Origin of the sequence: Thalassospira sp. UBA848 (assembly GCF_002295455.1) — a bacterium.
GTDB lineage: Bacteria > Pseudomonadota > Alphaproteobacteria > Rhodospirillales > Thalassospiraceae > Thalassospira.
This window is the reverse complement of the sequence record NZ_DBGS01000072.1, coordinates 1-45,808: the sequence shown is the minus strand read 5'-3', so window position 1 is coordinate 45,808 and position 45,808 is coordinate 1. Positions and strand designations below refer to the sequence as shown.

Genomic DNA, 45,808 nt, shown 5'->3' with positions numbered 1-45,808 from the left:
TGTTCTGAAGGTCTGGTTAATGGTCTGGGTCCAGACTCTAAGACTATTCTATTTATAGAAACTATACGTATGGCAGTACAAGTGCCGCGTCAAAAGCAGTGTCGAAAATGCTTTAACGAATTGTTGGCAAGCAGGGTGCAAAATCAATGCTGTATGGGGGAAGTCCATGCCGGGTTTTGCTGGAATATTCCACGGCAATACAGCATGGTTTCTGATAACGGGATTTAAGGAATAGGGGATTGGCGCCATGCAGGTATCTGCAAAGCGGACCGGGAACTGGCTGAAGATCGGCAAAAGCATTGCTGTGATCGGTATGGTTTCATGGGTGTCGGCCTGTGCGCCGCTGCTGGATCAGGATTTCTGGGACGAAGCAACGTCCTTTGCAGATGACAATTATACCGCACTTGGTCTGCAGCAACTGGCAAGTGGTGATTATGCTTCTGCGGAAAAACTGTTTGACGAAGCACTGCGCAAGAATCCCCAGGACGGTCACGCAATGCTGTGGCGATCGGTCCTTTATCAAAACACCAACCGTCCGGACCGGGCGCAGGATGGCTATGAAACGCTGATTGCGATGAACCCACCCGGTACGGTCCTGATGTCGTCGGCGACGGGCACACAGCCGCGCCCCTTGCGTGATGCGGCAGAGTTCAATTTGTCGCGGCTCGAACGTGGCCTTCCAGGGTCGCTTAGCATCAATGATCAAATCATCAGTGGGCCTTCGGGGCTTGGCAATGGGGCAGCCGCGGTTGCGGCCGGGCGTCCTGTAAGCCCGTCTCCGACAATGACCAGCGGCGCGACAAAGCCGATGGATATTCCGGCAGGGGCCGCGCTATCAGCAGGGGACGAAGCGATTGCCAAGCGGTTTGCCATCTTGCGCAATCTGCAGGCAACCGGACTTGTCACGCCCGAAGAATATTCCGCACGCCGTTCCGCCAACCTTGGTGCGCTGTTGCCGATGAGCCAGCCGGCACCCTCTGCGTTCTTGAACAATCCGCCGCCCGAAGGTGCGCAGGTCGAACAGCGTCTTAACCAGCTAAACCGTGCGCTTCAGATCGGGGCGATCACCGTGCAGGAACATGTTGCGGAACGCACCGCCATTCTTGATGCGCTTCTGCCGGCCCAGCCGCGTCAACGCGCGACACCGCCACCGGCCCCGCAAGGGTTGATGGATGCTGCACGCCAAATCGCGCGCATTGAAGACCTGCAGCAGATGAAGCTGGTCACGCCTGATGAATTCAAACGTGAACGTGATGCGATTGAAGCCGCCATTGTCGAACCAGCACAGGGCACGGCGATGACGCTTAACTCCGGTGAACCGGTCCGCCGGGTCGCAACCGGGGAAAGCCGCCCGGTTCAGGCCGGCGAGGAAATGTCCAAAGCCGCACCCGCTGCAAGCGGTTCGAAATCGGTGCATCTGGCATCTTATCGCAATGAAGCGCAGGCCGAACGTGGCTGGCAGATTCTGAGTGGGCGTTATGGGCAGCTTGCCTCGATGCAGCATGGCGTCACGCGCGCCAATATTCCGGGCAAAGGTACATATTATCGTCTGATGGCCACGGGCCTGAGTGACAGTGCGGCCAGCTCGCTTTGTGCGGAACTGAAACGACGCGGTCAATTCTGCGAAGTTAAGTAGCAGATCACGTTGTTCGACCCATATTTGAATTAATGACACCGCCGGTGGGATCAAAACGTTGCCACCGGCGTTGTCATTTCCCGATATCTGAATTTCAACCGACGACCTGAGTATCAGCCATGATCTTTGTCTTTAGTGATTTTGGTATGAATGGACCATATAGTGGGACAATGCGTTCGGTGGTGATGCGGCATGCGCGTGATGTGCCTGTATGCGATCTGATGTGCGATGCCCCGGACCGAAACCCAAAGGCGGCAAGTTACCTGCTTGCGGCGCTGTGCCGCGAATTTCAGGAAGGCGACGTGGTTTTGGCCGTTGTTGATCCCGGTGTGGGCAGCGCGCGCAAAGGGGTTGTGGTCGAGGCGGATGGCGTTTCTTTTGTCGGGCCGGATAACGGGTTGTTTGAGATGGTGATCCGACGAGCGAAAAACGTGAAGCTCAAGGTGATCGACTGGATGCCCGATGGTGCATCTGCAAGTTTTCATGGGCGCGATATATTCGGCCCTGTGGCATCGTGGCTGGCAACAAATCAGGAATTTGACGCGCACGGCATTCCGCTTGATCAACGGTTCGGCCTGGCAAAGGAATGGCCAGATGAACTTGCCGAGGTGATCTATGTCGATCCTTACGGCAATCTGATGACCGGACTTTTCGCACGATCAAAGGATGAAAAAATCACGATCAATAAACATGTACTGTCGGGTGCCCGGACATTTTCAGATGTGCCGTCAGGAACGGCGTTTCATTACGGTAACTCGGTCGGGTTATGTGAAGTCGCGGTTAATTGCGGGCATGCCGATCAGATGATGGGGGCTGCAATCGGCACCAGGGTCGACGCGAATTGACTGCAACTGATGCAATCAATGATAGGTTTATGGTGGTGTGATGTTATCGTTTCAAAGTGTGAAAACCGCGTATGACGATCAACAGGCAATCCTTGGACAGGATTTGGTGAATGGCAATCAAGGTTAAATTCTGGGGCGTTCGAGGCAGCATTGCCTGTCCATCACCGGATCATGTTGTTTACGGTGGCAATACCAGTTGCGTTGAGATGACGGTCGGCGACACGGTTCTGATCTTTGATGCGGGTACCGGCATCCGAAATCTGGGCAAGGACCTGATCCGGCGAAATGTCACCGAGGCCAATATCTTTCTGACCCATACACACTGGGATCACATTAACGGCTTTCCATTCTTTGTTCCGGCCTATAACCCGAACGCGTCCTTTCGGGTTATGGCGGGGCATCTGACCAATCAGGGGGGCGTGGAACGGGTGTTTTCGGCCCAGATGGCAGACCCGACTTTCCCGGTGCCACTATCGGCCATGAAATCAAAGCTGACATTCGAGGATTTCAATGTCGGTGACGAACTCCGCCCGGCGGCGGATATCTTGATCAAGACTGCACCACTGCGTCATCCCAATGGGGCGACAGCGTTTCGCGTGGAATATGCTGGCCATTCAGTTTGTTATGTCACCGATACCGAACATGATCCCGACAGTCCCGATCAGGTCATTCTTGATTTTATCAAGGATGCTGATCTGGTGATCTATGACAGTACCTACACTGACGAGGAATTCCCGCAGAAAGTCGGGTGGGGGCATTCGACATGGCAGGAAGGCATTCGGCTTTGCCGGGCCGCCAATGCCAAACAGTTGGCATTGTTCCATCATGACCCGGATCACGACGATGCGACAATGACCGTCATTGAACAAAAGGCACGCGCCACCTGGTCAGGTGCCTTTGCGGCGCGTGATGAAATGGTGCTGCAGATCGAGTAGGCGACTTGCGTGGAAGCAAGATAAAGACGCGCCCCCGAAATGTTTTCGCGGGGCGCGTTGCTTTTAGCGTGAATGGCCGCTTTGCATATCCTGAACAATTTCGTCGACATTGACCGTGAAGCTGGCCTGACGCGGTGGATATTCTTCGAACGACTGGAAGAACTTGTTCACCACTCCAATCGCCGGGGCAAGTGTCCATGACCGGTTTTCCTGCCATTCATCAAAGCCACGTGCTTCGTGGAACCGTTCGAACGGATCAAGTTTCAGGTTGGTGATCAATGGGCTGGTCAGGTTGTTGGCCACACCGTTGAACCATTGGTCCTGTTTGGTAAACAGGAACTTCCAGTCACCATAACGCAAGCCGTGGAACTTCGTTTCCGTGAAATAGAAGAATTCCTTGCGTTTGGTTGGGCCATCCTGGGTCAGGATATCGGTTTGATCATAACCATCCAGATGGACACGGTATTTGCGATCTCCAATCTTGTGACCATCAAGCAGCTTTTCCTTGAGATCCTTCTCACCGAGCTGCGACATGATGGTTGGCACCCAGTCTTCCATGGTCATGAATTCGCCAGTAGTGGTGCCGGGGGGCACAACGCCGGGCCATTTGACTGCCATTGGAACCCTGAACCCGCCTTCATAACCACCAACACCTTTTTCACCGCGGAACGGCTGGTTGCCGCCATCCGGCCAGCTGTTGGACGCAGCCCCATTATCGGTCGAGAACATGACCATGGTGTTGTCTGCCACACCAAGTTCATCAAGAAGGTCAAGAAGTTCGCCAACATCATCGTCAAGTTCCTTCATGCCATCAGCATAAAGGCCGTAACCGGTGACACCTTCATATTCGTCGCTCAGGTTGGTGCGGTAATGCATGCGCGTGGTGTTGTGCCAGACAAAGAACGGTTTGTCCTCTGAGACAGCATCGCGGATGAAGCGTTTTGATTTCTCAAGGACTTCCTGATCAAGTGTCCTTTGGCGTTCGCGCCCGAAATCTCCAAGGTCTTCAATCGCCTGCGAACCGTCTTCCTGATGCACGGAATGGATAACGCCACGTTGGGCTATTTGTTCGGCGACTTTGCTGCCGACGGGATAGTCATATTGTTCCACATATTCCCCGGCATTGAGGTGATACAAAATGCCATAGAATTCGTCGAACCCGTGGTTGGTCGGCAGGTGTTCGTCCCGGTCGCCAAGGTGGTTCTTGCCGAATTGTCCGTTGGCGTAGCCGTATTCTTTTAGCATTTCTGCAAGGGTAGGGTCTTCTTCTTGCAGGCCAATGGGGGATCCTGGAATACCAACGGTGCTTAGCCCGAGACGCATCGGATATTGACCTGTCAGGAATGCCGCCCGACCAGCCGTGCAGGATGCCTGCGCGTAGTGATCCATGAACAGCATGCCGTCATTGGCGATACGGTCGATGTTAGGGGTGCTGCCCCCCATCATGCCGCGGTGATAGGCGCTGATATTCCACATGCCGATATCGTCGCCCCAGATGACCAGGATGTTGGGACGATCAGCCGTTTCCGAGGTCTGCGCAACAGCAGCACAGGGCAGGGCCATCAAGGCGGCAAGCGTTTGAAGAATTCGGGGCAGTTTCATTTTTCTACCTTCCTGTTTGTCGTGCCAGCGCAAACCACTTGGGCGTCTGACCGAGCCAAAAGGAAAGAAGACCGAGCCCGGAGAAAACCAGCAGGAGAACATATTTCCTGGTTGCGCACTCGGAAATGGTATTCCTGCGCAGTTTTGCGGTCAAGTTATAGAGTTATGGCAACGCACTGGGGCGGAGATTAGAACACGCGTGAATATTTCGGGAAGATGCGAATTTCGATCCGGCGGTTGGCTTGACGGTTTTCGGGGATTGGGTTTCCGAAATCATCGCGGTTGGGCAATTTGGGTTTGGTATCACCATAGGAGATCGCACGCATGCGCTTGCTATCGGGATCAACACCAAGGGCACCAAAGAAGCGGACAACAGCAATGGCCCGACCAGCGGCAAGGTCCCAGTTTGTCGGAAAGCGCGGGGAGCCGATTGGGCTGTCATCGGTATGACCGGCGACTTCGACCTGAAAACCAAGATAGCGGGGCTCCTGTAACAGATCACCCACATCCTTGAGGAACAGAACCGCATCGTTGGTGAGGTTCGCAGAGCCGGGCTGGAAGAAGGACCCGCTGCCCATTTCCATCAAAATGCCTTCGTCGTCGGTCGAAACGCTGACCGCGCTGTCCATTGCCATGTTGAAAACGACATCACGCAGATCGGTTTCAAGCACCTGGGTAGGGCGAACGACTTCGCGCTTGCCGATTTCTTCTGCAATACCGGCCTGTACCTTTTCGAAGATCGGGATTTCAACCTTGGAAAAGCTGACCAGCATGACAAAGAAGGCCATCAAAAGCGTGATGGCATCGGCATAGGTCGCAAGCCAATCTTCGTTGACTGGTTCTTCCTCTATGCGCTGCATGCGTCTTTTGCCGCGGGCCATCTCGGATATCCCTTATTTCGAAGACTTATCGATATTAAAGTGAATTGCCGGATCCAGAAAGGAATTCATCCGGTCCTGAATGGCGCGCGGACCTTTGCGGTCGGCTAGCATGATCAAGCCTTCGGCGATCAGGTAATTGCGAAAACGCATGATTTCTTCACGCTGCTGGATTTTGCTTGCTGCGGGCAGGAAAAAGAACCGGGCCGCGACAATTCCGTAAAGGGTGGTGATCAGCGCGATGGCAAGACCGGCACCAAGAGACGTCGGGTCATCCGCCATTTTATCAAGCATAATGACAAGCCCGACAAGCGTACCGATCATCCCGAAGGCAGGTGCAGCAGCAGCCATACTCTTGAGGATAGCGACCGGGACAAGGTTGCGGCTAAAGGCATTGTCGATGGCATTATGAAGCATTTCTGCGGTTTCCTCGCCGTCATAGCCGGTTATGATGACTTCCATCGCCCAGCCAAGAAACGGTTCGTCCTTGCCAACCCGTTCGGCTTCCTGTTCCAGGGCGTTGATGCCCTTTTTCTGCAGCAGATAGCCCCATTTAACCACACGACCAACCTCGCCGGTCAACTGGCCACGGCCCATTTGCGGGGCACGAAAAATCTTGAAAATCAGTTTGAGAGCAAGCAGCACATAGCGCGCCTCATAGGCGATAAAGGTTGCAGCCAGAGTGCCGCCAACCACCATCAGCGCGCTCGAAAGGCTTAAGAATACCAGATAGTTATCAGTCGAGATAAAGATTGACCCAATAAACAGGCCAAGGCCGACCATAATGCCTAAAATCGTCGTAAACGACATTGTCCCCACAATCCCCCGGGGCGCCAAAACGGCGCTTGTAGCAGTAGAACTATCAAATATTAGACGTAATCGTATTATTTTTTACGTAAGAATAGGCATGTTATCAGTTGTTTTGAAGTTAATTTTGTTCAATTGCCACGTAATCAGATGTCCTGAAAGCGGACACTTACAGCGATCTGTGGCCATAAAGTTATAGGGCTTCATTTTTTATCTCGATCTGCAAATACAAGACCGGCGGCAAAACAACTGTTTTGCCGCCGGGGTGTTTGATCGCGATTTCGGTCTTTGTTCTGGTCTATGTGTTGCGTCAGCTGCTTCGAATATCGGTAAGGAACTGATCGACCTGTGCGCGCAAGTCATTTGAAAGCGTTCCAAGTTCTTCAGCAACATCAAGAACAAGGTGGGCAGCCTGATCGGTATCGGCCACGGTATTGCTTACCCGTTCAATGTTGCTGCTGACTTCCTGCGTGCCGATGGCGGCCTGTTCAACATTCTGGGCAATTTCGCCGGTCGCATCGGACTGTTCTCCGACAGCGGCCGAGATGGTGTTGACCATTTCGGTAATGCGGCTGATCACATCCGAGATGTCGCCAATGGAGTTGACCGTTTTACCGGTTTCTTCCTGAATTGCCGTGATTTGTTCGGCGATTTCGTTGGTCGCGCGCGCCGTCTGGTTGGCCAGGTTTTTGACTTCGGCCGCGACGACGGCAAATCCTTTGCCGGCTTCACCTGCGCGGGCCGCCTCAATCGTCGCGTTGAGTGCGAGAAGGTTGGTTTGACCGGCAATGTCGCTGATCAATTCAACGATTTCACCAATTCGGTTGGCGACTTCGGAAAGGCCCTGCACGGTGTCAGAGGATTGTGCAGCTTCGCGGGATGCTTCGGCGGCAATCTGGGTGGATTGCTGGGCCTGTTCGCCAATCTGGGAAATGGATTCGGACAGGTGGTCGGCGGCGTCTGCTACGGTACGTACATTGACAGTGGCTTCTTCGGAGGCGGCAGCAACTGTGGTTGCGCTTTTGCTTGCGCGGTCTGCGGACTCAACGAGCCCGCGTGCGGTGGTTTGCATCCGTTCGGCCGATGTCGAAACCGCACCGACAATCTGCGCGATCACCCCTTCAAAGCTGCCAATATGGCGTTCAAGGCTTTGCATGCGCTCTTCCCGGCGTCGGGATTCAACTTCCTGTTCGGCTTCCATTTGCTTTTTGGCAATGGCGTTGGTGCGGAAAACGTCCACCGATTTTGCCATTTCACCGATCTCGTCGCGGCGCGACAGGGTGTTGATTTCAAAGTTGGTATTGCCTTCGGCAAGCGCATTCATGTCGTGGCCAAGGTCGGAAAGCGGGCCTGTGACAATGCGCGACAGCAAAATTCGCATGCCAAGAATGGTGGCAACTGCAATGGCCAGGCCGCCCAGAATAATGCCGATCAGAATGCGGTTGGTCTTTTCCTGTTCCGGCGCGACCGACAGGCTTGATGACAGAACAGCGATCACGTCACCGGTATCGGCTTCCATCGCACCATGGCAACTGAAACATACTTCGCGATCCGCGCCACTGGTTTCACCAAGTACAATCGGCATTGAAAGGCGATAGGTGCCATTATCGGTGTAGCGTCCGATCATCTGGCCGGTTTCGATGGCTTCGATATCAATCTCGTCGCGCGGGGTTTTAAGCGGCTTGTCACCAAATTCTTCCATATAGGAAAGTGTCGTTGGCCCCCATGCAGACCAAAGTTCGCCCGGATAATCACCATTGCGGCTGTCAAACCAGTTGTTGAAAACCTGGATGCCGATGTCATCAACATCTTCCGGGCGCGCAGCCATGACATTGACAATGAGCGCATGCAGGGATGTCAGTTCGTTTTCGCTGAGTTGATGAAGCTTCTGGTCCATCGCTTTTTCCTCGACGATTGTCATCATCAAAAGCGCAATGATCACCGTGGTCGAGACGCCAAATGCAGACGCCCACATAAAGCGTTTTCGGATGCTCATGGCGTTGAAAGCGGACAGAATTGACATGGTTATTCCCCGGTGACGAAGACTTCAAGGAACCCGATAAAACAGGGTTCAACGATCCAGATTATGGGTGGATGAAACATGCATGTTCGCGCGCAAAGTGCTTTGATTTGCCTCAAGTGGTTTGAATTGAATCTATACAGTTCGCAATACGCGCAGGGATGCTTTGATTGGCGCGGGGCTTGCCAGCCATGCGTCAAGCAGGCATAAGCAGGCCAGAAAACACATCTGATTTACAGGATTGTCCGATGACGCTTTCCTACAGCGACACCCGCAAGAAGCTTGATCAGATCACCGCAGAAATGCTGGTGCTGATCCGGAAATATGATCTTGATGCGGCAAGCCCGTTTGACGTGATCGAAGTGGCACGTGCCAAGATCACTGATCAGAACGACTATATCCGCTTTCTGGAGCTGTCCTTGGAAGGACGGATCTATGGCGAGTATGGTGATGCCCTGCAAAAGCAGATTGATGAAGAAGCCAAACAGGCAGAAACGGCCAGAAAGCTTAACTAGGTTTTGAGCGGTCGCGTCCGCGCCAATCTGAAAATTTTTGCGGCCTGTCTTCGGTTTTGAAGACAGGCCGTTTTAATGTGTCCATCATCGGGCAAACTGGCACAAATCTTCTAATATCAGCGAAGTCTTTTGCGAGGCGTTTGGAAGAATTGGGCGTGCTGTCACAAATTCTTCCCGATCTTGTCACCGTGCTGCAGTTGAGAGGCCATGAAGATCGGACTATATGGCTGCTGTAAATGACGCATCACCAAAAAGGTGCGCCGAATTTCGACGGGCAAAACCGTTGAAACCCCAACGAGCAACAGGATGGCTGACATGAAAAAGAGTTACGTCCAGACTCTGATGGAAGTCGAAAAAGTATTCGGTCAGATCAATGATCATGACTATCGCCTTTATCGGGCAGTGTGGGGCAACCGCCAGGCCGCCCAAACCGGCTTGCCACGGGGCACCCGCGCGGAAATCAGCAAGAAGCTAGCCAACGACTTCGTTGCGGCCGCAACGCCCGCTACGCGCACAGCACCGGGCACCTCAGTGCCACATGCGGCCTGAGGATCAGGTTTCCATTCCGACAAACCGCTGCGTCAAGGCACGCTCCACCGGATGTGCCTTGCCAATCCGGTCGGTTTCAGGCATCTAGGGTCTGTTTCAGACCCTCAGGGTCGCCGTATGTGATCTGGCTGTGATTTTCATGGCTGGTGATCTGCATTTGATCATTTCCTGATATCTGGCCGGAGTACCCCATGTCGATCAAGTCGTTGATCCGTACCATTCCCGATTACCCGAAAAAGGGCATTATGTTTCGGGATATCACGACGCTGTTTGAGGACCCCTATGGTCTGAGCGAAGTGATCGACAGTTTTGCCGCCGAATTTCAGGACAAGAAGATCGACATGATCGCGGGTATCGAAGCCCGTGGTTTTGTCATCGGCCCGGCGGTTGCTGTTGCCCTGGGTGTCGGGTTTGTCACCATCCGTAAACAGGGCAAGCTTCCCGCCGAGACAGTCGGTGTCGAATATGAACTTGAATACGGTTCCGACGTGATCGAGATCCACAAGGATGCGGTTAAACCCGGTAGTCGCGTTTTGATCATGGATGACCTGATTGCGACGGGCGGTACGGCACTGGCCGCGATTGATCTGGTTGAAAAGATTGGCGCAGAGGTCGCAGGCTGCGCCTTTATCATTGATTTGCCAGACCTTGGCGGCGCGCAGAAAATCCGTGATCGCGGTGTTGAAGAGTTCCACTTGGTCGAATTCGAAGGCGATTAAGACGCTTGGAAACTGAGGTGAACGGCAGGAATTGCGAATTTCCTGCCGTATCACTATATATTCATGTATAATGCATGAGTTGAATTAGGTTTGCGCGACAGTCCGCTTTACGCTAGGGCAGAGGAAAATGATCGCACCGGTCCATAACGCACAGACAGTTTCACAGGTTGGCCAATATGGCCGACTTGCGCCTGCTGGTGCGCGCGGACTGGCAACAGTGGATCGTGATAGCCAGGTTGAGGCGTCCTCTCAGAACTATACCTATGACCCTGATGACGACGGCATATTGTTCAATGCCTATGTCGATGGCAAAGACAAACGCCAGTCAGGACAGGGCAATAGTGGCGAAAAAAGTGATCAGCGCACCGAGCAGCGCAACCTGTCAGCTGCTCGCCGTGCCAGTGATCGCGAAGGCGCGGTCGATTTGGAAAGCGAAATTGATTTCGCAAGCTTGCTTGATCCGTCGATCCCGTTTGATCTTTCGGTCAACAGCGGAACGTCCTTTTATCAGGTGGTCAATGCCGTGACGCACGGGGTTGGTGTGCGCGGTACGCATCTGGATGCGACGGTCTAGGGGGCTGTTCGCGGCCCTCGTGGGCAGCAGGCATACGCGACCAAAACCTGATCAGATGCGGTATATTCCCGAAAATTGAAAAACCTGCCGGTGGTGCTTGTTGGTGCCCGCCATAGACTTTATGATCCCCAAACAAACGATATGATCATTTTGCACGACCATCGGGCCCAGCATGAAGAACAAGCCGGTTCTTAATACGGTATTTGAAGCTGCATTCAGGTTCATTGACCTCGCACTCAATGACAACGAATACCTGCAGCCGCAAAAACTGCATCGTCTGCTGTATCTGGCGCAGGCGTATTATGGCGCAAACTATCACGGCAACATGTTGATGCCCGCCATCTTTGTCGCAGAGGAATTCGGACCGATTGAGCCGAACCTTTATGCGGTGATGGAAGAATCCCGACCGGATGTACGCCTGAAACCGGTTGATCCGAAAACGGTTCACTTCCTTGAAAGCATCTGGTCGCAGTTCGGTCACCACACGGTCGAACATCTCAGCATGACCGTGCGCAATCACCCGCCCTTTACCAAGGCCTATAAGGAAGGGGTGGGGACGATCATCCCATTCACGGAACTGGTCGAATTCTATGCCTCGGTCCGCAAAAGCGCGACCACGCCTGAGGCAAAGGAAGTCGTGCGCCCGCGTGTCATGCGATCACACAAGGGCAAGCCGGTTGCGACAACAGACTGGCTGCCGCGCAAGATCAAATAGGGTTTGGTAAAGACCCAAGGTTGAGGTTATTGCTCAGAGCGCATCTGATCGCAGGGATCACCGCGTTCGATATCAGTGGTAAACCACATGAAATCGATATCGTCCGGCGCACCGAACCGCATGGCGTAATCTTCGATCTCTGATGGTTCCGGGCCCGGATCATCCGCCTCGATCAGGCTGACCACAGCAATCTCGGCCTCCGGCAGCTCTGGTTCATAGCGGCGCAGATGCCACGGGACGGCGATGGTCTGACGGACATGCATTGCCCCGGCAATCAGGAATGCCCCATCAATACCGTCAATTTTTGCCGTCTTGCTCATGGCCTGCGCAAGTGATGCGTCACGGGCAAACTGCACGGCGGAAAAGCCGCCCAGCATACTCTCGGGCAGCATATTGCAATGCCCTTCGGCAATTTCGACGTTAAACCGTTCCAGAACCCCGGCCGGGATGGCGGGAAGATCAAGCTGGGTCGCCAGTTCATCTGGTATGGCGGAATTCCCCTTGGTGATCATCGGGCGCAGGATGGCGTCGGGCAGGTTGCCAGCCACCATCATCAAACCATTGTCGCGTGCGGCCTGCGCAATCGGCGCATAATCATGCCATGACGGCCAGCCCCTGTCTTCCCACGCCATGGCCGGACCCAGTTCCGAAATCGGTAAATCCTGCCAATTGTGGTCAAGGGATGTTTGCTGGTCGCGGGTAAACATTTCCCAGACAATGGCACGTTCGCGTTTGTCTGCTTTGCTCAGCGCATCGACCAGTTGGGCCTGATGATGGTGGTGGATGGGATTGTCGTGCTTTTCGCCGATCAGAACGTATTTGCGCTCGGCAAGGCGGTCGACCAACGCATCAAACAGGATGTATTCGCCCGCCTGCACGTCAAAAATCAGCCCCGGAGCCGGGGGCAGGGCATTGACATCGGTAAGTCCACCATTGGCATTTTCAGTTTCATGCGCTGAAGACTGTTTGGTCATGATGGCGGCGATAACAGTCGATGCCAAAACCAGCGCAGAAGCCGCACGCGTAAAGCTGCGTGCATGTGTCTTGCGTTTGTTATGTCCTGGCACCGACTTGGGCATTGCTTGTTTATTTCCAGATTGAAAATCTGTGCTGCCTATTTGCTTAAGCGCAGCGCCGTTTCAAGGTCGTTAACAAGATCGTCGCAATCTTCAATCCCCACCGACAAGCGCAAAAGGTCTGCCGGGACGGGACTGGTCGGTCCTTCGACCGAAGAGCGGTGTTCGATCAGGCTTTCAACCCCGCCAAGCGATGTGGCGCGTTTAAACAGCTTGCATTGGTTGTGGAATTCAACCGCACGCTTTTCACCGCCCTTGACGCGCAGTGACAGCATGCCGCCAAAGCCACCTTGCATCTGCTTTTTGGCGATGTCGTGACCAAGATGGCTTTCAAGGCCAGGGTACTGGACCTCTTCGATTTCCGGGTGGTTTTCGAAATGCTGGGCAATCGCCATGGCATTGGCACTGGCGCGTTCGACGCGGATGGAAAGTGTGCGCATGCCACGCAGCAACAGCCACGTTTCAAACACGCCCAGAACCGAACCACCGGATGCATGTTGTTTACAAACACGCTGCCAGAATTCGCTGTCCGAGGCCGTGGTCAGCGATCCCGCAAGTACGTCACTGTGGCCATTCAGATATTTTGTCGCCGAGTGCATAACGATATCGGCGCCAAATTCAATCGGGCGCGTCAGAAGCGGGGTGGCAACAGTATTGTCAACGGCAACAACTGCGCCTGCGGCATGGGCCAGCTTGGCAACGGCGGCAATATCAGTGATCTGCCAATCCGGGTTGGCCGGGGTTTCAAGCCAGACCAGCTTGGTTTTACCGGCAACAATGTGCTTGTCCCAGTCAGCGATGTCGGCGTTATCGACGAAATCAAAACTGAGGCCTGCACGTACGCCACTATCGAGCATGAAGGCGCGAAGCGCCCAATACATTACCTTGGGCGCGACAACATGATCGCCCGGGTTAAGCGCATGCAAAACAGCAACCGCTGCGGCCATGCCCGATGCAAACAGGCGGGTTTCGGAACCGCCTTCAAGTTCATTCAGGACCGCACAGGCCTGATCATAGGTCGGGTTGTCTGCGCGCGTATAGCAGCGTCCGTCATGATAGCTCAGATCCGTATTACGTTCGAACGTGGTTGAAGGATAAAGCGGCGGTGTGACGGACTTGGTGGCTTCATCGACCCAGCCAAGCGCCTGTGCACTGATGGTGGCGGGGGACTGTTTTTTTGCATGATCAGACATGGTGGCACCTGATTTGGTTGAGATTTGTTGGCGCGCAACATAACGTGGTTCCCGCCACACACCAAATTGAATTGCCACCAATATTCATCTTTAGGTCCCCACATGACGAATTATCCGAAAATCACCCTGCCCAAGGAATGCGACGTCGTTGTCATCGGCGGCGGCATTCACGGGTCATCTTGCGCCTATTACCTGACCAAGGCCGGCATGAAAGTCGTGCTTCTGGAAAAGGATACCATCGCGTCACACCAGTCCGGTCGTGCCTGGGGCTTTGTCCGCCAACAGGGGCGTGACCCGGTTGAACTGCCATTGATGATTGAATGCAACAAGATCTGGCAAGGTCTTGAAAAAGAACTGAATGCCGATCTGGAATGGCGTCAGGGCGGGGTTCTGTTTGTCGCCCGTGATGACAAGGAAATGTCGCAGTTCGAAGGCTGGATCGACGACACCAAACATTTTGGCATCGAAACCCGGGTCCTTGACCCCAAGGGTGTCGCGAAAATGATTCCCGGCATCACAACGCCGGGTGTCGGTGGTATTTACACCCCGTCCGATGGACAGGCCGAACCGAAAAAGGCCGCACCCGCCATTGCCAAACGTGCAAGTGAAATGGGTGCTGTGATTGCCGAGGGCTGCGGCGCACTGTCGATCGAGACCGAGGCTGGCGCGATCAGTTCTGTCGTGTCTGAGAAGGGTGAGGTCAAATGCAAATACGTCATTTGTGCCGCCGGGGCTGCGACGCATAAATTCGTTGCCAAGTTCGGCAGACGCCTGCCGCAACAAACCACGCGCGGGACGGTTATTCGCACCACCCCGGTGCCGGAAATCTCAGCCGCCGGGACCTTGGCCGCAGGTCTGGCGTTTCGTCAGCGGGCAGATGGATCGATGAACATCGCCGATGAATTCATGACCGACATTGATCTGACCATGGGCCGGTTGAAATTCGCCCGCGACTTCATGCCGGGTCTGTTTGATAACTGGGCGACCTTCAAGTTCCACTTCAACAAGCGGTTCTTTGATGATCTGGTCGATCGTGTTCCTGGGTCGGATGCCTCAAAACAACCGATGATCGGGCGGCGCACCAATCAGGCGGAACCCTATGAGGTGCGGGTTAAAAACGCCATGCGCAATCTGCAAAAGATCCTGCCGCAGATAAAGAAAGTGGGCATTGCCGACACATGGGCGGGCGATATTGATGTCACCCCGGATGCGGTGCCGGTGATTGATCAGTTCGACAATCCCAAGCATTTCTTTGTCGCGTCGGGTTTTTCTGGCCATGGATTTGCCATGGGGCCCGTCGTTGGCAAGGTACTGGCAGACTGGATCACCACCGGCGAACCATCCATCACGCTAGAGGGTATGGAGCTTAACCGGTTCGAGGATGGCACCCGCCGTGTTCCGCGGACACGGGTCTGATCGCGCGTCCTGAAACTGAAATCGGGCAGGGGCGGTTAAAGGCTGCGCGCCAGTCGCAGGATAATCGCCCCGCCCAGTGTCATCATGGTCGAGGACAGCTTCACAAGATTAAGCTTCTCGCCCATGAAGAACACGCCGATCAAAAGGGCAAAGACAATGCCCGTTTCACGCAAGGCGACGACAAGCGGGATCGGGGCCTGTGTAAAGGCCCACATGACCGTGGCATAGGCGGCAAAGGACGCGGTGCCGCCAACGACAAAGACCTTTTTGCCCCTTTGCGCAATATCGACCAGCATGCGAGGTCGCATAAAGGTCACGATTACAGCAAAGATGACGATGTTGCCGATGGTCTGATAGCTGTAATAGCCAAGAGCGGTTCCTGCCAGCCTTGCACCTGTGCCATCGACCAGTGAATAGCTGCTGATGAAACAACCGGTAATAATGGCAGCAAGGGCAGCGTTGCGGTTGCGCAGGCCATCGGCCTGACGGGTGATGCACATGCTGATGATGCCAACCCCGATGACAACAATCGCAAGCCATTCACTGACATGCAGGGTAACCCCCATGATCAGGACCGAAACAGCCGCGACAATCAAAGGCGAAGATCCGCGCGCAATCGGATAAACCTGGCTAAGATCGCCCAAACGATACGCCAGGATCAAAAACAGCTGATAGCCAATATGAAGCCCGATGGAGCCGAGCAAATACGGCCAGCTTTCGCGGGCAGGAAGTTCGACAAACGGCAACAGGATCAAAACAATCGGCGTATGACCCAGCACGATTGCCGTCATGTTCATCAGTTTGTCCGAGCCACCCTTGACCAGTGCATTCCACACGGCATGCATCAGGGCAGCACCCATTACGGCAAGAAAGACAGTCAGACTCATTGTGGGGCAATCAATGTTACGGTTTTGTGACGCAATCATTGATGCTTAGCACGCAGCTTGAAAAATCGCCAAACCGAACTTGAATGGGCAGCTATGAGCCAGACGCCGTATGCTCGACCTTTTGCGCGGTTGTCGATGCGGCCGCGGCTTTGCCATCAAAGAAACGGGTGGCGCCGATTGGCGGGGCAATGAAATCGCCATCTGCAATGCCGTTGTCTTTGCGTGCGGATGCCAATCGTATGGGCGGCTCGTCCACCGGTTCAGCCGTCAGCACGAAAGTGCCCCAGTGAATGGCAAGTGCCTGTTTGACGCCCATTTTCTGCATGATCTGAATGGCTTCTTCGGGATTGCAGTGCGAATTGCGCATGAAGTCGCGCGGGTCATAGGCCCCGATGGGGATCAAGCCGAAATCAATCCCGCCATGGATTGCGCCCATTTCGGTAAACAGGGCTTCGTTCCAGCCGGTGTCGCCAACAAAATAGAACCGGTAGCCGTCAGCGAATTCAAGAACATAACCGCCCCACAGCATTTCCTTGCGGTCCTTGGTAGTGCGGCTTGACCAGTGGTTTGATGGTACATGGGTGATTTTCAGATCATCGTGATGATGGCTTTCATCCCAATCAAGCTCGACATAGCGATCCGCGCGAATGCCGGCCTTTTCCAGAAGCGGACCGTTTTTTAGCGGCAAGACATAGCGCGGCGCGTTGCCAAGCTGCGTCAGGCTGGCAAGATCGAAATGGTCATAGTGGTTATGTGACAGCAACACCAGATCAAGCTTGGGTAACTGTTCAATGGCAAGACCCGGTTGTGTATAGCGTTTCGGCCCAAGGCGCTTGAAGGGCGATGCACGTTCGGAAAAGACCGGATCTGTCAGGATGTTCAGCCCGCCATATTGTACCAGGACCGTGGCATGGCCGACCCAGGTGACCTGAAGGCGGCTCGGATCCGGATTGTGGATGGCGTCATGGTCGGGTGTTTCGGTCGGGATTTTGCCGAACTGATGTTTGGCCTTGGGCCAATCGTCATCGCCAAAATAGCGCCTGCGCAAAAAACGCCAAAATGACCGTTTGACCGGATCGGGCAGGGGGTGACGGTTTTCAAAGCCGGTATCGGTATGATGGGCGGGTTTTGCTTTTTGCTGCACTTTAATGTCCTGCTCCGGTTTTGGCGTAACCGCCCTGATTGTCTTGAGATGACCCATTATAAGGTAACGGGCAATTCAACCGGCGCAAGGGAAAGGCCGGAATGCGGGGCACATTCCGGCCTTTCTTGGTGGTCTGCCCATGCGGGGGGCAGACCAATGCCTTCGCAACGACTGGGACACAGGTTGCGAAAGCAGGGGGACTGAATTTTATTCGATTACGGTCGCATAGGTCTCAAGTGCCGGGCTTTCTTCGATCAGGCCCTGTTTGACCATGTAATCGGCAAAGCGGGCATAGCGGGACTTATCAAGGGCTGCCGGACGCAGTGCAAAGCGCGGCAGGGTATCGGCCCATGCCTTGATGTTGAGTTCATCATCAAGGTTCGGGTAGGCGGAAATAAAGGCCTGCCAGCTGTCATCGGGATGGTTGATCAGGTACTGAACACCTTCTTCTAGGGCAGCCAGCATGCGGGCATAACGCGGGTCATCGACCTTGTCGTTGCGCACGGTCAGGATGAGTTCGTCATAGGGCGGAACGCCTTCTTCCTCGACATAAAATGCCTTGCCCGGCTTGCCTTCGATTTCCATCTGGTTGAGCTCGAAATTGCGATAGCCGCCAATGATCGCATCGACCTGACCGGAATAAAGCGACGGTGAAAGTGAGAAGTTCACATTGATCAGCTCAACATCATCCATAGAAACACCATGGTTACCCAGCATGGTGCCAAGAAGCGCATCCTCAAATCCCGCCAGAGAATAGCCGATTTTCTTGCCCTTGAGATCGGCGATTTCCTTGATCGGACCGTCTTTAAGGACAATCAGGCTGTTAAGCGGGGTGGCGACAAGGGTGCCGATACGCGTCAACGGCAGACCTTGGGCGGCCTGAACATGCAGCTGCGGCTGATAGTTCACCGCGACATCCCCCTGACCGGCGGCAACAAGACGCGGCGGGGCGGACGGATCGGATGGTTCGATCAGTTCGACCTCCAGATCATGATTGGCAAAGAAGCCCTTTTCCTTGGCAACGATCAGCGGTGCGTGATCGGGGTTCACAAACCAATCAAGAAGAATGACCAGCTTGTCCGCCGCAAAGGCCGTGCTGGATGTACCCAGAAGAGCAGCACCAAGGGTGGCTGCGGTAATCATGGATTTCAGGCGAGACATTGAAGAACCTCCGTATTTGTGCGCCGTGCGTTAATTGTATGATGAATGTTTTTGCCGCCCATCAAGTGGCGGTAATCGTTTTATCGTGCAGGTTTCAGACTGTCGGGTTGCCATGGCAGGGCTGCGCGCAGGACGCGATCAACAATGAAATATTGCGTGATCGAAAACGCACACAGGATCAGAAGGCAGGCAAAAACCATATCGATCTGAACCCGCGCATTGGCATGCAGCATCAGATAACCCAGCCCGTGACTGGACCCGACCCATTCGCCAATCACCGCCCCGATCGGGGCAACTGCGGTGGCAACGCGGAACCCCGATGCAAAGGCGGGCAGGGCGGCGGGCAACCGGATATGGGTCAAAAGCCGCCAACGACTGGCCCCCATGGTACGTGCCAGATCAAGCCAACCGGTTTCGGTGCGTGACAGGCCATCAAAGAAGGCGACGGTAACCGGGAAGAAAATGATCAATGCGGCCATGGCGATTTTGGACGCCAGACCAAAGCCCAGCCACAACACCAGAAGCGGTGCCAGGGCAAAGAACGGGATGGCCTGCGATACCAGAAGGATCGGCATCAACCAGAAACGTACTGGCGAAAACAACGCCATCGGAATGGCGGCCAGCGTGCCAAGGGCTGCGCCGGCAAACAGACCGATCACGGTTTCAGCAATGGTATATTGCGCATGATCGAACAGCACATCATGGCGCGCGATCAACGTGGTCCAGACATCGGCAGGCGTCGGCAGCATGTATTTCGGCGCACCGGTCACAATCACCAGCATCTGCCAGGTGATGATCAGGGCAACGATAATGATCAGCGGCCGGGCCAGGACCAGCCAGCGGCGCTCCGACAGTGCTTTTCTATTTGTATGAGGATTGTTTTGCTTGCTCATGCCGCACCCCCCGACAGATCAGCGCCAAGCTGGCCAAGGAGTTCGGCCTGTTGTGCCAGAATTCCCGGATCGGCGATGTCGCGCGGGCTTTGGCCCTTGGGCGTGATGGCATCCTGCAACCGTGCCGGGTTGCCAGACAGAACATGGACATGATCGCCCAGACGCAGCGCTTCAAGCGGATCGTGGGTCACAAGCAACACCGTTTTGCCGCGCAGAACCTGTGCGGCCAGTTCCTGCAGGCGCAGACGATTGAGCGGATCAAGCGCGGAAAACGGTTCGTCCATTAACACAACCGGACGGTCTTCCATCAGGGTGCGGGCAAGGGCAGCGCGCTGTTTCATGCCGCCCGATAGCTCAGCCGGGCGAAGATGGGCAGCCTCAGCCAGGCCGACCTCGGCAATCAATTGTGAGGCTTTCTCATGTTCTGGCTTCTCGCCGCGCAAAATAGCGCCCAGGACCACATTTTCAAGAACGCTGCGCCATGGCAAAAGCAGGTCCTGCTGCGCCATATAGGCGACACGCCCGGCAAGCGGGGTGTTGTCGGAACACGTGATGGTACCGCTAACATCACCTTCGACCAGCCCGGCAAAATAACGCAGAAGCGTGCTTTTCCCGACACCACTTGGCCCCAGCAAACAGGTAAAGCTGCCTGCGCGCAATGTCAGGTCAAGGTCATGGAAGATGTCCGTGCCGTTAAAGGCAACGCTTCCGCCACGCAGGGCGACATCAAATTTGGTGAGATTTTGCGCTGTCTGGGGCGCTTGTGCTGTATTGCGCATACGATCCTTCCTACGCCGGTCTTAACCGGTTCAGGTTCAAAGGGTCGTTCGGCAACACCGAACCTCTCAGCCGATTTACGATCGGCCCCCCCGGAGATGACGCGACTATGCGCAGACAAATCGCTGCCGTCAAGTTTTGTAACAGTTCTTGGACTTGATCCTGATCAAAGCTTAACATGTGTGCTGTTCGGGCCAACGAATGGCAGGCTGGATCGCCCATTTGTTTGAACAGCGCAAAAGTGGCAAGATCATTCGCCCACGTGCCAGTGTGTCGGGATAAAAGATATGGATCATCAGGGATTTATCATCCAGTCGGGGTTGGCAGAGCAGCACAAGGAACAGGCCTGTGCTTTGTTCTGGGAGGCCTTCCGGCAGAAGCTTTCAAAACTTATGGCCCCGGAAGACAAGGCACTGGCATTTGTCCGGCGTGTCATCAGGTCCGATCACGCGATCTGCGCCATAGACAGTGATGGCAGGTTGCTGGGTGTTGCCGGGTTCAAGACACCACAAGGTGCCTTTGTCGGCGGAACGCTTGAAGACCTTTGCGCCATTTATGGATCGTGGGGTGGGCTATGGCGTGGCATATTGCTGCAATTGCTTGAGCGCGCCCTTGTCGATGACGTTTTGTTGATGGATGGTATCTTCGTTGCTCCAGAGGCGCGCGGGCAGGGTGTCGGTACCGCGCTTCTGGATGCGGTGGCGCGTACGGCGCGCGATCAGGGGCTTGGTACAGTTCGTCTTGATGTTATCGATATCAATCCGCGTGCTCGCGCCCTTTATGAACGTTGCGGCTATCGCGCGATTGAAACCAGTGACATCGGCCCCTTGCGCCATCTGTTCGGGTTCGAAGCTTCAACGACCATGCATCTTGACCTGCGCGCTTTGAACTAAGTGCGCGCAACAACCTGTTTGATCCAGTCAGCAATCTTGTCGAACGTGCCGGGCACATAGGCATGCCGCCCAAGGGCAACATACAGCATCTGCCGGGAAGTCGGCATTTCACTGCTTAGCTGATAGTTAAACAGATTGCTTCTGAGCAACCCGTGCGTGGCATCGGGGATGACAATTACCTCATTTGCAGGATGTCGGCCGATCAGAATATTGCGATAGATCGCAGCATCGGTTTTCGCATCCACATTCAGATCATCGCGCCCCCACATGGCAAGCATCGGTGTTTCAAGCAATCCAAGGTCCGCCGTTGCGTCAGATGTGATGTTGCGTTTGACAAACTCGAACCTGCCGGATGTCATCGGATGCTGATCATCGATATTTGCAAGGTAGGTTTCATACGTTGCCTCAGGAGCAAAGATCACGGCGTCACGGACGCGGTTGCGTTCGATTTGATCATTAATCTCTGCTTGTGTTGCACCATCGGCCAACAGGCGTTGGCGTGTATAAAAATCGCCCTGGTTTTGCCAGTTCACGGCCCCGCCAATGATGACATTAAAGGCATGGTCCGGGATCATTCGCGATGCTTTGGGGATCACCCAGCCCGCCTGAGAAAAGCCGATAAAGCCGATTTTTTGCCCGCTGTCGGGATGGGCGGTTTTGATTGCCTTATATGCCGCAACGGCCTCTTTCGCGCGGTCATTCATGGATTGCGAAAGCCAGTTTCCCGTGCTTTCGCCGACCCCGGCCTTGTCCCAGCTATAAACTCCGATCCCGCGATCAAGCAGGGCATTGATCAGGGGTAAATAGCCATCGTCCGCAAAGCGGTCCTGCGAACCATCGCCGTGAACCAGAAGGGCAATCGGGCCTGTGTGCTGCGCATCAGGCAATATCAGGCTACCAGACAGAACAGCACCATCGTGTGCAAAGCTGATCTGTTCAGTCGGGCGGTCGCTGATATCAAAGTCCGACAATCCGATAAGTGCGAGACTTCCGGGAACAGCAACAAGCAGCACCAACAGAATAAACGCCACCCTGACAAGGTGGCGGTAACGAATGCGGCGGGGCGATGGCACGGCACAGCCTTTCAGGTTGGCGACAGCAAGGTTTTGGCGATGGTCAAAGCTTGCGGGAAGTCACAGTGTCCGTCAATCGCCTTGAAGCCGGTTATGTCGATGAAATCCGGTGAACCATTCAAACCAAATTAATAGGTGCCGCGCCTGGAATTGCACAAAACAGAACTTGAAAGAGCATCGTGAAACGGTCAATGCTTTTGGCACCGCAACCCAATCCGTCCTGCGTGCCATTGTGATCCTTTCTGACGAAATACCTGACCATCGTATTGCCGATCCCGCCCCGCGCATGATCGCGGCCGAGATTTATCGTGGATCAAGCTATGGGCCGAAGCATCCATTGGCGATCCCGCGTGTGTCGCTGGTGGTCGATATGGTGCATGCGCTGGGCTGGGTGGATGAGGCCACCTATTTGACCGGGCCGGTGGCAACGCCCGACCAACTCGCGCGCTTTCATGACCCGGATTATATCGCAGCCGTCATGCAGGCCGAGCGCGATCAATCCTTGCCGCTTGAGATGATGGAACGGTTTGGTCTGGGCAAGAATGGCAATCCGATCTATCCGGAAATTTTCCGGCGTCCGGCGACGGCTGCCGGATCATCGGTGATGGCAGCCAATCTGATCAAGGATGGTGGCATCATTCATCATCCGGCAGGAGGGACTCATCATGGGCTCAAAGACCGGGCATCGGGTTTTTGTTACTTCAATGACCCGGTGCTGGGCATTTATGCCTTGCTCGATTCCGGGCTGGATCGGGTTTTATATGTTGATATTGATGCCCACCACGGGGACGGCGTGCAGTATGCCTTTGCCGAGGATGAGCGGGTTTTGACCGTCTCAATGCATCAGGAAGATCTGTGGCCGAAAACCGGCGCGATTGATGATATTGCGGGTGGTATGGCGCGTAATTTGCCGGTGCCCGGCGGCATGCATGATGACGAGATGCGCTATGTCCTGTTTGAATATTTGATTCCTCTTGGATTAAGTTTTGCGCCCCAAGCTATTGTTTTGCAATGTGGATGTGATACTCTAGCTGAAGATCCACTGTCCAGACAGCTTTTGGGCAACCAGTCGATCTGGGAAGTCGTGGGGATGATGACCCGATTGGCGCCCCGAAGTCTTGTTCTGGGAGGCGGAGGATATAGTCCATATGGCGTTGCGCGCTGTTGGTCCGGGGTGTGGGCAACCATTAACGGGATCGAAATACCTGATGTGTTACCCATCACAGCGGAAAATATCCTGCGTGTCATAAAATGGTCGCATAGTCGTGGCAGACAGCCGGCAAGTGAGTTGTTTACAACACTTGCGGATCCATGGCGGGGTGGCGCCATCCGGGACGAGGTCCGGGATCGCGTCAAAAGACTAAGAGGATATGGGGTATGAAGTCGTTCTTTCAGATGACTTTGGTTGTGTGCTTTATCAGCGCAGCGGTTGTTGCGGGGCTGAATGCAAAGGCAACCGGATTTGAACGGTCGCGTCTTCTTGTCGATGGCGAAGTCTTCAATGTCGAACTGGCCATCACACCCGAAGAACGCTCGCGCGGCCTGATGTATCGCACCGAAATGGCCGATGATGCCGGAATGCTGTTTGATTTCGGCGGTCCACGTGACATTTCGATGTGGATGAAAAACACCTTCATTTCGCTTGATATGCTGTTCATCAAGGCCGATGGCACGATTGTCGGCATTGAAAAGCGCACGGTGCCACAATCAGAAACCATCATTCCGTCGCCAAGGCCGGTACGCTTTGTGCTCGAGCTGAATGGCGGGTCTTCGGACCGGATGGGGTTCGAGGTCGGCGAAAAGGTCGAAGGCCTGCCGCGATAATCCGGGCAGGCGGCTTTATGCGCCACATGGCTAAAGATCAATCAGCAATAGCAAGGCCGCAGATGATATCTGCGGCCTTTGGTTTTTGAATTGCTGCTTGGGTCAATTTTTCGACAAAAACGTATAATGCGGTCTTGCCCACCCAGCAAGATGGTGCTAAATCCACATCCGCGTCGGGGAGTAGCGCAGTCTGGTAGCGTACCTGCTTTGGGAGCAGGGGGTCGCGAGTTCGAATCTCGCCTTCCCGACCATTTCCCCTTTTATTGTTTTTCGGATGCCCAACGGGATTTCCAAGTAACGATAAAAGGTGTAAAAGATGAAGAGATAGCAGGGGTTAGAGAGACCCGTTAACTGCCATTATCATCTTATCCCGAAGGTCAAGACGAGGGTCCCGATGAAGGTCCGTGTTTACAAACCTGCCAAGAACGCCATGCAGTCCGGTCAGGCTGCGACCAAGCACTGGGTCATGGAATTTGAACCGGGTGCGAAAAAGGTTGCCGATCAGCTGATGGGCTGGATCGGATCTACTGATACCCGTGGTCAGGTCCGCATGTATTTCGAAACCCTCGAAGAAGCGCAGGCCTTTGCCGCCAAGCACAAGCTGACCGCGGACATCGAAATGCCAAAACCGCGCAAAATGCAGATCAAGACCTATGCCGATAACTTCGCGTTCAAACGCGTTGTCTGATCTGAAAGTTGCCACTGGCATCTGACCAATTCTCGGGGCGGATTTCCGCCCCGTTTCGTCTGACAGGGGACGTTAAATCCTGTGAAGACAGTCGGGCAGGCGTCCAAGGCCATGCCCCTGGGGTAAGCAAACCACCCCACCCAGCGGTCCCTTAGCTCAACTGGATAGAGCAACAGACTTCTAATCTGTAGGTTGCAGGTTCGAGTCCTGCAGGGATCGCCATTTTTCTTTTTGAAGTCATTATGCGTTAACTGTATTAGCGCTTCATTAGAAAAGCGGAGTATTTGTCCCGCTCAAACTTTAGTTTCTCCAGCGGCTCAAATGCCTTCTGCGCCCAATCATTCAAGCCTTGCTGTGTTGACGTTACCATCGTGTAGTCCATCCTGCCTCTTGTAACGCCAAAGCGATAACTCTTGGCTAGAATTGTGTTGTTGTAAGCATTACGAGCTGCTTGACGTAGGGAAGCCGGAAATCGATGATTCTTGTCTATCTCGTAAAGTAAACTGGTTTCTACCTTGTTCGCAGCCTCCTCGATATCCCTGTTTGCTTTTCCTGCACTTTCGGAGTCATCAAACTTAACATTTGCAGAAGCTTTCCTAGTGACTTGCACTAGTGTTACAAGCCGTTCGGACAGCTCCCTTGTAAACGAGTCAATATCGAGTAATTCAAGGTCAACTGCAGCTTTTCGTTGTGAAGCAACTTGTGTCTGTGTTGCCCAGAGAACAGCCAAACCACCAGCTAGGCCTAAAATGCCTGCGGTAAGAGTTTCCCACTCAAGTGATCTGATGCTGTTGCAAAGGTGGCTTGTGCAAGTGGGAATGTATGTCTGACCACTAATACCAATCCATGAGATTGCTAAGGCGCAGAAAACTGCAAAAAAGAATGGTACTTTGTAAAACACGGTTAACCTCCACGTAAGTGGTGGAAAATTAACTAATCGCCCTGCGAAAAGCTATGTGCTGCCAACTAAACGGCATATAACTCTTCTTATTGCGGACATCATCTAGCAGAGAAATACCGCCCCGGACGGTGATTGAGCGCAATGATCAGGTTGAGGATGACGGCACCGAGGATTGACAGCAGGACTTTGTCAAAGGGCAGGGTCAGGAAGGCGCAGACGAGGATCACCATATCGACGGCGAGCTGGAAGTAACCGGCGCGGATGTTGAAGTTTTCCTGAAGGTAGAGGGCGAGGATATTAATTCCGCCAAGGCCCGCGCGATGGCGAAACAGCATGAGCAAGCCAATGCCCATAAGCGCACCCCCGGCAACTGCGGCATAGATCGGGTTGAGCGTGTCGAACGCCACCAGCATCGGGGTCAGTTTCGAGAAGGCCGAGACCAGACCAACGGCGATGAAGGTCTTGATGGTGAACGCCTTGCCCATGCGTTTGAAGGCCAGCCAGTAAAAGGGCAGGTTGATCAGAAAGAAGATCACGCCAAACGACAGTCCGGTGGCATGCTCGATCAGAAGGGCAGCGCCGGCGGTGCTGCCGGTGACAAGGATGCTTTCGCTATAGAGCGTCACACCAAGTGACACCACCATGGTGCCCAGCAACAGGGCCAGAACATCTTCATACGGGCGATGAGCGATATCGTCCTTTTTCGGTGTGCTGGTGGTGGTTGCAGTATCGGTTGTGTTTTTGGTGCTCATAAGCGAATTGCTGCCAGTTGGTTGATCAGATCAGGTCCTGTTCCTTGATAAAAATACGCTTTTCGCAGGTGCGAAACAAGCTGTGCGCAAGAAGGGGGCTTAAATTGCGCGTTTTTGGTGTGCCTTTACCTTCAAACGCAAAAGACCGACCCGAAAGGGGCCGGTCTTGGTAAATTCATGCGTGTTTGCGCCTGTTGGGGTGCCCGCGATCAGGCGGATTTATCCCATTTGGGGGCAAAGGACGGATCAATCAGGCGACCATTCGGATTGGCGAGATCATGGATTGCGTCCATGTCGTTTTCCGAAAGCTCGAAATCAAAGATATCGAAATTGGCTGCGGCATTTTTGGGCGAGCCCGATTTCGGGATCGCCATGACGCTGTCTTGTTGCAGCAACCAGCGCAGGGTCACCTGCACCGGCGACTTGCCATATTTTTCGCCGATGGCCTTGAGCGTTGCATCCTTCATGACAGTGCCGCGCGCAATCGGGCAATAGGCGGTCAGCAGCATGTCATGTGCCCGAACACTTTCGAGTACCTTGGACTGGTCAAGATAGGGGTGATATTCGACCTGATTGACTGTAAGCGGCGCATCGGTCAGCGACACGGCCTGATCAATCAGGGCGGTCGGGAAGTTTGAAATCCCGATCAGGCGCGTCATGCCGAGGTTTTTGACCTCGTTCAAGGCCGCCATGGTTTCTTCGAGCGGCACGTCATCATTTGGCCAGTGCAGAAGCAGCAGGTCAACATGGTCCAGATCGAGCTTGCGCGCGCTTTCGACCACAGACGTCTGCAAATCACCACTTTGGAATTTGTCATACCAGATCTTGGTGGTAACAAAATAGTCGTCGCGCGCAAGGCCGGATGCCTTAAGGCCGCGACCGACACCTTCTTCGTTGTGATACATCTGGGCCGTATCGAAATGACGATAGCCGATCTTTGCGGCCTCTGCGATCATCTCTGCGGCTTCGTCGTTATTGAGCTCGTAGGTGCCAAAGCCAAGGGCCGGGATTTCAATGCCCTGCCAGTTTCGGTAAATCATGCTGGTTTACCCCCTATGCCTTTTGCTTGTTGTGTTTGTTCTGATTGTGGGGCTTTCCGGTATCATGCGCAAATGACGATCCGGTTTCAGTTTGCCCGATTTGACCCTGATTTAGTCCACATGTCGCTTTGTGCAACCTGTACATCAGGATGACTGGCGCTGTGCAATGGGGGAAGGTGTGCTGTTTATCGATTGCCGATGGCGGTGTTCAGACAAAGAAAAAGGGCGACCGAGTATAATGGGTCGCCCGAAGTTCAGGACTTAGAGTGAGGCTGTATCAAGCCAAGGCAGAGATTGCCCCATCTACCGGGGGCGATCCTTGATGTGGCTCAAACGCGGTGGATTATTATTCCGGCGTGCTGCCATCTGCGGTTTCGCTAACCGCGGCATTAAGATGATAAAGGGATTCACGGATCACCTGCGGGCCAAGATCCCTGGTGATGAAGACGATTTTGGACCGATGATCATCGCTTGGCCATGCGGGCAGGGATGCCGGCGGATGGAAAACATGCTGCACAGCGTGAATGGCCACCGGCGCATCTTCGCCGACCAGATTAAGGATGCCCTTAACCCGCAAAAGGCTTTCGCCGCGCATCTGGGTAAAGATTTCGGCCCAGGTGACAAAGGCATCCCAGTGGATCGGTTCATCAAAGGTGATGCAAAATGACCGGATGTGGTCGTCATGACGGTTCACGTCGTGGCTGTGATCATGGTGGTGTTCGTGATCATGGTCATGTCCGTGTCCGTGGTCATGAGCATCATGATGATGCTCGTCGCCATGATGCTCATAGGCTTCGTCGCGCAGCCATTTCTGCACATCCATGCTTTTGGTCGCCGGATCATACAGACCGGCATTGAACAGTTTTGAAACCGCAATATCGCCATTGATTACCGGGTAGATCGGGGCGGCCGGGTTAAGCGCACGTAAGCGGCTTTCAAGTGCGCTGCGCGTCGCGTCATCGGCCAGATCCGCCTTGGTCATCAGGATGCGGTCGGCAACAGCGGTCTGCTTGACGCTTTCGGGGTAGTTATCAAGCTGGCCTGCACCATGAAGCGCGTCGACCGTGGTCACCACGCTATCAAGGCGGAACTTGGTGGTCAGAAGCGGGTCGGTCATCAGGGTGTGCAGGATCGGGGCCGGGTCGGCAAGGCCGGTGGTTTCAATGATCACCCGATCAAATTCCGGGATTTCACCGCGCGTGCGTTTGACAAACAAATCACGCAGACCCGAAATCAGATCACCGCGCACCGAACAGCAAATACAGCCGGAATTGAGCAAAACCACATCTTCGGAAACTTCACGCACCAGCAAATGATCCAGCCCGATTTCGCCGAACTCGTTGATCAGGACCGCCGTCTTATCCATGCCATCCTGTGTCAGCAGGGCATTAAGCAGCGTGGTCTTGCCACTGCCCAGAAAGCCGGTAATGACGGTAGTGGCGATGCGGTCAAACTGTTCGTTGGAAAGGGCCATGATCAATCAGGTCTTTTGCGCTGGGCGAGGGATTTGGGGCGGGGGCTATTTCTTGCCGTAAAGCTCTTCGGCGGAGATTTCCGGTTCGGAAATCTCGACTTCCTTGCCATCGCGGGCGGCGAAATAGAAACAGTTGCGTCGTCCGGTGTGACACGCCACCCCGATCTGATCGACTTCGACCAGAATGGTGTCCATGTCACAGTCATAACGGAAATCGACAAGTTTCTGCACCTGGCCGGAGCTTTCACCCTTGCGCCAGAGTTTCCCGCGAGAGCGCGAGAAATAGCATACGCGGCCGGTTTCAAGCGTTTCAAGCACCGCATCGCGGTTCATCCACGCCATCATCAGGACTTCGCCACTGTCATGTTGCTGGGCGATTGCCGGAATCAGGCCGTTTTCGTTGAATTTCAGTTTGTCGGCAATCTGTGCATTTGAGCCCGTCATGGGGAAGCTCCGGTCGATGGTGGTTGACTTTTAACGTTTCGCACGTCAGAAAATGATATATTATAACATTTCATCAGATGCCACGGCTTTTTGAAATTGGTTGGGCCAAAGCCGCCAAAATCAGAGTGCCGTCGATACGAGATATTCAGCTATGAGCGATCTTTTCCCCAAAAAGGGCCATGATCACGACAGATGTGTGCATAGCGCACTTGCGCAGGCAGAGAAAGTCTGTGACAGCGAAAATGCGCGCTTTACCGACATGCGCCGCAAGGTCTTTACCCTTATCTGGCAATCGCACAAGGCGGTCACGGCCTATGAACTGCTTGATGCGCTGACCGCCGAGGGGCAGCGGGTGCAGCCGCCAACGGTTTATCGCGCGCTGGAATTCCTGACCGAGCTTGGTCTGGTGCACAGAATTGAGTCGCTTAACGCCTATTTCGGCTGTGACCGGCCTGATTGCGAACATTTGGGGCAGTATTTCATCTGTACTGATTGTGGCCGCGTGGCCGAGGCCGTGAACGAGGATATGAGCAACGCGGTGCGCAAGGCGGCCCGCAGTGTCGGTTTTACCATTCAGGCGACCACGGTCGAGATCAAGGGGCTGTGCCATGACTGCGCCACTCATTGAAGGCCGTGAGCTTGTTCTTTCCTTTGGCAATGAGCGGGTTCTTGATCAGGTGTCGCTTGCCATTCATCCGGGCGAGATCATTACCCTGATCGGGCCGAATGGGGCTGGCAAATCCACACTGGTCAAAACATTGTTGGGGTTGCAGAAGCCTGACAGCGGTGAAGTCGTGCGCAAGCAGGGACTAACGATCGGCTATGTGCCCCAGAAGCTTGCCATTGATCAGGTTTTGCCGATGACCGTAAAGCGATTCCTGACCCTGACGCGGTCCGTCAGCCGTGCGGATTGCGAAGGCGTTCTGGCGCAGGTCGGGGCAGGGCATGTAATTGATGCGCAGATGAGCCAGCTTTCAGGTGGCGAGACACAGCGCGTCATGTTGGCGCGCACCCTTTTGTTGCGTCCGCATTTGCTTGTGCTTGATGAACCCACCCAGGGCGTGGATGTTTCGGGGCAGGCGGAGCTTTATCGTCTGATCGATGAAATCCGTCACGAACTTGATTGCGCCGTTCTGATGATTTCGCATGATTTGCATCTTGTGATGGCCAAGACCAATCAGGTGGTGTGTTTCAATCGGCATGTCTGTTGCCACGGACAGCCCGAAACCGTGCGCCAGCATCCGGAATACCGGTCGCTTTTTGGTGTGCGCGAGGCGGATGCGATTGGCATCTACACCCACGAACATGATCATGAACATGATCTGTCGGGTCATGTTGTGGCGGGATGTGGTCACGATCATTCGCATGACCATCACCATCACCATCATGCACATGAGCATGACCATGTTACGACCGTCAAAGAAGGGGCGGAAACAAATCAATGATGGACGATTTCCTGTTCCGTGCGATTTTGGGCGGTGTTTTGCTGGCCGTTGTCTGCGGGCCGTTTGGGGCCTTTATTGTCTGGCGGCGCATGGCGTTCTTTGGCGACATGTTGGCCCATACCGCATTGCTGGGTGTGGCTCTTGGTCTGTTGATCGGGGTCGATATCCGTATCGGTATGATCGCGACCTGTCTTGTTGCGGCGCTGCTTTTATCCTATGGGCAGCGCCAAGCACGCATCGGAAGTGACACGGTGCTCGGTATGCTTGCCCATTCAACCCTTGCGCTGGGCATGGTCGCGCTGGCCTTCGTGCAAGGGGTCGCGGTTGATCTGATGGCCTATCTGTTCGGTGACATTCTTGCGATCAATACCGGGGACATATTGCTTCTGGCTGTCGGCGGGGCTTTTGCCTTTTGCGTGCTGGCCTGGATGTGGAGGCCACTGCTTGCCCTGACAGTCAGCCCGGAAATTGCTGCTGCTGAAGGCATTCCGGTCGAACGGTTGCGCCTTGTTTTCATGCTGCTGATGGCGCTTGTGATCGGCATGGCGATCAAGATTGTCGGGGTTTTGCTGATTACAGCCCTTCTGATTGTCCCGGCCGCCAGTGCGCGCTTCTTTGCCCGGACACCTGAACAAATGGCGATTGGTGCCGGGCTGTTTGGCGCGGCATCTGTGCTGGCGGGGATTTCCCTGTCCTGGCATGTCGATACGCCAGCCGGGCCGAGCATCGTGATTTCGGCTGCGTTTCTGTTTGTCTTGACGGCTGGGTTTTCACCTTTGGTGAAAAGACTTGTCGAGCGTTAACACGTGGAGAACGTAATGACCGGCAGAGTGCTTCAGTTTTTTACGGATCTCCTTAGACGGTTCCAAAAACTGATTACTAGTCCTTGTGTTGGTTTACTGACAGTGGTGCCAGTCGGTTTTGCTGCATTGGTTGATTGGCGGTATTTCGGTTACTTCATGGTTGATGGGGCGTTGGGGCATTGGTTCGGTGCGCTGAGTTGGTTGGTGGGTAGCTACGACGGTTATCGAACTGGAAGATATCGTTACGCGTGGAGATATCTGCCACCGAAGAGAGATGAGTTACGACCTTCTCGGGCTTATAGAGACACGGTGGGTGGAGTTTTCCTGATAATTGTAACTTTGTTTCTTTTCGCTGCTGATGGTCCTGTTTCCATTCCTGGTTTGTTGTCGATTGGTACTGTCTCATCCTATGCGGTGACTACGGGGTGGTTCGGATTTGTGCGTCTTCGGGCAAAGAAACAATTTAGAGCATCAAAGTCCATAACATGAGATGTGTCTGCCTTTGGCGTTGATCCAAAATTTAGTCAGGTGCGGAAATAGTATTGAGATGGCTCGTTTCGATCCGATCTAACATAAAAAAAACGGCGCGGAAATTCCGCGCCGTTTTCCATTTTGCCGAAGGTTGCTTTTAGGCCGTTTTAAGGCGCCCAAACCCGGCTTCAAGATCAGCGATCAGGTCATCGGGATCTTCAAGGCCGACATGAAGGCGGATCAGTTGCCCGTCTTCGTCCCAATTGGTGGCGGTGCGGATTTTGGTCGGGTCGGATGGCAGGATCAGGCTTTCAAAGCCGCCCCAGCTAAAGCCCATGCCAAACAGTTCCATGTGATCGACCATATTGGCGAGTTGGGCTTTCTCGACCGGCTCCATAACAAAGGAAAACAGGCCGCTTGCGCCGCTGAAATCGCGTTTCCAGATGGCATGCCCCGGATCTTCGGGTAGGCTCGGATGCAGCACGCGTTTGACTTCGGATCGGGTTTGCAGCCATTTCGCGACCTTAAGTCCGCTTTCATGATGTTGCTTAAGGCGCACGGCAAGGGTACGCAGGCCGCGCTGGGCAAGGTAGCAATCATCCGGACCAACCGCGTCTCCCGAAATCAGGATCTGCTTCTTGATGGTCAGCAGGTCTGCCTCGGTCGCGGTGGTGATGGTGCCCAGCATGACGTCCGAATGGCCGACAATGTATTTGGTGCCCGCCTGAACAGACACATCAACACCCAGTTCAAACGGGCGGCACAGGATCGGGGAAGCCCAGGTGTTATCAAGCAAGACCTTAACATCACGCGCGTGCGCAGCTTTGGCGATGGCCGGGATATCCTGCATTTCAAAGGTCAGCGACCCCGGACTTTCACACCAGACAAGGGCGGTGTTATCGCGAATAAGGCCTGCGATATCGCCACCAAGCGTCGGGTCATAATATTGCGTCTCGACCCCGAACTTCTTGAGGAAGGTATTGCACAGGTTGCGAGTCGGGAAATAGGCGCTGTCAGTAACGAGGATATGATCCCCGGGCTTCACAAACGCGAGGATGGCATTGGTGATGGCCGAAACGCCCGAGGAAACGCAAAGCGTGCCATAGCCGCCTTCAAGTTCGGCAACGGCTTCTTCCAGCAAAAAGCGGGTCGGCGTGCCATGGCGGCCATATGTCACTTTGCCAGGTGTTGAGGCGCCAGCCTTTTCAAGCTCTGCCAGGCTGTCAAACAGGATGGTCGAGGCATGCAGAACCGGCGGGTTGACCACGCCGTGATACTGGCTGGAACGGCGGCCAGCGTGGACCAGTTTGGTTTCGGTATGTTTGGGGCTTTGAGATGACATATCAGGCGGTTCTCCTTGGGCGCGACGTCTTATGGTTCAAAGACAAACCACCTTGGCGGCAGGCATTCAAGGCTTTTTGCGACAAAGCCATTGTCAAACCCTGTCATCGGGCTATTTCTTACGGGCGATAACCGCGAAAAAATATCAAGAAAACATCAAGGGGGCCTTGTGATTGAACTTCAGGATTTTCGTGCCGCACGCCGTGCCATTTCGGATCATGTCCGTCTAACCCCGCTCTTCGAAGTCAGCAATTTTGGCGACACATCGTGCTTTGCGAACCGGGATCATATCCCCGAGATGTTCCTTAAGCTTGAAAACATGCAGGTCAGCGGATCCTTCAAGGCGCGCGGGGCAATGAATGCCGCGCTTTCCCTTGATCCCGCACAAAGATCTGCCGGTCTGTGCACGGCATCGGGTGGCAATCACGGCATGGGTGTTATCAATGCGGCCCGCACACTGGGTGTGCCGGTGAAAATCTTCCTGCCGACCAATACCCCGCAGCCCAAGGTCAAAAAACTGCGTGCGCAGGGTGTCGATGTGGCTTTGGTCGGGGCCGTTTGGGATGATGCCAACCGTGCTGCGATGGAACACGCACATGAAAGCGGTATGGCCTATATCCACCCGTTCGCTGATCCCAAGGTGATTGCAGGGCAGGGAACCATCGCGCTTGAGCTTCTGGAACAGCAACCAGACCTTGATACGCTGGTCGTCGCGATTGGTGGCGGCGGGCTGATTGCCGGTGTGGCGACCGCAGCCCGGTTGCTGCGCCCGTCGATCCGGGTGATCGGCGTGGAGCCGACCGGGGCGGCAACCCTGTTTGAAAGCCTCAAGGCCAACGAAGTCGTGACATTGCCGAGTGTGAATACAGCAGCCACCAGTCTGGCACCGCGTCAGTCATCCGCGCTTAACGTCGATCTGATTGGCAAGAATGTTGATCGCATCGCACTGGTCAGTGACGAGGAAATGCAAAAATCTGCCAAGTGGCTTTGGAAGGAGTTTGGTATTTCCGTCGAGCTTTCGGCGGCGGCCGGGATCGCGGCCGTCATGAACGACCGTCTTGGCGATAAAAGCCCGGGGCGGGTCGGTGTGATTGTCTGTGGTACTGGAACGGACGGATTTGAGTAGGGGCAAATAAAAAGGGATGAAACCAAACGGTTTCATCCCTTTTTAAACCAGACGCCAGTCCAAATGGACTGGCGCGGAAATATATAGCGTCGCAAACCGCCAAAGAGCAAAAGCTCTCCGGTGCGGAATTACATCTTCGGCTCGACCACCTGACGACCACGGTACATACCGGTGTTCAGGTCAATGTGGTGCGGGCGATGCAGTTCGCCGGTCTCTTTGTCTTCGCGGTACGAGCCCTTGGCGAGCTTGTCATGCGAGCGACGCATGCCCTGACGGGACTTGGTCACTTTTTTCTTTGGCACTGCCATGGGTCATCATCCTCTGGCTTGGGTAAACTCAGGCGCGCTTGTTACCGTGCGCGGTCGGGAAAGTCAACGATCAAAGTTTCGGAATCTGCATTATTTGCATTTTCCGTCGCACTTTTGCGATCCGGCGCTTCACCACCAGAATGACCATCATGATCAACATGATGGTCAATTTGCGGGATCAGCCCTGTATCGCGCGGATCGTCAACAATATCGGTTCGCTGGTCGTATATCGCAAAACCTGCCTTTTGATAAGCCCCAAGTGCACTTGGATGATCAAGTGTGCAGGTATTTACTGTCAGGCGCGCGGGTTTGAAGCTCCAGGCGGTATCAATCGCCCAGTCAAGCAGGTATTTGCCAAGGCCCTTGCCGATGAATTCGGGCATCAGCCCCATATAATGCAGATCAATTACGCCATCGGATTCCAGTGACGCCAGTTCAAGCTCGGCGAAACCGGCAGGCACGCCAGCGACATAGAGCACATAAACATGGGTTTCCGGCTTGGCAAGGATTGGGGCCAGTTCCTCGTCGCTCATCAGGCGGCGTTCCCACCACAGCCACGGCTCGCCAACTGTATTATAAAGGTAGCGATAAAATGACAGGGTGGGCTCTTCGGCCCGGACAATGGCAACCTTGCCCGGCGGCACGATGGCAGGTGCGCGGTCGGGCGGGCTTTGCATTTCAAGGAAGCTGATGACAACTTCCAGCTTGCGCGGATTTGATGGGGTCATTGGTCTAAACTCTTGCGCATTATTTTGTTTTGGGGCGGATCAGGTTGATCCTGATCGGTGACGCTTCCAATAAAGTCATAGCCGAGTTTGGCGTAAAAATCACCCGCTGCGGCGTTTTCAATTGTGACCCGGATTTCACCAAGCCGGGAAAGGCGCAGGATATCTTCGGCCAGCGCCACCAATTCACTGCCAATGCCGGACCCCTGAGCGTGTTCGGCAATTGCCAGATAATGAATCCAGCCAAAGACATCGTCATGTCCGGTCATCATCGTGGCAAAGATCTGTTGATCTTCGGGCATACGGGCGACGATGAGGCTGCCGTTACGCGCGGTAATGCAATTTTCGATATCCTGCCGGGCATCGCGGATTGCAGGGATCAGGCCGGTGTCGATCCAAAGCCGGGTGATCGCGGCGATGTCTTCGTTTGAGGGTGCTTTAAGCTGTTCAAGTTTGATGCCCGCGCCATCGGCGGTGCTGTTGGCCAAGCCTTGACCAAAGGAAGATGGGGCGGGCATCGGATTTCTCATGTCATGGGTTGCAGGGGTATCTGGGCCGGGCTGTCAAGCCGGGCCGGTGGCAACCGGGCTGTCTTCGGTGGTGGCCCATTCTGCCCATGAACCGTCATAGACCGCGACTTGTTTGTGGCCGCAAATATAGGCCCCCATCGCCAGCACACAGGCGGTCACGCCAGAGCCACAGCTTGCGACGACTGGTTTGGTAAGATCCACGCCGGCACTATCAAATGCGGTCTTGATCTCGGTGGCAGACTTGAAAGTGCCATCCGAATTCAGAAGTTCGGTAAAGGGCAGGTTATAAGAGCCCGGCACGTGGCCGGATTTGCCCCAGGGATCATCGACCTCGCCACGGAACCGTTCGCCTGCGCGGGCATCAACCAGCTGTTCGCGTTTGGTTTTGACGTTTGAAAGAACCTGATCAAACTCGCGCAGCAAAAAGCTGTTGGCGCGCGCGGTGAAGTGGCGTTCGCGCGGCGGGGTTGGTGCATCGGTGACTGGCCGCCCCTCGGCAAGCCATTTGGGCAGGCCACCATCCAGAACGACGACATCGTGGTGGCCAAAATGACGCAGCATCCACCATGCCCGGCAGGCCGCAAGGGCAGAGCCCTTTTGGCTATAGACAACCACACGCACACCATCGCCAAGGCCAAGCTTGCGGACCTTGGCGGAAAACTTGATCGCGTCGGGCATCATGTGCGGCAGCGGTGCGCTGTCATCGGCGGCAATATCATCGATATCAAAGAAAACCGCGCCCGGAATGTGTTCGGCATCATAGAATTCGCGGGCATTCTTGTTTTCGGCTGGCATATACCAGCTGGCATCGACGACGCGCACGTCCGGTGCATCAAGATGATCCGCAAGCCATTGGGTGGACACAAGGGCGTCGGAAAGTGGGTTGGTCATGGACAAGCTCCGATTGGCAATGGTGGGTATTCTAGGGTCACGACCCATTAATTTGATGTCAATGGCAGACGTTATATTTGTGAAATCCAAGGAAAATGCCGCAGATCGGGGTGTCCCCCGCTTAAGGGATTTGACGTGGGAGTTTGCAAATATAACGTCTGTCCTTCGGATTCATCTGGTTTGCACGGCCTACTTTGTCGTAAAACCTTGGAAGATTACTATCTGCCTGCGGTTTTACTTCGCGTATCCGCACAAATCAGATGAACCATTGAAACCAAATTAATGGGTCGTGACCCTAGTTGGTCCGGGATCATTTTAAATTGGTCCTGAGTTTAAGTCTAAATTTGTAACGGTCCTGCCGTTTTCTGGCAACCGGCAGGCTGTGTGAATGGTGGGTCATCCGCGTGCCTGCTTTGGTGATGCTTTCAAATCTGGCTAGTCCGCGAAGACAATATTGATCCGCCGGTTCTGGCGGCCTTTCTTCTCAATCTTCGAAACCATGACCTTGCCGATTTCGCCGGTGGTGCGCACATGTGTGCCGCCGCATGGCTGGAAATCAATGCCTTCGATGGTGACGGTCCGGATCGAATGTCCGTCCATCGGGGGCTGTACGGACATGGTGCGAACAAGTTCCGGATTGGCCTTGAGTTCGGCCACCGTGATTTCACCGTCATAAACATCCGCGTTGCGCGCGATCAGTTCATTGAGTTTCTCGCTGATCTCATCCTTATCAAGCGTCGCGTCGGGCAGATTGAAATCAAGTCGTGCCTTGTGGGCGGCGATGTTGCCGCCGGTTACATCGCCCTCGATGACCGCGCAGAGAAGATGCAGGCAGGTATGGAAGCGCATCAGCTTGTGGCGATTGTCCCAATCAAGCTCAGCCGTGACCGTGTCGCCAACCGCAGGCAGGGGGTGATCATCGGCAATGATGTGCAGGATGCGTCCTGTTTCGCGGTCCTTGACTGTCGTGGCGACGGGCAGGGAGGTGCCATCCCCAAGTGTGAGCGTGCCAATGTCGCCTGACTGACCGCCTGCGGTTGCGTAAAACACTGTCTGGTCAAGCTCGATACCGCGATCTGAAACGCTGGTGACGGTTGCGGCACAGTTTTGAGTATAGGCGTCTTCGCGAAACATTAGGCGTGTCATTTTTCTTCCTTCCCGTGTGGTGGCGTTCTTTGTCTGGTCATCAGTCTTGCTGTCAGGCTGTTTGCGACAGGTGCAGATAACTGTTTCGTTGAGCGCATGGTGCGGTGGGGGCCGGGCGATTGTCGAGGCCAAAATTGCCAAAGAACTCATGCGCGTTTTGTATGTAAGTGTACATAAATGTAATATACATGTTGAAAAAGTTACGAAATGTATGGTATTGGTGCCGTGTAATTCAGGAGTACAGCAGCCGTGCCAGCCGTTATTCATGTCAAACTTTCCGGTGAGGGGGACTTCGGACCGGTGGATCTCGAATGTGCGATCCCGCCCGCACGTTTGCCTGTGGTCATGGCGGCACTGTTCGGTTCGGCCCAATCGGGTGCAGTTGTGGCGCATGGTCGTTTGGTCGCAGGGGCGGCTGTAGCCGGGAACACCGAAATATCTGCCAATGCCAGTCAGGATGTGCGCCGTGCGGATACCGCGTCTGGGGAAGATTTGTCAGCGCAAGGTGCGACAGGACTGGCTAATGCCAATGTCGTTGCAGATCAAGGGATCGCTGTCGGTTCAAATGCGGTCGATCCGGGGATGTTCATTACAGGCTTTGTCGGCAGTTTCGGGGATCTGGTCGGTCGTTTGCAGCCGCGCGGGTTTGCCGAAATAATTTTGCTGGCTGCGATCTGGCTGCAATATCGTGATGGCAGGAACTTTGTGACACGGGGCGATATCCGTCGACTTTTGCGTCGTCAGGATCATTTGCGAATGCCGCGAAATTTCAGCCGGGATTTCCATGCTTCCGTGGCGCGTGGTTATCTGGAAGAGGTCGAGAACGAGGACGGATATACCGTTGCAAGTGACGGTTTCATCTGGTTCCGCAAAGAGTGTACAAAATAGTACAAATAGTCGAAAAATATATTGACGAAATGTATGTATAATGTATCTTTTTGCAGGGACAAACAAAAACGGGTGGGACCAGGATCATGAGCGAATGGGAAGTCAGAAGCAGCTGCCGCGTGTGGCGGGGGCGGTATGTCATTCGGGGTGACGTTGACCGTATTGCCAATGACATTGTCGAGCTGAAGCAAAACCGTTTCCCCGGACTTGAAACCGACAAGGTTTCGCTTCGGGTTGTAACCATGGCCGTGATGTCGGTTCTGGCAGAGGAATGCTGCGAAGACGGCGTAACGGCAGCTGAGCTTTCATTCCTTCTGACCACCTGCCTTGGGATGCCGATTTCTCCGACCCGGATTGAGTCCGAAATGGCCGGTTTGTCAGGCCTTGTCTGGACCGGTGAATGGGGTGGTGAAAACCTTTATGTCATGGAAAAACGCGGTCTGCGTTTCTTTGAGAACGCACGCGCCAGAGCCCTTTCCAAAGATGGTAATGTAACCCCCAAAGACCGCGAAGGTGTCGCTGCCAGCGAAGCGCAGGATGCCATCAATGCCATGATTGATCCGGTGATCATCAATGAACCGGCTGCGCATGCGCGGTATCGCGTTGTCAGCTAAGACATTCAGCTGACCAATCACGCAACCAGTTATTCATTGCACCCGCCCGTTCTGCTGGCGGGTGTTTTGCTTTGCCGGAGGTGTGCCGAACAAGCAGCTTGACCAATCGAAAAAAGCGCCATATGCATAAAAGCATGGAAAACATTGTTACACATCAGAACGCCTATTTTACGTCGTGCACATAGCGCGGCGCCTGTTGATGTGTTTGTAAATTGAACCAAGACCGGCTGCCCCAGGGCGGCCTTTGTTTTTTCCATAAACCGGTTTGCCCGAGGTGGCCCCACCAACAAGGAAACCGGAAAATGACCCATATCTCTATTGCTGATCGCATGCCGACACTTGATTTCACACCGAACGCCCTGAAAGACGGGATCGGGGTGGTGCCGCTTATTCTGATGGCAGGCTTTGCTGATACCAGTATGGCCGCAAGCGAGCTTGTCGCAAGCGGCGCAGTCCGGATCGAAGACAAGCAGATTACCGATCCAGACCATCATATCCTGAGCTACGCCTTTGATGATGGCGAAGTACTCCGCCTCACAGTTGGTGGGCAAAGCACGATGCTGATCCGGCGTGCAGATTGATTGCCATGACATATCGTTCGCGAGATAGGGCCGATGTTGCTGGTGATGTCAGAACAGCGACATTTGCCCGTTCGCGCTGGGGCGTTTGAAGCCGCTGCAATCAAGGTTTAGGGATCTGTTGATCAGACCATGCTTTTTGCGGGCAGCATCAAAGCGCTTGGCGATCAGATCGGCAATTGGGCCGGTGCCGCGCATGCGGGTGCCAAATTCCGACTGATAGGTTTCACCATTACTCATCTGACGGATCAGTGACATCACTTTGGCTTTGCGGTCCGGGTAATGGGCTTCAAGCCATTCTTCGAAAAGGTCCGCGATTTCAAGAGGTAGTCGCAAGACAATATGACTGATGGATTGCGCCCCGACGTCCTTGCAGGCAGCCACGATCTTTTCGATTTCCATGTCATTGAGGCCCGGAATGATCGGTGCACAAAGGACAGTGACCGGAATGCCTGCGTCTGAAAGCTGTCGGATGGCGTCAAGCCGACGGTGCGGGGCAGACGCCCGCGGTTCCAGAAGGTTTGACAGCCGGTGATCAAGGCTTGTGACCGAAACGGCCACAGATGCCCGGTTTCGGGCGGCCATCGGGGCGATCAGGTCAATGTCGCGGGTGACCAGCGCGCTTTTGGTGATCAGCGAGAAGGGATGCTGGCAATCGGCCAAAACTTCGATGATCGAGCGCGTCAGCTTCTTGTCACGGTCGACCGGCTGGTAGGGGTCCGTGCTTGTGCCGATCACAATCGGGGCCGGTTGATAGGCCTTTGACGACAGTTGCTTGCGCAAAAGCTGGGCGGCTTCCGGTTTCCAGAACAGTCTGGTTTCAAAATCAAGGCCGGGGGACAAGCCCAGGTAGGCATGTGTCGGGCGGGCAAAACAATAGACACAGCCATGCTCACATCCGCGATAGGGGTTGATGGACCGATCAAACGGGACATCAGGGCTTTGATTGCGGGTGATCACAGAACGCGCACCATCGATACCAAGGGTGGTTTTGGTGCGTGGGGCGTCCTGATCTTCCATCAATGTGCCCAGCCATCCATCATCAAAAATGACAGCGCGGGCGTGGGCATGGGGTTGGTTGATATTGTTCTTCATATGCTCACAATAAAGAACAAAAGAAGAACATTCAAGCCAAAGCCGATATGTCCAAATTTTTACAGCATCACGTTATGGACAGGCGCTGCCGTCTACCGCGGTGCCGTCTACCGTGACTGAGCCAGTAACGGTGGGAAGGGTTCCGCCGCCGTCACCACATGGGTTGAGGTTATTGGTGGTATTACCCGTCCCTGACAGGTTGTTTATGGTTGATGAATTGGCGAAGAATACAAATCGCTTGTCGAAGCCTGCTCCGCTCACGGAAAGCTTGTTGTCATCGATGCTGATGTTGGAATTGTTGCCGATAATCGCCAGGAACCGGGCACCATTTGCATTGGAGGTAACGGATGAAACATTATTCTTGATCGTAACATCCTGGCTGTCTCTGATTATGATAGCGCCTGCGGTTGAGGTGCCGTTCTGCGTTGTCAGGTTGTTGTTCCGAATGGTAACGTTCTGCTTTCCTTCGATGTGGACGATGTATGCTGACCCGGTCGTGTTAACGTTCGCGGTCACACCAATCAGACTGCTGTTATCGGCCATGTTAAAGAGACGTGCACCACCGCCGGCGCCGCCATTGCTGCCGGTGCCCGAGATCGATGCATCCGGAATGGTGACCGTAACCGACCGTCCTGTCGGGGTTTTGATGTCAAGTGCGCCACCCCCGACAATTGTTTGTCCACTCTGAACCGTTGTGACGGAATTGATTGCGGTGTAATCGCCGCTCAGGATCACGGTTGAATTGGCACCTGCATTGGCAATGTCAGTGGCAAAGTTCGCCGCCGATGTCGAGTTGCTGTTCAGAACTGTGATCGTTTTGCCGTCGGCAGTCTGGGTGATTTCACTTGCTTCTGAAAACTGTCCGGCCTGGCTGACCACATCGATGTCGCGGATGATGGGATCGGTCATGCGCCGTTCCATCGCGCTCAGGCGGGGTTTAGGAGTATCGCCGAAGCCTTGCAACGGGATACGAAGGCGGAAGCTGGCAAAGCCCTGCGTGCCCCGTGGGCTGTCATGCTGAATTTCCGCCCCGAGGGAAAAGCGCGACCCTTCCCACAAAAAGGGAACTTCATCAAAGGTCAGGTCCAGTCGCCCACGCGGACCCTGTACCGTATCAACACCGTCTTCCGTAAAGCGATAACCACCGGCATAGGCACGGAGTTGCTGTCCGGCATCAGCCGCAAATAACGGAATGCGCCAGCCAATTTCCCCGTCAAAGCCACGCAATGCGCGTTCTTCACCCTGATTGTACATCAAGGTGGTACCACTCACATCAACAGTGCTCAGACTGTCTTCCATGTATTGTGTGGTGCCGATCGGGACATAGGCATTGGCGCGAAAATCCCAATCAAGCGACAGGGCCTCTGCGCCGAAGGTCAATTGGTTGAATTTGTTGCCATAGGGGCTGTGGCGGCGGTCAAAGTAACCATAGCCACCAATGTTCCATCCCGAATCAAGCATCTGACGGATGCCAAGACCGAAGTTCCCTTCGTGGCTGTTATTGTCATCCATCCGGGCGCGCAGGCTGGTGAAGGTCAATGTGTCCTCATCCTGCCAAAGCGGAATGAACAGGTCCGTCTCGCCAAGGTTACGATCCGTTCCGCCTTTGCCTTCGAGGTCAATATGCGGTCCCCATTTTGGGCCGGATGGTTCTGCGGCGGCATGGGCAACTGGTGCAGCTAGCAGGAATGGGGCGCTAAGAAGGATAGAAAGGATGGATCGGGTAACGTGCATGTTTAACCTAGCCAGCAGGACTAACGGTGCGTCCGTGGTGCACAGACACATTGCGAAGACATCAGAAGATTTTTGCTCGTGGGGAATATCGTGCCCCGTAGTTGTATGGCTTTTGCCATTTCAATTTTTACGGGACGACCGTAATTCTGCATGATCCTTACGGCCACTCCTATTCTTTATCATTTTGGCAGAAGTTATCATTTTCCTGATCCCGGCAGGCTGACCGGACCGGGCAAGGAAAATGTATGGTCACAATGATTTTCTTGTTGGTTGATTAAGGCGGGATATAGTCAAGGCAAGGTGCGAAACGTCATCAGTCAATGCGCACCGTTTGATCATTTGCAAAGGATCGCCCCATGGATTGGTCACAGGTTTTGAGTTTTGCGCTGGTTGCGTCGCTGCTTGTCATGTCGCCGGGGCCCAATGGTGTTCTGGTCGCCAAGACGGTGCCGACATCGGGACGTATGGCCGGGATAGCCAATGTTGCCGGATTTGTGACGGCCTTTTACCTGCACGGGACTTTGTCGATCCTTGGTATTTCGGTCATCCTCGTGCAATCCGCACAGGCCTTCATGATCGTGAAGTTTTTGGGGGCGGCCTATTTGTGCTGGATCGGGTTCAAGGCGCTGCGTGATGCGTGGCGCGGGGTGAAAACGGTTGGCGAAGTATCGCCAGCAAAGCGCAAGCGTACACTGATCAAGGCCTATGGCGAGGGATTTCTGACCAACGCGCTGAACCCGAAAGTCTCGATCTTTTATCTTGCAGCGTTTCCGCAATTTATCCCGGTAGGAGAGGGGGCGGTGACATCGGCCTTTATGCTGGTGTGTCTGCACGGGGCGATCAACGCGGTGTGGTTCGGGGCAATGGTGATGTTAATAGCACGGTTGACGCGCCTTGCCGGGAGCGGTCGTTTCCAACGTGCGCTCAAGGCTACCACCGGGGCAGTGTTCATTGCCTTTGGCGTCAAGCTGGCAGCCCTTCGCCCATAAATCCCGCCAAAGATATTCTGATAAGCCCGTCGGTCAGATTGGTCGGCGGGCTTTTCATTTTCGCACGACAATCACGGCCATGACGGCACAAAACAGGGCAAACAGGATGTCGCTTGCAGCGATATTGTCTGTTACCAGTGCCTCAAACGCGGCAATCGGCAGGATGATTGAGGTCAGGACGAGAAAGACCGGGTTAAACAGTTTCTGTTTCATCTTATGCGCCCCCGTTCATCGTCGTGATCAAAAGTATCCCGAGTGCCATGAAGCCGCAAAGTGCGGTCAGGATGACACCGGTTTTAAGAACAACCGACAGCACTGGTCCTTCCTTTCCCGACAGACCGACTGTGGAACAGCCAACCAGAATTTTCGACGGTGCCAGCATGCTGCCAAGTGATGCGCCCGTAGCCTGGGCGGCCAGAACAAGGGCGGTTGAAAGGCCGGAAAGTTCGGCGGTGTGACGCTGGAACATGCCAAAGACGACGTTGGAATTGTTCGTGCTGCCGGTCATAAAGGCGCCAAGCGCACCAATCGCCGGTGAAATCACCGGATAGGCGACGGCAAAGGTCCCGGAAAAGACCGCAGCCCCGCCTTCGGCCAGGGCATAGGTCATCCCGGCATGATCCATGATGATGGCAAGGCCGATCACAGGAACCATGCCGATGCTGGTCGGAAGGCCGCTTTTAAGCGTGCGTTGCCAGATACGTTTGCCAATCCCGTTATCGTAATGCCCGCGCAGCTTGAAGAAGGTAAAGCTGATGGCAGCCGTGTAAAGCAGCAGTGCGCCCGGATGGCCAAAGATCGCGATGGCCTTGGCACTTTCTGCTTCGATCACCCAACCGCTTGCGGTTGCCGTTTCCGGGAACTCAAGCGTGAAGCGGATCTTGCCAAGCAGCATCTCGATTGCCGGGACAAAGGTGGCAAGCGTGACGAGCAAGATGAAAACCAGATAGGGTGTGAGTGCTTCGATCAACGCCATGTGGTGATGATCATCGGCAACCTGTTCGGCAACATCATCGGGATGGGGTTTCCAAAAACGGGTCACAATGATCGATGTAACAAGCCCGGCAATCCCCGCCGTAAGGCCACCCAGTGTCCAGACACCATAATTGGCCATGAAATACTGTACGACGCCCATCACGCCGGAAATCAGGATCAGCGGTACCATGCGGCGGCGAATGGTGCGGAACCCGCCATCCAGCCACAAAACCGCCGCCCCGCACATGAAGCCCGACAGACCCAAAAGGATCGCGGAATAATGGGTCAATTCAGTCCCCGGAATGCCGGTAACACCAATCAATGCCTCAAACGATGTCGCCATATTGCCAAACAGAACCGACCAGCTATGGCCGATCATTGGGGCAGCAACGGCCAGCACTGGCGAGAAACCCATGCCAAGCAGAAGCGGCGCAACAACGGCAATCGGTACGCCAAAGCCTGCGACCCCCTGCAAGAAGCTGGCAAAGACGTAACCCAGTATCAGAAGCTGTAGGGGGCGGTCATCGGTCAGCGACCGAATGGCGCGTCCGATGGTTTTGATTGCGCCGGCTTCTTCGGCGGCGAAATAAAGGATCAATGCCGCCCAGACGATATAAAGGATATAAAGGGCCAGCATCACGCCCTTGGCCTGGGCGATGATCAGCATGTCGGTGGGTGCGCCAAAGAAGAAGACGGCAAGGACAACCGTGACAAACCA

The 45,808-nt window shown here is 54.5% G+C and carries 51 protein-coding genes, 2 tRNA genes and 1 riboswitch; of the genes, 26 read left to right on the top strand and 27 right to left on the bottom strand.

The features are described from left to right. The 4 genes from B2R48_RS10165 to B2R48_RS10150 form a co-directional block, all read left to right on the top strand. Positions 1-228 (top strand): hypothetical protein (locus B2R48_RS10165; protein WP_296999814.1); only part of this gene is annotated, 228 nt, incomplete at its 5' end. A 19-nt stretch (positions 229-247) separates the two neighbouring features. After that, positions 248-1,636: an SPOR domain-containing protein gene (locus B2R48_RS10160; protein WP_296999811.1), complete on the top strand. Its 1,389-nt coding sequence runs from the start codon at positions 248-250 to the stop codon at positions 1,634-1,636. A 146-nt stretch (positions 1,637-1,782) separates the two neighbouring features. Beyond that, a complete protein-coding gene (locus B2R48_RS10155) occupies positions 1,783-2,481 on the top strand; it encodes an SAM hydrolase/SAM-dependent halogenase family protein (protein ID WP_414716183.1) in 699 nt (232 codons plus the stop codon). A 110-nt stretch (positions 2,482-2,591) separates the two neighbouring features. Further along, the gene (locus B2R48_RS10150; RefSeq protein ID WP_296999807.1) at positions 2,592-3,416 is read left to right on the top strand and encodes an MBL fold metallo-hydrolase; all 825 of its coding nucleotides are present in this window, start codon (positions 2,592-2,594) and stop codon (positions 3,414-3,416) included. A 63-nt stretch (positions 3,417-3,479) separates the two neighbouring features. On the opposite strand, the gene B2R48_RS10145 is transcribed toward B2R48_RS10150, so the two are convergent. The 4 genes from B2R48_RS10145 to B2R48_RS10130 all read right to left on the bottom strand — a co-directional run bounded on the left by B2R48_RS10145 (position 3,480) and on the right by B2R48_RS10130 (position 8,726). Continuing rightward, complete coding sequence (locus tag B2R48_RS10145) at positions 3,480-5,018, bottom strand: arylsulfatase (protein WP_213472797.1); 1,539 nt, start codon at positions 5,016-5,018, stop codon at positions 3,480-3,482. A 188-nt stretch (positions 5,019-5,206) separates the two neighbouring features. Next, positions 5,207-5,899, bottom strand: a complete 693-nt coding sequence (locus B2R48_RS10140) for an OmpA/MotB family protein (protein WP_213472798.1) — start codon at positions 5,897-5,899, stop codon at positions 5,207-5,209. A 12-nt stretch (positions 5,900-5,911) separates the two neighbouring features. Further along, positions 5,912-6,706: a motility protein A gene (locus tag B2R48_RS10135; RefSeq protein WP_062955325.1), complete on the bottom strand. Its 795-nt coding sequence runs from the start codon at positions 6,704-6,706 to the stop codon at positions 5,912-5,914. Positions 6,707-7,013: 307 nt separating this feature from the next. Then, the gene (locus B2R48_RS10130; RefSeq protein WP_296999802.1) at positions 7,014-8,726 is read right to left on the bottom strand and encodes a methyl-accepting chemotaxis protein; all 1,713 of its coding nucleotides are present in this window, start codon (positions 8,724-8,726) and stop codon (positions 7,014-7,016) included. Positions 8,727-8,971: 245 nt separating this feature from the next. Here B2R48_RS10130 and B2R48_RS10125 point away from each other — a divergent pair, with 245 nt between their 5' ends. The 5 genes from B2R48_RS10125 to B2R48_RS10105 all read left to right on the top strand — a co-directional run bounded on the left by B2R48_RS10125 (position 8,972) and on the right by B2R48_RS10105 (position 11,795). Then, a complete protein-coding gene (locus tag B2R48_RS10125; protein WP_062955326.1) occupies positions 8,972-9,238 on the top strand; it encodes a hypothetical protein in 267 nt (88 codons plus the stop codon). A 315-nt stretch (positions 9,239-9,553) separates the two neighbouring features. Continuing rightward, positions 9,554-9,787, top strand: coding sequence for a hypothetical protein (locus B2R48_RS10120; protein WP_062955327.1), 234 nt, complete (start codon positions 9,554-9,556; stop codon positions 9,785-9,787). 191 nt (positions 9,788-9,978) lie between these two features. After that, on the top strand, positions 9,979-10,506 hold the full coding sequence (locus B2R48_RS10115; protein WP_062955328.1) for an adenine phosphoribosyltransferase: 528 nt from the start codon (positions 9,979-9,981) through the stop codon (positions 10,504-10,506). A gap of 127 nt (positions 10,507-10,633) precedes the next feature. Continuing rightward, complete coding sequence (locus B2R48_RS10110; RefSeq protein ID WP_062955329.1) at positions 10,634-11,080, top strand: hypothetical protein; 447 nt, start codon at positions 10,634-10,636, stop codon at positions 11,078-11,080. A gap of 172 nt (positions 11,081-11,252) precedes the next feature. Continuing rightward, entirely contained in the window at positions 11,253-11,795 is a 543-nt protein-coding gene (locus tag B2R48_RS10105) for a Panacea domain-containing protein (protein WP_296999796.1), read from the top strand. Between the two features lie 26 nt (positions 11,796-11,821). Here B2R48_RS10105 and B2R48_RS10100 read toward each other — a convergent pair whose 3' ends face one another. Continuing rightward, a complete protein-coding gene (locus B2R48_RS10100) occupies positions 11,822-12,874 on the bottom strand; it encodes a ChaN family lipoprotein (protein WP_296999793.1) in 1,053 nt (350 codons plus the stop codon). A gap of 35 nt (positions 12,875-12,909) precedes the next feature. Beyond that, a complete protein-coding gene (locus tag B2R48_RS10095; protein WP_296999790.1) occupies positions 12,910-14,064 on the bottom strand; it encodes a trans-sulfuration enzyme family protein in 1,155 nt (384 codons plus the stop codon). Between the two features lie 102 nt (positions 14,065-14,166). On the opposite strand from B2R48_RS10095, the gene B2R48_RS10090 reads away from it, so the two are divergent. Then, positions 14,167-15,480, top strand: a complete 1,314-nt coding sequence (locus B2R48_RS10090; protein WP_296999788.1) for an NAD(P)/FAD-dependent oxidoreductase — start codon at positions 14,167-14,169, stop codon at positions 15,478-15,480. 35 nt (positions 15,481-15,515) lie between these two features. On the opposite strand, the gene B2R48_RS10085 is transcribed toward B2R48_RS10090, so the two are convergent. From B2R48_RS10085 to B2R48_RS10065, 5 genes are all read right to left on the bottom strand, one after another. Beyond that, positions 15,516-16,367 (bottom strand): hypothetical protein, encoded by an 852-nt coding sequence (locus B2R48_RS10085; RefSeq protein ID WP_296999786.1) that lies wholly within the window; start codon positions 16,365-16,367, stop codon positions 15,516-15,518. A 91-nt stretch (positions 16,368-16,458) separates the two neighbouring features. Then, positions 16,459-17,511, bottom strand: a complete 1,053-nt coding sequence (locus tag B2R48_RS10080) for an MBL fold metallo-hydrolase (RefSeq protein ID WP_296999783.1) — start codon at positions 17,509-17,511, stop codon at positions 16,459-16,461. Between the two features lie 207 nt (positions 17,512-17,718). After that, a complete protein-coding gene (locus B2R48_RS10075) occupies positions 17,719-18,672 on the bottom strand; it encodes an ABC transporter substrate-binding protein (RefSeq protein WP_296999780.1) in 954 nt (317 codons plus the stop codon). Positions 18,673-18,752: 80 nt separating this feature from the next. Beyond that, positions 18,753-19,565: an ABC transporter permease gene (locus B2R48_RS10070; RefSeq protein ID WP_296999777.1), complete on the bottom strand. Its 813-nt coding sequence runs from the start codon at positions 19,563-19,565 to the stop codon at positions 18,753-18,755. Then, a complete protein-coding gene (locus B2R48_RS10065; protein WP_296999774.1) occupies positions 19,562-20,344 on the bottom strand; it encodes an ABC transporter ATP-binding protein in 783 nt (260 codons plus the stop codon). The genes B2R48_RS10070 and B2R48_RS10065 overlap by 4 nt, the downstream gene beginning before the upstream one ends. Continuing rightward, positions 20,335-20,446, bottom strand: a riboswitch (TPP riboswitch). It overlaps the preceding gene by 10 nt. 97 nt (positions 20,447-20,543) lie before the next feature. Here B2R48_RS10065 and B2R48_RS20320 point away from each other — a divergent pair. Together B2R48_RS20320 and B2R48_RS10060 are read left to right on the top strand one after the other, a co-directional pair. After that, positions 20,544-20,624, top strand: a complete 81-nt coding sequence (locus B2R48_RS20320) for a citrate/2-methylcitrate synthase (RefSeq protein WP_297007219.1) — start codon at positions 20,544-20,546, stop codon at positions 20,622-20,624. 5 nt (positions 20,625-20,629) lie between these two features. Then, on the top strand, positions 20,630-21,235 hold the full coding sequence (locus B2R48_RS10060) for a GNAT family N-acetyltransferase (RefSeq protein WP_296999771.1): 606 nt from the start codon (positions 20,630-20,632) through the stop codon (positions 21,233-21,235). Here the strand turns inward: B2R48_RS10060 and B2R48_RS10055 are convergent. Next, positions 21,232-22,308 (bottom strand): alpha/beta hydrolase family protein, encoded by a 1,077-nt coding sequence (locus B2R48_RS10055; protein ID WP_296999768.1) that lies wholly within the window; start codon positions 22,306-22,308, stop codon positions 21,232-21,234. The genes B2R48_RS10060 and B2R48_RS10055 overlap by 4 nt on opposite strands. 166 nt (positions 22,309-22,474) lie before the next feature. On the opposite strand from B2R48_RS10055, the gene B2R48_RS10050 reads away from it, so the two are divergent. From B2R48_RS10050 to B2R48_RS10030, 5 genes are all read left to right on the top strand, one after another. Further along, on the top strand, positions 22,475-23,689 hold the full coding sequence (locus B2R48_RS10050; RefSeq protein ID WP_296999765.1) for an acetoin utilization protein AcuC: 1,215 nt from the start codon (positions 22,475-22,477) through the stop codon (positions 23,687-23,689). After that, positions 23,686-24,132, top strand: a complete 447-nt coding sequence (locus B2R48_RS10045) for a DUF192 domain-containing protein (protein WP_062955339.1) — start codon at positions 23,686-23,688, stop codon at positions 24,130-24,132. The genes B2R48_RS10050 and B2R48_RS10045 overlap by 4 nt, the downstream gene beginning before the upstream one ends. A gap of 174 nt (positions 24,133-24,306) precedes the next feature. Next, a tRNA-Pro gene (locus B2R48_RS10040) sits at positions 24,307-24,383 on the top strand. Positions 24,384-24,526: 143 nt separating this feature from the next. Beyond that, positions 24,527-24,820: an ETC complex I subunit gene (locus B2R48_RS10035; protein ID WP_213472816.1), complete on the top strand. Its 294-nt coding sequence runs from the start codon at positions 24,527-24,529 to the stop codon at positions 24,818-24,820. A 145-nt stretch (positions 24,821-24,965) separates the two neighbouring features. After that, positions 24,966-25,042, top strand: a tRNA-Arg gene (locus B2R48_RS10030). A 34-nt stretch (positions 25,043-25,076) separates the two neighbouring features. On the opposite strand, the gene B2R48_RS10025 is transcribed toward B2R48_RS10030, so the two are convergent. From B2R48_RS10025 to hisI, 5 genes are all read right to left on the bottom strand, one after another. Beyond that, positions 25,077-25,721 (bottom strand): hypothetical protein, encoded by a 645-nt coding sequence (locus tag B2R48_RS10025; protein ID WP_296999755.1) that lies wholly within the window; start codon positions 25,719-25,721, stop codon positions 25,077-25,079. 98 nt (positions 25,722-25,819) lie between these two features. Next, positions 25,820-26,473 carry a YitT family protein gene (locus tag B2R48_RS10020; RefSeq protein WP_296999751.1) on the bottom strand — a complete coding sequence of 218 codons (654 nt, stop codon included), beginning with the start codon at positions 26,471-26,473 and terminating at the stop codon, positions 25,820-25,822. 209 nt (positions 26,474-26,682) lie between these two features. Continuing rightward, complete coding sequence (locus B2R48_RS10015) at positions 26,683-27,513, bottom strand: aldo/keto reductase (protein WP_296999749.1); 831 nt, start codon at positions 27,511-27,513, stop codon at positions 26,683-26,685. A gap of 346 nt (positions 27,514-27,859) precedes the next feature. Continuing rightward, complete coding sequence (locus tag B2R48_RS10010) at positions 27,860-28,987, bottom strand: CobW family GTP-binding protein (RefSeq protein ID WP_296999748.1); 1,128 nt, start codon at positions 28,985-28,987, stop codon at positions 27,860-27,862. A gap of 45 nt (positions 28,988-29,032) precedes the next feature. After that, complete coding sequence (hisI, locus tag B2R48_RS10005; protein WP_296999746.1) at positions 29,033-29,431, bottom strand: phosphoribosyl-AMP cyclohydrolase; 399 nt, start codon at positions 29,429-29,431, stop codon at positions 29,033-29,035. 151 nt (positions 29,432-29,582) lie between these two features. Between hisI and B2R48_RS10000 the strand changes: the two genes are divergently transcribed. From B2R48_RS10000 to B2R48_RS09985, 4 genes are read left to right on the top strand one after another with little or no spacing between them, the layout of a single operon-like run. After that, complete coding sequence (locus B2R48_RS10000) at positions 29,583-30,059, top strand: Fur family transcriptional regulator (protein WP_008890884.1); 477 nt, start codon at positions 29,583-29,585, stop codon at positions 30,057-30,059. Beyond that, positions 30,040-30,876 (top strand): zinc ABC transporter ATP-binding protein ZnuC, encoded by an 837-nt coding sequence (gene znuC, locus B2R48_RS09995; RefSeq protein ID WP_296999744.1) that lies wholly within the window; start codon positions 30,040-30,042, stop codon positions 30,874-30,876. The genes B2R48_RS10000 and znuC overlap by 20 nt, the downstream gene beginning before the upstream one ends. After that, positions 30,873-31,679: an iron chelate uptake ABC transporter family permease subunit gene (locus tag B2R48_RS09990; protein WP_213472828.1), complete on the top strand. Its 807-nt coding sequence runs from the start codon at positions 30,873-30,875 to the stop codon at positions 31,677-31,679. Before znuC ends, B2R48_RS09990 begins: the two co-directional genes overlap by 4 nt. Before the next feature lie 15 nt (positions 31,680-31,694). After that, complete coding sequence (locus tag B2R48_RS09985; protein ID WP_213472830.1) at positions 31,695-32,168, top strand: hypothetical protein; 474 nt, start codon at positions 31,695-31,697, stop codon at positions 32,166-32,168. 139 nt (positions 32,169-32,307) lie between these two features. Here B2R48_RS09985 and metC read toward each other — a convergent pair whose 3' ends face one another. Next, positions 32,308-33,492 carry a cystathionine beta-lyase gene (gene metC, locus B2R48_RS09980; RefSeq protein WP_213472833.1) on the bottom strand — a complete coding sequence of 395 codons (1,185 nt, stop codon included), beginning with the start codon at positions 33,490-33,492 and terminating at the stop codon, positions 32,308-32,310. Positions 33,493-33,660: 168 nt separating this feature from the next. Between metC and B2R48_RS09975 the strand changes: the two genes are divergently transcribed. Next, positions 33,661-34,617, top strand: a complete 957-nt coding sequence (locus B2R48_RS09975; protein ID WP_213472835.1) for a threonine ammonia-lyase — start codon at positions 33,661-33,663, stop codon at positions 34,615-34,617. A gap of 128 nt (positions 34,618-34,745) precedes the next feature. On the opposite strand, the gene rpmF is transcribed toward B2R48_RS09975, so the two are convergent. The 5 genes from rpmF to B2R48_RS09950 all read right to left on the bottom strand — a co-directional run bounded on the left by rpmF (position 34,746) and on the right by B2R48_RS09950 (position 38,217). Beyond that, complete coding sequence (gene rpmF, locus B2R48_RS09970; RefSeq protein ID WP_062951864.1) at positions 34,746-34,925, bottom strand: 50S ribosomal protein L32; 180 nt, start codon at positions 34,923-34,925, stop codon at positions 34,746-34,748. A 41-nt stretch (positions 34,926-34,966) separates the two neighbouring features. Further along, on the bottom strand, positions 34,967-35,653 hold the full coding sequence (locus tag B2R48_RS09965; RefSeq protein ID WP_213472837.1) for a GNAT family N-acetyltransferase: 687 nt from the start codon (positions 35,651-35,653) through the stop codon (positions 34,967-34,969). Next, positions 35,650-36,168: a GNAT family N-acetyltransferase gene (locus tag B2R48_RS09960; protein ID WP_296999731.1), complete on the bottom strand. Its 519-nt coding sequence runs from the start codon at positions 36,166-36,168 to the stop codon at positions 35,650-35,652. Before B2R48_RS09960 ends, B2R48_RS09965 begins: the two co-directional genes overlap by 4 nt. A 45-nt stretch (positions 36,169-36,213) precedes the next feature. After that, positions 36,214-37,071 (bottom strand): 3-mercaptopyruvate sulfurtransferase, encoded by an 858-nt coding sequence (gene sseA / locus B2R48_RS09955; protein ID WP_062955353.1) that lies wholly within the window; start codon positions 37,069-37,071, stop codon positions 36,214-36,216. 435 nt (positions 37,072-37,506) lie between these two features. Beyond that, complete coding sequence (locus B2R48_RS09950) at positions 37,507-38,217, bottom strand: alanyl-tRNA editing protein (RefSeq protein WP_296999727.1); 711 nt, start codon at positions 38,215-38,217, stop codon at positions 37,507-37,509. 249 nt (positions 38,218-38,466) lie between these two features. On the opposite strand from B2R48_RS09950, the gene B2R48_RS09945 reads away from it, so the two are divergent. The 3 genes from B2R48_RS09945 to B2R48_RS09935 all read left to right on the top strand — a co-directional run bounded on the left by B2R48_RS09945 (position 38,467) and on the right by B2R48_RS09935 (position 40,300). Beyond that, a complete protein-coding gene (locus B2R48_RS09945) occupies positions 38,467-39,105 on the top strand; it encodes a hypothetical protein (RefSeq protein WP_296999724.1) in 639 nt (212 codons plus the stop codon). An 86-nt stretch (positions 39,106-39,191) separates the two neighbouring features. Then, the gene (locus B2R48_RS09940; protein WP_296999722.1) at positions 39,192-39,719 is read left to right on the top strand and encodes a hypothetical protein; all 528 of its coding nucleotides are present in this window, start codon (positions 39,192-39,194) and stop codon (positions 39,717-39,719) included. Positions 39,720-40,021: 302 nt separating this feature from the next. Continuing rightward, a complete protein-coding gene (locus tag B2R48_RS09935; RefSeq protein WP_296999719.1) occupies positions 40,022-40,300 on the top strand; it encodes a tyrosyl-tRNA synthetase in 279 nt (92 codons plus the stop codon). Between the two features lie 48 nt (positions 40,301-40,348). On the opposite strand, the gene B2R48_RS09930 is transcribed toward B2R48_RS09935, so the two are convergent. Beyond that, a complete protein-coding gene (locus tag B2R48_RS09930) occupies positions 40,349-41,392 on the bottom strand; it encodes a PA0069 family radical SAM protein (RefSeq protein ID WP_296999717.1) in 1,044 nt (347 codons plus the stop codon). A 72-nt stretch (positions 41,393-41,464) separates the two neighbouring features. Next, positions 41,465-43,126, bottom strand: a complete 1,662-nt coding sequence (locus B2R48_RS09925) for an inverse autotransporter beta domain-containing protein (RefSeq protein WP_296999714.1) — start codon at positions 43,124-43,126, stop codon at positions 41,465-41,467. Positions 43,127-43,482: 356 nt separating this feature from the next. Between B2R48_RS09925 and B2R48_RS09920 the strand changes: the two genes are divergently transcribed. Beyond that, positions 43,483-44,115 (top strand): LysE family translocator, encoded by a 633-nt coding sequence (locus B2R48_RS09920; RefSeq protein WP_296999713.1) that lies wholly within the window; start codon positions 43,483-43,485, stop codon positions 44,113-44,115. 54 nt (positions 44,116-44,169) lie between these two features. On the opposite strand, the gene B2R48_RS09915 is transcribed toward B2R48_RS09920, so the two are convergent. Both B2R48_RS09915 and B2R48_RS09910 read right to left on the bottom strand, forming a co-directional pair. Further along, on the bottom strand, positions 44,170-44,328 hold the full coding sequence (locus tag B2R48_RS09915) for a hypothetical protein (RefSeq protein ID WP_296999710.1): 159 nt from the start codon (positions 44,326-44,328) through the stop codon (positions 44,170-44,172). Between the two features lies 1 nt (position 44,329). After that, the coding region (locus B2R48_RS09910) for an L-lactate permease (protein WP_296999707.1) at positions 44,330-45,808 on the bottom strand (1,479 nt) is incomplete at its 5' end.

Coding starts and splice junctions, on each gene's coding strand:
- B2R48_RS10160 (WP_296999811.1), top strand. CDS start 248: ATGCAGGTATCTGCAAAGCGGACCGGGAACTGGCTGAAGATCGGCAAA.
- B2R48_RS10155 (WP_414716183.1), top strand. CDS start 1,783: ATGAATGGACCATATAGTGGGACAATGCGTTCGGTGGTGATGCGGCAT.
- B2R48_RS10150 (WP_296999807.1), top strand. CDS start 2,592: ATGGCAATCAAGGTTAAATTCTGGGGCGTTCGAGGCAGCATTGCCTGT.
- B2R48_RS10145 (WP_213472797.1), bottom strand. CDS start 5,018: ATGAAACTGCCCCGAATTCTTCAAACGCTTGCCGCCTTGATGGCCCTG.
- B2R48_RS10140 (WP_213472798.1), bottom strand. CDS start 5,899: ATGGCCCGCGGCAAAAGACGCATGCAGCGCATAGAGGAAGAACCAGTC.
- B2R48_RS10135 (WP_062955325.1), bottom strand. CDS start 6,706: ATGTCGTTTACGACGATTTTAGGCATTATGGTCGGCCTTGGCCTGTTT.
- B2R48_RS10130 (WP_296999802.1), bottom strand. CDS start 8,726: ATGTCAATTCTGTCCGCTTTCAACGCCATGAGCATCCGAAAACGCTTT.
- B2R48_RS10125 (WP_062955326.1), top strand. CDS start 8,972: ATGACGCTTTCCTACAGCGACACCCGCAAGAAGCTTGATCAGATCACC.
- B2R48_RS10120 (WP_062955327.1), top strand. CDS start 9,554: ATGAAAAAGAGTTACGTCCAGACTCTGATGGAAGTCGAAAAAGTATTC.
- B2R48_RS10115 (WP_062955328.1), top strand. CDS start 9,979: ATGTCGATCAAGTCGTTGATCCGTACCATTCCCGATTACCCGAAAAAG.
- B2R48_RS10110 (WP_062955329.1), top strand. CDS start 10,634: ATGATCGCACCGGTCCATAACGCACAGACAGTTTCACAGGTTGGCCAA.
- B2R48_RS10105 (WP_296999796.1), top strand. CDS start 11,253: ATGAAGAACAAGCCGGTTCTTAATACGGTATTTGAAGCTGCATTCAGG.
- B2R48_RS10100 (WP_296999793.1), bottom strand. CDS start 12,874: ATGCCCAAGTCGGTGCCAGGACATAACAAACGCAAGACACATGCACGC.
- B2R48_RS10095 (WP_296999790.1), bottom strand. CDS start 14,064: ATGTCTGATCATGCAAAAAAACAGTCCCCCGCCACCATCAGTGCACAG.
- B2R48_RS10090 (WP_296999788.1), top strand. CDS start 14,167: ATGACGAATTATCCGAAAATCACCCTGCCCAAGGAATGCGACGTCGTT.
- B2R48_RS10085 (WP_296999786.1), bottom strand. CDS start 16,367: ATGAGTCTGACTGTCTTTCTTGCCGTAATGGGTGCTGCCCTGATGCAT.
- B2R48_RS10075 (WP_296999780.1), bottom strand. CDS start 18,672: ATGTCTCGCCTGAAATCCATGATTACCGCAGCCACCCTTGGTGCTGCT.
- B2R48_RS10070 (WP_296999777.1), bottom strand. CDS start 19,565: ATGAGCAAGCAAAACAATCCTCATACAAATAGAAAAGCACTGTCGGAG.
- B2R48_RS10065 (WP_296999774.1), bottom strand. CDS start 20,344: ATGCGCAATACAGCACAAGCGCCCCAGACAGCGCAAAATCTCACCAAA.
- B2R48_RS20320 (WP_297007219.1), top strand. CDS start 20,544: ATGGCAGGCTGGATCGCCCATTTGTTTGAACAGCGCAAAAGTGGCAAG.
- B2R48_RS10060 (WP_296999771.1), top strand. CDS start 20,630: ATGGATCATCAGGGATTTATCATCCAGTCGGGGTTGGCAGAGCAGCAC.
- B2R48_RS10045 (WP_062955339.1), top strand. CDS start 23,686: ATGAAGTCGTTCTTTCAGATGACTTTGGTTGTGTGCTTTATCAGCGCA.
- B2R48_RS10035 (WP_213472816.1), top strand. CDS start 24,527: ATGAAGGTCCGTGTTTACAAACCTGCCAAGAACGCCATGCAGTCCGGT.
- B2R48_RS10020 (WP_296999751.1), bottom strand. CDS start 26,473: ATGAGCACCAAAAACACAACCGATACTGCAACCACCACCAGCACACCG.
- B2R48_RS10015 (WP_296999749.1), bottom strand. CDS start 27,513: ATGATTTACCGAAACTGGCAGGGCATTGAAATCCCGGCCCTTGGCTTT.
- B2R48_RS10010 (WP_296999748.1), bottom strand. CDS start 28,987: ATGGCCCTTTCCAACGAACAGTTTGACCGCATCGCCACTACCGTCATT.
- hisI (WP_296999746.1), bottom strand. CDS start 29,431: ATGACGGGCTCAAATGCACAGATTGCCGACAAACTGAAATTCAACGAA.
- B2R48_RS10000 (WP_008890884.1), top strand. CDS start 29,583: ATGAGCGATCTTTTCCCCAAAAAGGGCCATGATCACGACAGATGTGTG.
- znuC (WP_296999744.1), top strand. CDS start 30,040: ATGACTGCGCCACTCATTGAAGGCCGTGAGCTTGTTCTTTCCTTTGGC.
- B2R48_RS09990 (WP_213472828.1), top strand. CDS start 30,873: ATGATGGACGATTTCCTGTTCCGTGCGATTTTGGGCGGTGTTTTGCTG.
- B2R48_RS09985 (WP_213472830.1), top strand. CDS start 31,695: ATGACCGGCAGAGTGCTTCAGTTTTTTACGGATCTCCTTAGACGGTTC.
- metC (WP_213472833.1), bottom strand. CDS start 33,492: ATGTCATCTCAAAGCCCCAAACATACCGAAACCAAACTGGTCCACGCT.
- rpmF (WP_062951864.1), bottom strand. CDS start 34,925: ATGGCAGTGCCAAAGAAAAAAGTGACCAAGTCCCGTCAGGGCATGCGT.
- B2R48_RS09965 (WP_213472837.1), bottom strand. CDS start 35,653: ATGACCCCATCAAATCCGCGCAAGCTGGAAGTTGTCATCAGCTTCCTT.
- B2R48_RS09960 (WP_296999731.1), bottom strand. CDS start 36,168: ATGCCCGCCCCATCTTCCTTTGGTCAAGGCTTGGCCAACAGCACCGCC.
- sseA (WP_062955353.1), bottom strand. CDS start 37,071: ATGACCAACCCACTTTCCGACGCCCTTGTGTCCACCCAATGGCTTGCG.
- B2R48_RS09950 (WP_296999727.1), bottom strand. CDS start 38,217: ATGACACGCCTAATGTTTCGCGAAGACGCCTATACTCAAAACTGTGCC.
- B2R48_RS09940 (WP_296999722.1), top strand. CDS start 39,192: ATGAGCGAATGGGAAGTCAGAAGCAGCTGCCGCGTGTGGCGGGGGCGG.
- B2R48_RS09935 (WP_296999719.1), top strand. CDS start 40,022: ATGACCCATATCTCTATTGCTGATCGCATGCCGACACTTGATTTCACA.
- B2R48_RS09930 (WP_296999717.1), bottom strand. CDS start 41,392: ATGAAGAACAATATCAACCAACCCCATGCCCACGCCCGCGCTGTCATT.
- B2R48_RS09925 (WP_296999714.1), bottom strand. CDS start 43,126: ATGCACGTTACCCGATCCATCCTTTCTATCCTTCTTAGCGCCCCATTC.
- B2R48_RS09920 (WP_296999713.1), top strand. CDS start 43,483: ATGGATTGGTCACAGGTTTTGAGTTTTGCGCTGGTTGCGTCGCTGCTT.
- B2R48_RS09915 (WP_296999710.1), bottom strand. CDS start 44,328: ATGAAACAGAAACTGTTTAACCCGGTCTTTCTCGTCCTGACCTCAATC.